The organism is Candidatus Halobonum tyrrellensis G22 (genome assembly GCF_000495475.1).
Classification (GTDB): domain Archaea; phylum Halobacteriota; class Halobacteria; order Halobacteriales; family Haloferacaceae; genus Halobonum; species Halobonum tyrrellense.
Window position 1 is genome coordinate 1 of sequence record NZ_ASGZ01000008.1, and the last position, 55,284, is coordinate 55,284.

Annotated in this window: 59 protein-coding genes (1 of these 59 only partly in view); 34 read left to right on the top strand and 25 right to left on the bottom strand. The window is 70.7% G+C overall.

Features of this window, described 5'->3' with window-relative positions; all coding sequences use genetic code 11:
- Window positions 1–196 precede the first annotated feature (196 nt).
- Together K933_RS03010 and K933_RS03015 are read left to right on the top strand one after the other, a co-directional pair.
- Window positions 197–1,276: an NAD(P)H-binding protein gene (locus K933_RS03010; RefSeq protein ID WP_023393206.1), complete on the top strand. Its 1,080-nt coding sequence runs from the start codon at window positions 197–199 to the stop codon at window positions 1,274–1,276.
- 134 nt (window positions 1,277–1,410) lie between these two features.
- Window positions 1,411–2,142, top strand: a complete 732-nt coding sequence (locus K933_RS03015; protein ID WP_049947561.1) for a DUF7530 family protein — start codon at window positions 1,411–1,413, stop codon at window positions 2,140–2,142.
- 16 nt (window positions 2,143–2,158) lie between these two features.
- Here K933_RS03015 and K933_RS18565 read toward each other — a convergent pair whose 3' ends face one another.
- Complete coding sequence (locus K933_RS18565; RefSeq protein ID WP_023393208.1) at window positions 2,159–2,329, bottom strand: DUF5786 family protein; 171 nt, start codon at window positions 2,327–2,329, stop codon at window positions 2,159–2,161.
- 232 nt (window positions 2,330–2,561) lie between these two features.
- On the opposite strand from K933_RS18565, the gene K933_RS03020 reads away from it, so the two are divergent.
- Complete coding sequence (locus tag K933_RS03020) at window positions 2,562–3,602, top strand: DUF5784 family protein (protein ID WP_049947551.1); 1,041 nt, start codon at window positions 2,562–2,564, stop codon at window positions 3,600–3,602.
- Window positions 3,603–3,660: 58 nt separating this feature from the next.
- Here the strand turns inward: K933_RS03020 and K933_RS03025 are convergent, their stop codons facing one another.
- Window positions 3,661–3,945 carry a DUF5789 family protein gene (locus tag K933_RS03025; RefSeq protein WP_049947552.1) on the bottom strand — a complete coding sequence of 95 codons (285 nt, stop codon included), beginning with the start codon at window positions 3,943–3,945 and terminating at the stop codon, window positions 3,661–3,663.
- A 191-nt stretch (window positions 3,946–4,136) separates the two neighbouring features.
- Here K933_RS03025 and K933_RS03030 point away from each other — a divergent pair, with 191 nt between their 5' ends.
- Window positions 4,137–4,955 carry a PHP domain-containing protein gene (locus K933_RS03030; protein ID WP_023393211.1) on the top strand — a complete coding sequence of 273 codons (819 nt, stop codon included), beginning with the start codon at window positions 4,137–4,139 and terminating at the stop codon, window positions 4,953–4,955.
- 24 nt (window positions 4,956–4,979) lie between these two features.
- Window positions 4,980–5,150: a DUF6757 family protein gene (locus K933_RS18570; protein ID WP_023393212.1), complete on the top strand. Its 171-nt coding sequence runs from the start codon at window positions 4,980–4,982 to the stop codon at window positions 5,148–5,150.
- A 159-nt stretch (window positions 5,151–5,309) separates the two neighbouring features.
- Here K933_RS18570 and K933_RS03035 read toward each other — a convergent pair whose 3' ends face one another.
- Window positions 5,310–5,840, bottom strand: coding sequence for a DedA family protein (locus tag K933_RS03035; RefSeq protein WP_023393213.1), 531 nt, complete (start codon window positions 5,838–5,840; stop codon window positions 5,310–5,312).
- A gap of 171 nt (window positions 5,841–6,011) precedes the next feature.
- Here K933_RS03035 and hemB point away from each other — a divergent pair, with 171 nt between their 5' ends.
- Together hemB and K933_RS03045 are read left to right on the top strand one after the other, a co-directional pair.
- On the top strand, window positions 6,012–6,992 hold the full coding sequence (gene hemB, locus K933_RS03040) for a porphobilinogen synthase (RefSeq protein WP_023393214.1): 981 nt from the start codon (window positions 6,012–6,014) through the stop codon (window positions 6,990–6,992).
- Window positions 6,993–7,232: 240 nt separating this feature from the next.
- Window positions 7,233–8,741, top strand: a complete 1,509-nt coding sequence (locus K933_RS03045; protein WP_023393215.1) for a single-stranded-DNA-specific exonuclease RecJ — start codon at window positions 7,233–7,235, stop codon at window positions 8,739–8,741.
- Window positions 8,742–8,810: 69 nt separating this feature from the next.
- Here the strand turns inward: K933_RS03045 and K933_RS03050 are convergent, their stop codons facing one another.
- Window positions 8,811–9,392, bottom strand: coding sequence for a HalX domain-containing protein (locus K933_RS03050; protein ID WP_023393216.1), 582 nt, complete (start codon window positions 9,390–9,392; stop codon window positions 8,811–8,813).
- Window positions 9,393–9,531: 139 nt separating this feature from the next.
- On the opposite strand from K933_RS03050, the gene K933_RS03055 reads away from it, so the two are divergent.
- Window positions 9,532–10,263, top strand: a complete 732-nt coding sequence (locus tag K933_RS03055; protein WP_049947553.1) for an RAD55 family ATPase — start codon at window positions 9,532–9,534, stop codon at window positions 10,261–10,263.
- A gap of 45 nt (window positions 10,264–10,308) precedes the next feature.
- Here K933_RS03055 and K933_RS03060 read toward each other — a convergent pair whose 3' ends face one another.
- Entirely contained in the window at window positions 10,309–10,650 is a 342-nt protein-coding gene (locus K933_RS03060) for a helix-turn-helix domain-containing protein (RefSeq protein WP_023393218.1), read from the bottom strand.
- Between the two features lie 226 nt (window positions 10,651–10,876).
- On the opposite strand from K933_RS03060, the gene K933_RS03065 reads away from it, so the two are divergent.
- The 11 genes from K933_RS03065 to flaJ all read left to right on the top strand — a co-directional run bounded on the left by K933_RS03065 (window position 10,877) and on the right by flaJ (window position 21,203).
- Window positions 10,877–11,470 (top strand): archaellin/type IV pilin N-terminal domain-containing protein, encoded by a 594-nt coding sequence (locus K933_RS03065; protein ID WP_023393219.1) that lies wholly within the window; start codon window positions 10,877–10,879, stop codon window positions 11,468–11,470.
- A gap of 70 nt (window positions 11,471–11,540) precedes the next feature.
- Window positions 11,541–12,128 (top strand): DUF7500 family protein, encoded by a 588-nt coding sequence (locus tag K933_RS03070; RefSeq protein WP_023393220.1) that lies wholly within the window; start codon window positions 11,541–11,543, stop codon window positions 12,126–12,128.
- Between the two features lie 86 nt (window positions 12,129–12,214).
- Window positions 12,215–12,577: a chemotaxis protein CheY gene (gene cheY, locus K933_RS03075; protein ID WP_023393221.1), complete on the top strand. Its 363-nt coding sequence runs from the start codon at window positions 12,215–12,217 to the stop codon at window positions 12,575–12,577.
- Between the two features lie 2 nt (window positions 12,578–12,579).
- A complete protein-coding gene (locus tag K933_RS03080; RefSeq protein WP_023393222.1) occupies window positions 12,580–13,806 on the top strand; it encodes a chemotaxis protein CheC in 1,227 nt (408 codons plus the stop codon).
- Window positions 13,793–14,338: a chemoreceptor glutamine deamidase CheD gene (locus K933_RS03085; RefSeq protein WP_023393223.1), complete on the top strand. Its 546-nt coding sequence runs from the start codon at window positions 13,793–13,795 to the stop codon at window positions 14,336–14,338. The genes K933_RS03080 and K933_RS03085 overlap by 14 nt, the downstream gene beginning before the upstream one ends.
- Window positions 14,339–14,460: 122 nt before the next feature.
- On the top strand, window positions 14,461–16,092 hold the full coding sequence (locus tag K933_RS19180; RefSeq protein ID WP_023393224.1) for a FlaD/FlaE family flagellar protein: 1,632 nt from the start codon (window positions 14,461–14,463) through the stop codon (window positions 16,090–16,092).
- A complete protein-coding gene (locus tag K933_RS03095) occupies window positions 16,076–16,510 on the top strand; it encodes a fla cluster protein flaF (protein ID WP_023393225.1) in 435 nt (144 codons plus the stop codon). The genes K933_RS19180 and K933_RS03095 overlap by 17 nt, the downstream gene beginning before the upstream one ends.
- A complete protein-coding gene (locus K933_RS03100; RefSeq protein WP_023393226.1) occupies window positions 16,510–16,962 on the top strand; it encodes a flagellin in 453 nt (150 codons plus the stop codon). Before K933_RS03095 ends, K933_RS03100 begins: the two co-directional genes overlap by 1 nt.
- Window positions 16,959–17,720: an ATPase domain-containing protein gene (locus tag K933_RS03105; protein ID WP_023393227.1), complete on the top strand. Its 762-nt coding sequence runs from the start codon at window positions 16,959–16,961 to the stop codon at window positions 17,718–17,720. The genes K933_RS03100 and K933_RS03105 overlap by 4 nt, the downstream gene beginning before the upstream one ends.
- A 59-nt stretch (window positions 17,721–17,779) precedes the next feature.
- Complete coding sequence (locus K933_RS03110) at window positions 17,780–19,447, top strand: type II/IV secretion system ATPase subunit (protein WP_023393228.1); 1,668 nt, start codon at window positions 17,780–17,782, stop codon at window positions 19,445–19,447.
- 4 nt (window positions 19,448–19,451) lie between these two features.
- Window positions 19,452–21,203, top strand: a complete 1,752-nt coding sequence (gene flaJ / locus K933_RS03115) for an archaellar assembly protein FlaJ (protein WP_023393229.1) — start codon at window positions 19,452–19,454, stop codon at window positions 21,201–21,203.
- Window positions 21,204–21,344: 141 nt separating this feature from the next.
- Here flaJ and K933_RS03120 read toward each other — a convergent pair whose 3' ends face one another.
- From K933_RS03120 to K933_RS03130, 3 genes are all read right to left on the bottom strand, one after another.
- Window positions 21,345–23,207 (bottom strand): carbon starvation CstA family protein, encoded by a 1,863-nt coding sequence (locus tag K933_RS03120; protein WP_023393230.1) that lies wholly within the window; start codon window positions 23,205–23,207, stop codon window positions 21,345–21,347.
- Window positions 23,208–23,394: 187 nt separating this feature from the next.
- A complete protein-coding gene (locus K933_RS03125) occupies window positions 23,395–24,357 on the bottom strand; it encodes an ArsA family ATPase (protein WP_049947554.1) in 963 nt (320 codons plus the stop codon).
- Between the two features lie 20 nt (window positions 24,358–24,377).
- Entirely contained in the window at window positions 24,378–24,656 is a 279-nt protein-coding gene (locus K933_RS03130; RefSeq protein ID WP_049947563.1) for a hypothetical protein, read from the bottom strand.
- A gap of 261 nt (window positions 24,657–24,917) precedes the next feature.
- On the opposite strand from K933_RS03130, the gene K933_RS03135 reads away from it, so the two are divergent.
- Together K933_RS03135 and K933_RS03140 are read left to right on the top strand one after the other, a co-directional pair.
- On the top strand, window positions 24,918–26,246 hold the full coding sequence (locus tag K933_RS03135) for a CobW family GTP-binding protein (RefSeq protein WP_023393233.1): 1,329 nt from the start codon (window positions 24,918–24,920) through the stop codon (window positions 26,244–26,246).
- A 39-nt stretch (window positions 26,247–26,285) separates the two neighbouring features.
- Entirely contained in the window at window positions 26,286–26,501 is a 216-nt protein-coding gene (locus K933_RS03140) for a hypothetical protein (RefSeq protein WP_023393234.1), read from the top strand.
- 22 nt (window positions 26,502–26,523) lie between these two features.
- Here the strand turns inward: K933_RS03140 and K933_RS03145 are convergent, their stop codons facing one another.
- From K933_RS03145 to K933_RS03160, 4 genes are all read right to left on the bottom strand, one after another.
- Window positions 26,524–27,126, bottom strand: a complete 603-nt coding sequence (locus K933_RS03145) for a hypothetical protein (protein WP_023393235.1) — start codon at window positions 27,124–27,126, stop codon at window positions 26,524–26,526.
- A gap of 3 nt (window positions 27,127–27,129) precedes the next feature.
- Window positions 27,130–28,962: a glycine--tRNA ligase gene (gene glyS, locus K933_RS03150; RefSeq protein ID WP_023393236.1), complete on the bottom strand. Its 1,833-nt coding sequence runs from the start codon at window positions 28,960–28,962 to the stop codon at window positions 27,130–27,132.
- 173 nt (window positions 28,963–29,135) lie between these two features.
- Window positions 29,136–30,614 carry a hypothetical protein gene (locus K933_RS03155; RefSeq protein WP_023393237.1) on the bottom strand — a complete coding sequence of 493 codons (1,479 nt, stop codon included), beginning with the start codon at window positions 30,612–30,614 and terminating at the stop codon, window positions 29,136–29,138.
- A 245-nt stretch (window positions 30,615–30,859) separates the two neighbouring features.
- Window positions 30,860–31,714, bottom strand: coding sequence for a CBS domain-containing protein (locus K933_RS03160; RefSeq protein ID WP_023393238.1), 855 nt, complete (start codon window positions 31,712–31,714; stop codon window positions 30,860–30,862).
- Window positions 31,715–31,866: 152 nt separating this feature from the next.
- Here K933_RS03160 and K933_RS18575 point away from each other — a divergent pair, with 152 nt between their 5' ends.
- Window positions 31,867–32,010 carry a DUF7556 family protein gene (locus tag K933_RS18575; RefSeq protein WP_200862278.1) on the top strand — a complete coding sequence of 48 codons (144 nt, stop codon included), beginning with the start codon at window positions 31,867–31,869 and terminating at the stop codon, window positions 32,008–32,010.
- Window positions 32,011–32,175: 165 nt separating this feature from the next.
- Here K933_RS18575 and K933_RS03165 read toward each other — a convergent pair whose 3' ends face one another.
- Both K933_RS03165 and K933_RS03170 read right to left on the bottom strand, forming a co-directional pair.
- Window positions 32,176–32,427: a hypothetical protein gene (locus K933_RS03165; protein WP_023393240.1), complete on the bottom strand. Its 252-nt coding sequence runs from the start codon at window positions 32,425–32,427 to the stop codon at window positions 32,176–32,178.
- 126 nt (window positions 32,428–32,553) lie between these two features.
- Complete coding sequence (locus K933_RS03170; RefSeq protein ID WP_023393241.1) at window positions 32,554–34,194, bottom strand: methyl-accepting chemotaxis protein; 1,641 nt, start codon at window positions 34,192–34,194, stop codon at window positions 32,554–32,556.
- A 118-nt stretch (window positions 34,195–34,312) separates the two neighbouring features.
- Here K933_RS03170 and K933_RS03175 point away from each other — a divergent pair, with 118 nt between their 5' ends.
- Both K933_RS03175 and K933_RS03180 read left to right on the top strand, forming a co-directional pair.
- Window positions 34,313–36,157 (top strand): excinuclease ABC subunit C, encoded by a 1,845-nt coding sequence (locus K933_RS03175; protein WP_023393242.1) that lies wholly within the window; start codon window positions 34,313–34,315, stop codon window positions 36,155–36,157.
- Between the two features lie 57 nt (window positions 36,158–36,214).
- Entirely contained in the window at window positions 36,215–36,475 is a 261-nt protein-coding gene (locus K933_RS03180; protein ID WP_023393243.1) for a hypothetical protein, read from the top strand.
- A 29-nt stretch (window positions 36,476–36,504) separates the two neighbouring features.
- On the opposite strand, the gene K933_RS03185 is transcribed toward K933_RS03180, so the two are convergent.
- Window positions 36,505–37,404: a CPBP family intramembrane glutamic endopeptidase gene (locus K933_RS03185; RefSeq protein WP_023393244.1), complete on the bottom strand. Its 900-nt coding sequence runs from the start codon at window positions 37,402–37,404 to the stop codon at window positions 36,505–36,507.
- A 103-nt stretch (window positions 37,405–37,507) separates the two neighbouring features.
- Window positions 37,508–38,422 carry a malate dehydrogenase gene (mdh, locus tag K933_RS03190; protein WP_023393245.1) on the bottom strand — a complete coding sequence of 305 codons (915 nt, stop codon included), beginning with the start codon at window positions 38,420–38,422 and terminating at the stop codon, window positions 37,508–37,510.
- A 185-nt stretch (window positions 38,423–38,607) separates the two neighbouring features.
- Between mdh and upp the strand changes: the two genes are divergently transcribed.
- Window positions 38,608–39,285: a uracil phosphoribosyltransferase gene (gene upp, locus K933_RS03195; RefSeq protein ID WP_023393246.1), complete on the top strand. Its 678-nt coding sequence runs from the start codon at window positions 38,608–38,610 to the stop codon at window positions 39,283–39,285.
- A gap of 129 nt (window positions 39,286–39,414) precedes the next feature.
- Window positions 39,415–39,618, top strand: a complete 204-nt coding sequence (locus K933_RS03200) for a DUF7569 family protein (RefSeq protein WP_023393247.1) — start codon at window positions 39,415–39,417, stop codon at window positions 39,616–39,618.
- A gap of 6 nt (window positions 39,619–39,624) precedes the next feature.
- Here the strand turns inward: K933_RS03200 and K933_RS03205 are convergent, their stop codons facing one another.
- From K933_RS03205 to K933_RS03225, 5 genes are all read right to left on the bottom strand, one after another.
- On the bottom strand, window positions 39,625–41,874 hold the full coding sequence (locus tag K933_RS03205) for a S9 family peptidase (protein ID WP_023393248.1): 2,250 nt from the start codon (window positions 41,872–41,874) through the stop codon (window positions 39,625–39,627).
- 57 nt (window positions 41,875–41,931) lie between these two features.
- Window positions 41,932–43,071: an NAD(P)/FAD-dependent oxidoreductase gene (locus tag K933_RS03210; RefSeq protein WP_023393249.1), complete on the bottom strand. Its 1,140-nt coding sequence runs from the start codon at window positions 43,069–43,071 to the stop codon at window positions 41,932–41,934.
- 93 nt (window positions 43,072–43,164) lie between these two features.
- Window positions 43,165–43,833, bottom strand: coding sequence for an IMPACT family protein (locus tag K933_RS03215; RefSeq protein ID WP_023393250.1), 669 nt, complete (start codon window positions 43,831–43,833; stop codon window positions 43,165–43,167).
- Between the two features lie 37 nt (window positions 43,834–43,870).
- Window positions 43,871–44,395 (bottom strand): hypothetical protein, encoded by a 525-nt coding sequence (locus K933_RS03220; RefSeq protein WP_023393251.1) that lies wholly within the window; start codon window positions 44,393–44,395, stop codon window positions 43,871–43,873.
- Between the two features lie 67 nt (window positions 44,396–44,462).
- Window positions 44,463–44,963 (bottom strand): ACT domain-containing protein, encoded by a 501-nt coding sequence (locus tag K933_RS03225; protein ID WP_023393252.1) that lies wholly within the window; start codon window positions 44,961–44,963, stop codon window positions 44,463–44,465.
- 109 nt (window positions 44,964–45,072) lie between these two features.
- On the opposite strand from K933_RS03225, the gene K933_RS03230 reads away from it, so the two are divergent.
- Complete coding sequence (locus tag K933_RS03230; protein ID WP_023393253.1) at window positions 45,073–45,819, top strand: hypothetical protein; 747 nt, start codon at window positions 45,073–45,075, stop codon at window positions 45,817–45,819.
- 79 nt (window positions 45,820–45,898) lie between these two features.
- On the opposite strand, the gene hisB is transcribed toward K933_RS03230, so the two are convergent.
- Window positions 45,899–46,489, bottom strand: a complete 591-nt coding sequence (gene hisB / locus K933_RS03235; RefSeq protein ID WP_023393254.1) for an imidazoleglycerol-phosphate dehydratase HisB — start codon at window positions 46,487–46,489, stop codon at window positions 45,899–45,901.
- A 240-nt stretch (window positions 46,490–46,729) separates the two neighbouring features.
- On the opposite strand from hisB, the gene K933_RS18245 reads away from it, so the two are divergent.
- Complete coding sequence (locus K933_RS18245) at window positions 46,730–46,882, top strand: hypothetical protein (RefSeq protein ID WP_161631402.1); 153 nt, start codon at window positions 46,730–46,732, stop codon at window positions 46,880–46,882.
- Between the two features lie 152 nt (window positions 46,883–47,034).
- On the opposite strand, the gene K933_RS03240 is transcribed toward K933_RS18245, so the two are convergent.
- A complete protein-coding gene (locus K933_RS03240; protein ID WP_023393255.1) occupies window positions 47,035–47,745 on the bottom strand; it encodes a hypothetical protein in 711 nt (236 codons plus the stop codon).
- Window positions 47,746–47,747: 2 nt separating this feature from the next.
- Window positions 47,748–48,356, bottom strand: coding sequence for a DUF7344 domain-containing protein (locus K933_RS03245; protein ID WP_152529742.1), 609 nt, complete (start codon window positions 48,354–48,356; stop codon window positions 47,748–47,750).
- Between the two features lie 643 nt (window positions 48,357–48,999).
- On the opposite strand from K933_RS03245, the gene K933_RS03250 reads away from it, so the two are divergent.
- The 3 genes from K933_RS03250 (at window position 49,000) to K933_RS03260 (ending at window position 52,005) form a co-directional block, all read left to right on the top strand.
- The gene (locus K933_RS03250) at window positions 49,000–49,461 is read left to right on the top strand and encodes a hypothetical protein (protein ID WP_152529743.1); all 462 of its coding nucleotides are present in this window, start codon (window positions 49,000–49,002) and stop codon (window positions 49,459–49,461) included.
- Window positions 49,462–49,622: 161 nt separating this feature from the next.
- Window positions 49,623–50,774, top strand: a complete 1,152-nt coding sequence (locus K933_RS03255; protein ID WP_049947556.1) for a S26 family signal peptidase — start codon at window positions 49,623–49,625, stop codon at window positions 50,772–50,774.
- Between the two features lie 85 nt (window positions 50,775–50,859).
- Window positions 50,860–52,005, top strand: a complete 1,146-nt coding sequence (locus K933_RS03260; RefSeq protein ID WP_023393259.1) for a DUF5305 domain-containing protein — start codon at window positions 50,860–50,862, stop codon at window positions 52,003–52,005.
- Window positions 52,006–52,096: 91 nt separating this feature from the next.
- Here the strand turns inward: K933_RS03260 and hisA are convergent, their stop codons facing one another.
- Window positions 52,097–52,837, bottom strand: coding sequence for a 1-(5-phosphoribosyl)-5-[(5-phosphoribosylamino)methylideneamino]imidazole-4-carboxamide isomerase (gene hisA / locus K933_RS03265; RefSeq protein ID WP_023393260.1), 741 nt, complete (start codon window positions 52,835–52,837; stop codon window positions 52,097–52,099).
- A 92-nt stretch (window positions 52,838–52,929) separates the two neighbouring features.
- On the opposite strand from hisA, the gene K933_RS03270 reads away from it, so the two are divergent.
- The 3 genes from K933_RS03270 to K933_RS03280 all read left to right on the top strand — a co-directional run.
- Window positions 52,930–53,496, top strand: coding sequence for a TrkA C-terminal domain-containing protein (locus K933_RS03270; protein ID WP_080509182.1), 567 nt, complete (start codon window positions 52,930–52,932; stop codon window positions 53,494–53,496).
- A complete protein-coding gene (locus tag K933_RS03275) occupies window positions 53,496–54,677 on the top strand; it encodes a cation:proton antiporter (RefSeq protein WP_023393262.1) in 1,182 nt (393 codons plus the stop codon). Before K933_RS03270 ends, K933_RS03275 begins: the two co-directional genes overlap by 1 nt.
- 172 nt (window positions 54,678–54,849) lie before the next feature.
- On the top strand, window positions 54,850–55,284 hold the 5' portion of the coding sequence (locus K933_RS03280) for a CheF family chemotaxis protein (protein WP_023393263.1). 432 nt of this gene lie beyond the right edge of the window; the window shows 435 of its 867 coding nt (coding positions 1–435); its start codon is at window positions 54,850–54,852; its stop codon lies beyond the right edge, outside the window.

The window sequence follows — 55,284 nt, forward strand, 5'->3', positions numbered from 1 at the left end:
ACGGCACGGTGGAGGAGGCGCGCGGCGCGCCCCCGACGCCCGGGTGGGAGAGCGAGTAGCGCGCGGCGGGGCGCACGACCCGGGTCGAGCGGGCGGCCGACCCGCTCGACGGCGGCCGGCGGGGACGGCCTGGACCCCCCGACGGTCTCGCGCACGTCCGCACAACCGTTATTCGCCGGGCGGCTCTGTCTCACCCATGCGTGTTCTCGTGACCGGTGCGACCGGGTTCGTCGGCGGCCGCCTCGTCTCGAAGCTCCGGGAGACGGACCACGAGGTGACCGTGACGGTGCGCGACCCCGACGAGTACGACGCGCCGGACGGCGTCGGCGTGGTCCGCGCCGACCTGCTCGAACCCGACGACTGTCGGCTGATCAGGGAGCCCGGCTCCGACGCGCCCGTCGGAACCGACGACGGCGACAGCGACGCCGACAGCGGCGCAGACGACGAGGGCGGGAGCGGGGACGAGGACGACGGCGACGACGAGGGTCGGTGGCTCGGGGACGTGATCGCCGACCTGGACGTCGAGGCGGCGTACTACCTGGTCCACTCGATGGGGGCGGGCGACGACTTCGCCGAGCTCGACCGGACGCTGTCGGCCAACTTCGCCGCCGCCGCGGACGGCGGCGGCGTCTCGCGGGTGATCTACCTCGGGGGGCTGGGCGAGGACGACGACGACCTCTCCGAGCACCTCCGCTCGCGCCGGGAGGTCGAGCGGATGCTCGCAGACGGCGACTACGACCTGACCGTGCTCCGGGCGGCGGTGGTCATCGGCGACGGCAGCGCGAGCTTCGCCATCATCCGCCAGTTGGCCGAGAAGCTCCCGGTGATGGTGACGCCCCAGTGGGTCCGCACGGAGTGTCAGCCCATCTACGTCGACGACGTGGTCGCGTACCTCGCGGGCGTGCTCGACGCGCCCGAGACCGCGGGCGAGACGTACGAGATCGGCGGGCCGGAGTCGCTGACCTACGAGGACGTGCTCCGGCGGACCCGACGGGCGCTCGGCGGCGAACTCCGGGTGGTGCCGGTGCCGGTGCTCACGCCGCGGCTCTCCGTGGGCTGGGTCCGACTCGTCACCGACGTCGACCCCGACGTGGTCGAACCGCTCGTCGAGGGGATGGGCAACCGGGTCGTCGTCTCCGACCACCGGATCGAGGAGGTCGTTCCGGTCGACCGGACCGGGTTCGACGAGGCGGTCCGGCGCGCGCTCGACGCCGAGGACGCCCGCCGCGGCGTCGGCGTGAGCGAGTCGGAGGCCGACTCGGAGGTCCCGGTGTGACAAGAGAGGGGAACGACGGCTCCGAGGGCGGCGACCCGGACGCGGAGGGCGTCGACGGGACGGACGACCCGCACGGGAGCGACGACGCGGAGGACGCCGAGGACACGAGCACTCGCCTCCCCGAGTTCGGCGAGGTGTGGGTGTACGAGAGCATCGTGCGCGCGCTCCCGGGTGCGAACCTCTCGCCGACTGCCGCCATCACGCTCCAACTCGCGCTGTTCGAGGTGGGCGTGCTCCTGTTCGCGTGGGGGTACGGGCTGTGGAACGCGGCCGCCGCCGGCACCGCCGCGGTGTTCGTCGCCGCCGTCGGGAGCTACCTTCTGTTGCGGCTGGGCGACAGCAACCGGACGCTCGACGCGCCGACGACGTACACCCGCCTGCTGTTCGGGTCGAGCATCGAGGTGGTGCTGGCGGTGCTCGCGTTCATCGCGCTCGTCACCCACCTGTTCGTCTACGACCCCCAGCACGTCGGCGAGACGCTCCCGATGGCGCAGTGGGCCCCGATACCGATCCCCCGCTCGGAGACCCCGCTCGTCACCGCGCTGTTCGGGCCGGAACCGCCGGTGCCCGTCGTGTTCCTCTCGCTGTTGGTCCTCTGGGACGTCTGCTACCGGATCGGCGTCTCGTGGTGGATCGCGGTCGTCTCGCTGTACGGCGAACTCAGGCTACCGCTCCCGCCGGAGTCGGGCGACGAGTTCCGCCGGATCGACTACCTCAACGTCGCGTTCGCGCTCGCACAGCTCGTGTTGGTGCCGTTCATCCGCGACCGCCCGGCGCTGTTGCTCGCGGTGTGTGGACACGTCCTCGCGGTGTTCGTGGTGTCGGGCGCCGCCGTCGCGATATCCTACCGGCGGGAGGCGGCCTGACCCCCGGGGTCGCCGCTCACTCGCCGCGCATCTCGCGGAACTGGTCGAGGAGCGCCTCCGTCGACTCGCCCGAGTCGTACGACAGTTCGCCCCGGTACTCCGACCGCTCGTCGGCGAACTCCGCGTCGAGTTTCGCCTTCTGCTCGCGGCGTTCGTGTTCGTCCTCGTCGTATGATCCCAACGACATAGTGTATCACATACCAAGGACGACTACGGCTTAAGGGTTGCCACTAGTTAGCACGTGGGTTGGAGACGGCAGCCGCTCGGCGAGTAACGGCGGCCGAGGTGGCACGTGACGACTTACCACGATTACCGTATGAATCTACCGGTCGGTCTCACCGCGGCGTCGGCCGAAACGCACCCCCGGCGGCGCCCCGCGGAGGCGGTGGGTTGAAACGAGGGGGGGACCGATGGCCGGTGTGGCACGTCCGCTCCGGTTCAGGTACGCCCCGGGAACGTGGTCGAACTCGCGCGTCGAGTCGGAGGTGTTCGACGACCTCGACGCCAACCTCGGGGCGACGGCGACGGGACCGTGGTTCAAGCCGCCGGGCGGGTACGAGGCGCGCCGGTTCGAGATGGACGACGGCAGCCTCGCGCTGTTCTGCTGGACCGACGACGACGAGGGACCTGAGGGGACGGGCGGCGGACCCGGCGCCTACTGGCTGGGCAACACCGAGACGCCGTCGGCGCTGTGGCGGACCGACAAGTACGCGTTCGCGGACGTTCCCTACGCCGTCACGCGGTGGGCCGAGCGCGAACTCACCGCGGGACTCCACGAGGAGGAGCCGTGGCTCGCGGACTACCCGCACCTGTCGTGGTTCTTCCTCACCGTCTTCTGCTCGAAGGACGGCGCCGAGACCACCCGGGAGTTCTTCCGCGACCACCGCGCGGGGTTCCCCGACACCAGCCGGGAGGCCGCGCTGTCGTTCTACGAGGAGTTCCTCTCGACGGGCGTCCTCGACGACTACCGCGAGGAGATGGCCGGGAAACTCGGAACCTCCGAGTACTTCGACCGGACGCGGATGACGGCGACGATGGGCGAGTTCGACGTGGCCCGCCTGCTGACGCTCGCGGAGTACGACATCGTCCCGGAGATAGAGGTGGCGACCGACCACGTCATCGACTACCGCGCGGTGCGCGACGACGGCACCGCGACGCTGGTGGAGGTGACGCGGCCGGTGCCGACCAACCGCCGGTCGGCGGGCACGCCCGCGGCGGCGGTGCGCGACACCGTCGCCACCAAGACCAGCGGTCAGTTGGAGCAACACGGCGGCGGCGTCACCCTGTTCGTCGACTGCTCGTCGTTCCCCGACGACGACTGGGCGGCCGTCCGCGGCGAACGGTCCGACGTGGGCCACCGCCCGGCCGTCGTCTTCCGCTCCCGGCCGGACGGGCGGACCGAGGCGTACGCGACGGGGTCGGTCCCGCTCGAGTTGGACGCGGCCGTCGAGTGGGTGTAGTCGGTCGAAAGAAGTCGAACGCTGGACCGTGCCCGGACCGACGGGACCGTCCGACGGGTCAGAACGAGACCTGTTCGGGACCGTCCTCGGCGACGGTCGGCGCGTCGCGGTCGCTGTAGAAGCGCCGCCCGACCGCCTCGTGGCCGACGTTGCCCTGGAGCGTCTCGTGGACCTCGGTCGACGAGAGGAACGTCTCCTGGCTCGTGCGGCCGAGCACGCTCCCGAGCGTCTCCGACCCCTCGGGCAGTTCGATCCGGCTCTCGCCGTAGGCGTCTATCAGTTCGTCGCTGGTCGCGGGGTACTGGTGCGTCGATAGCTTCTCCCCCAGGCCTTTCAGGCGCATACACGAGTGGAGCCGCGAGATAACCTTAACCATTGTCCATGCATGTCCTTGGAGAGGGCATACCCTCTAGTCACGACTAAGGTACCCTTAATTACGATCTACGGCTGCGGCGCAGTCACCGGGTTTCGGAGGCTTCCAGGCCGTGGTCGCCCCACCGCAACGCTTTCACCCCCGCCGCCGGACCGCGGCGTATGGTCGTCGCGGACCTCCACGCGCACACGACGCTGTCGGACGGGACGCTCACGCTGGAGACGCTGCCCGCCGCCGCCGCCCGCGCGGGCGTCGAGGCGGTGGCGCTCACCGACCACGACCGGTTCCACCCGGGGTTGAACGCGCCCGTGAGCGACGTCGGCGGCGTGACCGTGGTCCGCGGCATCGAACTCCGGGTCGAGACGGGCGGCGAGCGGGTCGACCTGCTGGGGTACGGGCTGTGCGAGACCGACGCGCTCCGCGCGGAGTGCGAGCGCCTCCAGCGCGACCGGGTCGAGCGCGGCCAGCGGATCATCGAGGCGGTCGAAGCCGAGACGGGCGTCGACCTGGAGCTGGAGCCACGCGAGGGGCTGGGGCGGCCCCACGTCGCGCGCGCCGTCGCGGCGAGCGACGCGCCGTACGACGTCGACGGCGCGTTCGAACACCTGATCGGGAACGACGGCCCGTGTTTCGTCGCACGCGACGTGACGCCGTACGAACGGGGGCGCGACCTGCTCGCCGACGCGTGCGCGCTCGTCGGTCTCGCGCACCCGTTCCGGTACGACGACCCCGGCGCGGCGCTCGACCTGTGTGCGGACCTGGACGCCGTCGAGCGCCACTACCCCTACGGCGACCGGGGGACCGACGACCCCGCGCGCGTCGAACGGGTCGCACGCGAACACGACTTGCTCCTCACGGGCGGGAGCGACGCCCACGACGAGCGGCTCGGCGTCGCCGGACTGGGGGCGGACGGGTGGGCGGCCGTCCGCGAACGGCTCCCGGACGACCCCGCGGCCGGGGACCGAAACAGGCGGGTTTAACCCCGAGCGGCCCGGAGCACGGGTATGCGGTGTCACTACTGCGAACGCGAGGCCGCCTACACCGCCGACCGCGACGGCGTCAGGGTCGGTCTCTGTGAGAACCACTTCCGCGAGCGCGTCGAGGAACTCGCCGAGAGCGAGGGACTCGAAGCGCTCCGCGAGCGCGTGGACGTCACCCACGCCGACGACGAGTAGCGAGTCACCACCGACCGCCGACCGCACTCTCCCCGGTCAGCCGCCCTTCCGCGCTCCTCCGCCCTCCGTACCGTCGGGTGCGGGACGCTCGTTCCTCGTTTCTCGGCGGGACTGCATCCGTATCTCGCTCTTCTCGGCTGGACCGCGTCCGTCTCCCGTTCACCACAGCAGGTCGACGCCGAGGACGTACAGCCCCGCGAGCGCGGCCTCGAAGACGAGCGTGCCGACCGCCGACAGCGCGAGGAACCGCCGGCCGTCCATCTCCGCGAGTCCCGCCGGCACCGTGAGCATCCCCCGGGTGAACAGCATCGCGTTCGACGCCGGGACGACGAGCGGTCCCCACCGGTCGAACCAGCCGTCGAACCGGTCGAGCGTCGACTCGCTCACGCGGAACCACCGCTTCTCTAAGAGCCACTCGCGGCCGCCCCGCTGGGCGAGTTTGAACAGCGCGAACTGGCCGACCGTCGCCCCACAGACCGCCACCCCGAGCACCGCCGCGACGGTGCTCACCTCGTAGCCCAACAGGACCAGCGTGCCGGGAACGAGCAGTTCGCTCGGTACGAAGTACATCAGCATCGCCCCCTCCAGGACGAACACGAGAAACAGCACGGCGAGGGCGTACTCCGACGTGATGAGGGCTTCGAGCCACGGCGGGAACTCGCCAACGATACCCTGGAGCGGGACCGGCACGGGAGCGGGTTACAGGGGGGGCGGCATATGGCTTCTGTCACGCGCCGTCGCGCCGTCACGCGCTGTCACGCCGCGCGCGCTCGCACCGCCGGGGGCCGAGGGCATCCCCTCGGCGGGGGGCGAGCGCGGCCGGAGCGCGGGGTTTACGCCGCCGCCCGCCCGAGTTCGGGTATGGACCTGACCGACCGACCGCGGCGGCTCCGGACCGACGGCGTCCGCCCGCTGGTCTCGGAGACGAGCCTCGCCGCGTCGGACCTGATCGCGCCGGTGTTCGTCGACGCCACCGCCGACGAGCGGGTGCCGATCGAGTCGATGCCGGGCCACGAGCGCGTGCCGGTCGACGACGCCGTCGCGCGCGTCGAGGAGGTCCGCTCGACGGGCGTCGAGGCGGTCATGCTGTTCGGCATCCCCGAGTCGAAAGACCCCGAGGGGTCGCGCGCGTACGCCGACGACGGCGTCGTCCAGCGTGCGGTCCGCGCGGTCACCGCCGAGACGGACGCGTACGTCATCACCGACGTCTGCCTCTGTGAGTACACCGACCACGGCCACTGCGGTGTCGTCGAGGCGTCGGCCGAGGAGAACCCGACGCTGACCGTCGAGAACGACGCGACGCTCGACCTGCTCTCGCGGACCGCCACCTCACACGCCGCGGCGGGCGCGGACATGGTCGCCCCCTCCTCGATGACCGACGGGATGGTCGGCGCCATCCGCTCGTCGCTCGACGCCGACGGGTACACCGAGGTGCCGGTGATGAGCTACGCCGCGAAGTACGAGTCGGCGTTCTACGGCCCGTTCCGCGACGCCGCCGACGGCGCGCCCGCGTTCGGCGACCGTCGCCACTACCAGATGGACCCGGCGAACCGCCGCGAGGCCGTCCGCGAGACCCGCCTCGACGTCGAACAGGGCGCGGACGTGCTGATGGTCAAGCCCGCGCTGCCGTACCTCGACGTCGTGAGCGACGTGCGCCGGGAGTTCGACCACCCCGTCGCGGCGTACAACGTCTCGGGCGAGTACGCGATGCTCCACGCCGCCGCCGAACGGGGATGGCTCGACCTGGAGGCGACCGCCCGCGAGTCGCTCCTCGGCATCAAGCGCGCGGGTGCCGATCTAATCCTCACGTACTTCGCCGAGGACGTAGCCGAGACGCTCTGAGCCGCGGCGACCGGCGGCTACACTACACCGAGGCGCCGGTTCCCCCGTTTCGTCCGGAACCGGGGCCGCGCCGTTCGCTCGACAGCCGACGGGTGGGGCTTTCACGGTAGTTACCACCGTCGCCGTCCCCACCCGGTGGACTGGATCGCTCGAATCGACGAAGCCGCACCCCGAGACGGCCGAGACCACGTCCGCTCGGAGGCGAGCGTTTAACCCCGAGAGCGACCGAGAGAGGGACGAATGGCGACAGCGGACGCGAGCGACGACCCGGACGGCGAGTACGACCCCGACGAGTTCCCCGTCCCGGCGCTCGAAGCGCGCGCCCAGCGGTGTGCGGCCCGGCTGCGGGAGGCCGACCGCGTGCTGGTGGCGTCGCACATCGACGCCGACGGGCTGACGAGCGCGGCTGTCGCGGCGGCGGCGCTCGAACGCGCGGGGGTACCGTTCGAGAGCCTGTTCTCGAAACAGCTCGACGCCGACGACCTCGACCGGATCGCGGCCACCGACCACGACACCGTGCTGTTCACCGACTTCGGGAGCGGGCAACTCGACCTCATCGCGCGCCACGAGGAGCGGGGCGCGTTTACGCCCGTGATAGCGGACCACCACCAGCCCGCCGACGCCGACGGACGAAGCCCGTCCGCCAGCGGGACGGAGTCCCGCCCCGTCGACACCGAGTTTCACCTCAACCCGCTGTTGGAGGGGGTCGACGGCGCCTCGGAGCTGTCGGGCGCGGGGGCGACGTACCTGCTCGCGCGCGCGCTCGAAGCCGACGGCACCGACAACCGCGACCTGGCGGCGCTCGCGGTCGTGGGTGCCGTCGGAGACATGCAGGACGGCGAGGACGGCCTGTCGGGCGCAAACGAGCGGTTGGTCGCCGACGGCGTCGCCGCGGGCGCGCTCGAAGCGGAGACCGACCTCGCGCTGTACGGCAGACAGACCCGGCCGCTGCCAAAACTCCTCCAGTACGCCTCCGAGGCGCGGATTCCGGGCATCTCCGACGACGAGGCCGGCAGCGTCGAGTTCCTCTCGGGGCTGGACGTGCCGATGCGCGACGACGACGGCGACTGGCGCCGGTGGGTCGACCTGACGGGTGACGAGCGGCAGACGGTCGCGAGCGCGCTCATCCGTCGGGCCGTGGCGTCGGGCGTGCCCGCAGAGCGGGTCGACGGGTTGGTCGGAACGACGTACGTGCTCGCCGACGAGGAGCCGGGGACCGAACTCCGCGACGTCAGCGAGTTCTCCACGCTGCTCAACGCAACCGCGCGCTACGAGCGAGCGGACGTGGGGCTGGCGGTCTGTCTCGGCGACCGCGACGAGGCGCTCGCGCGCGCGCGGACACTCCTCCGCAACCACCGGCGGAACCTCTCGGAGGGGCTACAGTGGGTGAAAAACGAGGGTGTGACGACCGAGGAGCACCTCCAGTGGTTCGACGCCGGCACCCGGATACGCGAGACCATCGTCGGCATCGTCGCCGGGATGGCGGTCGGTGCCGCGGGCGTCTCCCGGAGCAAGCCAATCGTCGCGTTCGCCGACGCGGGCGACGGCGAGGTGAAGGTATCCGCGCGCGGCAGCGGCCACCTCGTCCGCTCGGGACTCGACCTCTCGGCCGTGATGCGCGAGGCGTCCCGAGCGGTCGGCGGCGACGGCGGCGGTCACGACGTGGCCGCGGGCGCCACCATCCCCGAGGGGGAGCGGGAGGTGTTCCTCGCCGCGGCCGACGAGGCGGTCGGCGAACAGGTCAAGTGACTCGACGGGCGGGGCGGTAAACGACGGAACCGCGGTAGAAACGGGAGCGGTCGTCGCGCGGCGGGCCGGTCAGACGGACTCGGACTCGACGTTCGTCTCGCCGATGCTACGGAACAGCATCCGGTAGTCGTCGGGGGCGAACGCGGTCCCGAGGTCGTCGAGATCCGCCTGCAGCTTCTCGATGCGGTCGAGGAGCGCGTCGTACTCCGAACTCTCGCGGAGTTCCGACCGCGGGCGCTCGGCCTCGAGCAGTGCGCGTTTCGTGACGAGCGCCGCGGTCCGGCGGAGTTTCTCGTCGTAGTTCGCGCGCGTACCCAGCCGTTCGACCGCCGTGTGGATGTCGTCGCGGGTGGCGGGCTTGACGAGGTAGAGGTCGAACCCCATCTCGACGATGTCGACGTCGGGTTCGACCGCGGTCACCATCGCGACGCGGCAGTCGAACCCGCGGTCGCGTATCGCCGTGAGCACCTCCGACCCGGCCATGTCGGGCAGGCGCCTGTCGAGCAGCACGGCGTCCGTCTCGGCGTCGAGCGCGTCGAGGGCGTCCTCGCCGGTGTTGACGACCTCCACGTCGTACTGGTCGGCGAGGTAGCCTTCGTAGAGGGCGGCGACTTCCGGCTCGTCCTCTACGATCAGTACACGCCGAATCACTGCACTCCCCCCACTCCGTCTCCCCCTCCGTCAGCCATACTTGCTCTCGGGCATCGTTCGGGCTTAAAACTATCGTCGGGAGCGTGAACGACCGGCACAACCGTTTTCCTTTATGGGGCCGGCGTCCATCGTACCCGACATGGTAAACACGGTCGAAACCGGGGTCGAGGGACTCGACTCCATTCTCAACGGTGGTCTCGTCGAGAACGCCACGGTACTGGTGAGCGGAAACCCGGGGACGGGCAAGTCGCTGTTCGGGATCCAGTATCTCCACCACGGCGTCACCGAACACGACGAGCGGGGGATCTACATCTCCTTCGAGGAGAACGAGGACGACATCCGTGAGGCCGCCGAGTCGATCGGGTTCGAGAACTGGGGCGACCTGGTCGACGACGGCGAGATCAAGGTGTACGACAAGAGCCACATGCTCCGGGAGGGCGACTTCACGTCCACGATGGACACCCTGCTGGAGGACTTCGCCAACGCGAGCTACGACCGGCTGGTGCTCGACTCGCTCACGATGTTCGAACTGTTCTTCGACGACGAGAAGGAGAAGCGGACGTACCTCCTGAAGTTCTCGGACATCCTCAAGAAGAACGGTCTCACCTCGCTTCTGGTCAACGAGCAGGGGGCGGTGTTCCCCGAGACGGAGATCGGGCTCGAGAACTTCCTGACCGACGGGAACATCTACTTCATCCAGACGCCGACCGACTCGGGGGTCAACCGCTACGTCTGGGTTGCGAAGATGCGCAAACAGGACATCGACACCGACATCTTCCCGATGGAGATCGCGAACGGCGGTATCAAGGTGTACGAGCGCGCGGGCGGCTTCTCGATGATGGGACGAGAGGCACCCGGCGACGGGTTCTGAGGGGTCGACCGGTCAACCTGAGCCGGTCGACCCGCGGACGCCGGTTCAGTTGTCGGTCATCGTCTGCCACACCTCGTCGAGCTTGTTCTTCACCTCCGAGCGCTCCTGTAGCTCGACTGTCAGCCCGTCCTGGAAGGTGACGTTCACGCCGTCGACCGACCGACGGTACACCTTGATCCGCCGGTGTTCGTCCGAGAGCGGCCGGTCGTGTAACTCGAGCAGCTCCGTCGACTCCAGTTCGTTGATGCGCCGGTAGCAGGTGGCGATCGGAACGCCCAACTCCTCCGAGAGGTCCTGTGCCGACTTCGGTTCCCCCGCCGCGTCGAGGATCTCCGGGTTGTACTTGTTCCCGAGCACCTCGATGATCTCCTCGTCCTGTGCCGGCATTCAGTATCAATGGTGATTCACGTACGCAAAAATCTACCGACAGGTCGTGCGGCCTCGCCCGCTCCCCCGTGAACTGCCCACACACTACACCGCTCCGATCGTCCTGAACACCGCGTCTGTTATCTAAACAGATAATTTCGGAGTCACTCTTATTACCACCTTCCGTCTTTTCTGAGCCAGAACCTGGCTACCCGCAGTCGGCCGGGTCAAAGGATACACAACGCAAATGTTCGAATTCATCACGGATGAGGAAGAGCGCGGTCAAGTCGGTATCGGGACACTCATCGTGTTCATCGCGATGGTCCTCGTGGCGGCGATCGCCGCAGGCGTCCTGATCAACACCGCGGGCTTCCTCCAGTCGCAGGCCGAACAGACGGGTCAGCAAGCGAGCAGTCAGGTTTCCGACCGCGTCCAGGAGGTCGTCACGACCGGTAACGTGACCGACTCGGAGATCGAGTGGGTGAACGTCACGGTCACGAAGGCGCCCGGCGCGGGCGACATCGACCTGGAGAACTCCACGGTCACTTGGATCGGTCCGAGCGGTACCTACTCGCTCGTCCACCAGAACCAGAGTGAGTCGGGTAACGAGTTCTTCACCGTCAACGACGTGTCGGACTCCGACGACTCCTCCCCCGTCCTGAACGACGTGGGCGACCGTCTCCAGCTTTCGTTCAACGTGACCGAGACCGACGGCTTCACCGGTCCGCTCCAGGAGGGCGACAAGGTGACCCTCGAGGTCAACACGGTGTCGGGCGCGACGACGACGATCCAGTTCGCGGTGCCCGAGTCGCTCAGCGGCAAGAACGCGGTCAAGCTCTAAGCTCGCTGCCGACTCGCGCGGTCACTTCCGAGTACAGCGTTTCGATCACTTCTTTCAGTACCACACCACCATGAGTGACGACGATACGATCCTCGACCCCGACGACCTCGATGTGACCGACAGCGACCACGTCCACGAACTCGACGACGACCGGTTCGTGGTCTCGACGGGGTCGAGTCCGCCGCGCGCGTCGTCCGATACGGCGGCGTCCGACGGGACGCCGCCCGAGTCGACCGGCCCGGGCGACGGCGCGGACGCCGACGGTCCGACCGGGGTGTCGGGTGAGGGCGACGGGCACCCCGTCGGCGACGCGACAGCCGACGCGCAGCGACGGGCGAGCGACCTCGTCGAGAGCGGCGACGCGTACGGCTTCGACGTGGTCCTCGCGTTCGACGACGACGTGACGCACCACCGGACGACCTCAGACGACATCGCCGAGGCGTTCGAGTCGCTCGTGGTCGGGTTCGCGCGGAGCACCGACGGTCACCTCCCGCCCGAGGAGACGCTCGGCGTCCTCCTCGGCGGGATGGACGAACCGGTCCGCCTCCCCGAACGGGAGCTATACCGCGCGCTCTCGCGGCACGGCCTCTCGCCGGACGACTCGGTCGGCGACCTCCTCGCCGCGGTCCGCGACGAGCGGGGGCTCACGCTGGAGTAGCCGGCTTCCAGCCGCCCGCAGTCCCGTTTTCACCGATGATACTCCCGGGCGAGCGTTTATGCTCGTCGGCGGGACGGATCGGTTATATGCCGACAAGAGTGCTGATCGCCGACGATTCCGAGTTCATGCGGAGCCTCCTCCGGGAGATCCTCGAAGGGGAGTTCGAGATCGTCGGGGAGGCGGAGAACGGGGTGGAGGCGGTCGATATGTACGGCGAGCACGAGCCCGACATCGTCATGATGGACATCGTGATGCCGATCCGTGACGGGATCGAGGCGACCAGCGAGATCACCTCCTCGAACGACGACGCCAGCGTCATCATGTGTACGAGCGTCGGGCAGGAGGAGAAGATGAAGGCGGCCATCAAGGCCGGCGCGCAGGGGTACATCACGAAACCGTTCCAGAAGCCGAACGTGCTCGACGCCATCAACGACGTCGTCCCGGCGTAGGGATGGACGTCGATATCAAGTCGCTTGGCACGTTCAGTCGACTGGCCAGCCAGGGCGCCGACCGCGCGGCGTACGCGTTCGCCCAGCTCACCGGCACGAACGTGTACGCCGACGTGACCGACGTGACGCTGATGGCGGCGGGCGACCTCGAACGCGCGTTCGACGGCCGGGAGTTCGTCGGCGTCGAAGTGGGGCTGCGGGGCGGGCTGGTCGGCCAGACCGTGATGGCGTTCGAGCGCGACGCCGCCGAGACGCTGCTGTCGCTGCTCGGCGCCGACCGGACCGACGACGAGTTCGCACGGAGCGGCGTCACGGAGGCGGGCAACATCATGACCAGCGGGTTCATCGACGGCTGGGCCGACCACCTCGGCATCGCCATCGACATGACGCCGCCGACGTACGTCCGCGCGTCGGGGACCGACATCCTCCCCGACGGGGCGTTCGACGGCGACCGCGCGGGGGTGTTCATGTTCGAGTCGCAGGTCGCCTCCTCGGACGCCGAGGTCGGGTTCACCATCTACCTGCTCCCGGAGTACACCGGCTTCACCGACCTCCTCACCGCCCGACGCCAGGCGGCCGGCGAGGAAGCCGGCGAGTCCGTCCCGGTCGATAAACTCCCGGCGTTCAACCAGTTGACGAAGCGGGGGACCCAGAGCGCCGCCGAGAACATCACGATGATGACCGGCACGCCGACCGACGTGGACGTCTCGCGGCTCAGGTTCGTCCCCGTCGAGGACGTCCCCTCCGAGGTGGGCGACGAGACGGTGGTCGGCACCGTCTTCGAACTCCAGGGCCTCCCGAGCGGCTACCTCGCCATCCTGTTCGACGAACCGTCGGCGAAGGCGGTCGCCGGCGGGATGATCCCGACCGAGACCGACGACGGCATCGGCGAGATGGAACGCGGGGCGCTCCGGGAGTTGGGCAACATCATGACCAGCGGGTTCATCGACGGCTGGGCGAACGTGCTCGGGACCAGCATCGAGCACACGCCCCCGCAGTTCGTCCACGACATGGGCGCGGCCGTGATGAGCCCCATCGTGAGCCAACTCGGCCGGACACAAGAACACGCGTTCATCATCGACTCGACCATCCGTACCCCCGACGAGGGCGTGCGGTGTGACATCTACGCACTCCCCGACCAGCGGGAACTCGCGGCGGCGCTCGACGGTATCGATCCGGCGGTTGCCGACGGGGGGTCGCTCGGGACGGGGACAGATGGGCCGTCCTGAACCCGTTACCGACGGCGGCGCGGGGTCCGTCGACACGCTCGCGGGCACAGACGCGGCCGGCGGCGAACGCCTGAAGGTGGGTCTCTCCGAGGCCCGCGTCGCCGGCGACGGCGCGCTGCTGGTGACCAGCGGGCTCGGCTCCTGTCTCGGCATCGTCGTCTACGACCCGACGACCGGCGTCGGCGGGCTCCTCCACGCGATGCTGCCGGCGGCCGAAGACCACCCCGGTCCCGACGAGAAGTTCGTCACCGAGGGGGTCGCGGCGCTGGTCGCGGCGCTCGCCGACGAGGGCGTGACCGACGGCCTGCGCGCGAAGTTCGCGGGCGGCGCCGCCATGCTGAACTTCTCGCTCGACGAGGACGGTGGCTCGATCGGCGACCGCAACGTGGCGGCCGCCGAGGCGGCGCTCGCGGACCACGACGTCCCGGTCGTCGCGACGGACACGGGCGGCGACCGCGGCCGGTCGCTCCGGTTCGAGACCGCCACCGGCCGCCTCCACGTCTCGTCGGCCGACGGCGACGCCGTCATCTGATCGTACGAGGTGGGTGCGTGGTACATACCTCGTCGACCCCCGAACCCGCCGCCCCACACTGTTATCCGAATCGATAATCCGCGGGGAGGATTTAAGCGTCAGTCGGTGGTGGAATCGCAGTAATGGGTCTCCTCACCGTGCTGTCCGGGACGGCTGTCGTTCCGGGCGGCGACTTGGGACTTCTCGTCTCCATCGGACTGCTCGGAGCGAGCCTGCTCGACCGTTTCCGCGACGGCGGCGACGACGCGGACGTCGGCGACGCCGAGGGGGACCCGCTGCTCGACGACGACGACGCGTTCGGCGGCGACGACGGCGACGACGAGGGCGGGGGGGATGACCTCGACGGACTGGACGGGATGGACGGGATGGACGACTGGGGCGACGACGACCCGTTCGGCGACGAAGAGGAGGACGACACGGCCGAGATGGAGAACCGGCTCGAGGACCTCGAGAACGAGGTCGCGAGCCTCTCGTCGTCGGTCAGCACCGTGCGCTCCGAGAACGAGGAGATCTCGGGGCAGGTGGAGGAGATCAGCGAGGACGTCAGGAGTCTGCTCGACATCTACGAGATGGTCACGCGGGGAATCAACCCCTTCGTCGACGACGCCCAAGGCGGGATGGGCGGCGACCTCGGCGGCGAGGAGTCGTTCGGTCTCTTCGACGGCGACGACGAGGAGGAGGAGGAGGCGGACGAGGACCTCGACGACGACCTCGCGTCCGCCGAGGCGGAGTCGTTCTTCGACGAGGATCTCGCCGACGACGGCGGGGCGTTCGACGACGGGGAAGCACTCGACGACGGTGGGGCGGTCGACGACGGGGACGCGCTCGCCGACGAGGAGGCACTCGACGACGGCGGGGCGTTCGACGACGAGGACGACTTCGAGGAGGACGGGGAGTTCGACGACTTCGACGACCTCGACGCGGACGACGACTTCGGCGCGGGCGACGACCTCGACGGCCTCGACGAACTGGACGACGAATCGGACGGCGACTCCGACGCGGACGACGACACCACAGACACCGACACTATGGCGACCGAGAACGGCGGCGGCAAGAGCTTCAGTGAACTGAAAGACGAGTACGAATCGGGTGACGCCGACTGGGCCGACGCCGGCGAGGCGTTCGACGTCGACGACTTCGACGACCCCGAGCCGGACCCGAGCCCAGAGACCGACGGCGCGGTCCCCGACGCGGGCCCGGAGCCGGACCCCGCTCCGGCGTCCGAACCGGCCCGGGAGCCGGATCCCGCTCTAGCGTCCGAACCGGCCCCGGAGCCGGACCCAGCTCCGGCGTCCGAACCGGCCCCGGCCCCGGAGCCGGACCGCGGGTCGCGGGCCGACCCGGTCGACGACGGTGGGTTCGAGTTCGTCAGCGAGGGGGACCTCTCCTCGAAGCCGCAGAAGCCGTACCTGACGAAACTCCCGGGTGACTACGTGGGCGACCTGATGGTGATGGAGTGGCTGGAGTACCTGGTCGAGGAGTCGGATGCGACCGACGCGGTCCGCGCCGTCAACTACTACGAGCGCATCGAGTGGGTCGACGAGAGCGTCGCGCGCCGGCTGAAGGACTTCCTCTCGGGGTTCGGCGACATCGACCGCAACCGGGTGGACGAGCCCGGCACGGCCCAACTCACCCTCGACCACCACACCCAGAGCCTGAAGTACGTGATGCAGCTCACGAACGCGACGGCCGAGTCGGTCGTGATCGACCGGTGGCCGCAGCTCTCGGGGGGAGTCCGTGGGTCTCAGCGTTAGCGTTTCGACCGCCGTCGTCTGTCTGGGGCTGTTCGTCGCCGCCGGCGTCGCCTACCCGGCGGTCGCCAACGGCGCCGAGCGCGTCTCGGAGGCGAACGACGCCGCCGCCGACCGCGCGCTCGACCGCCAGCAGACGGGCGTCGCCGCGGCGAACGCGACGTACCACGCCGGCAACGACACGTTGGTCGTGACCGCGCGCAACGACGGCTCGACGACGCTCGACGTGACCCGCACGACGCTGCTCGCCGACAACGAGTACGTCCCGTCGACGGCGACCGTCGCGGGCGCGAACGACACGGCGCTGTGGCTCCCGGGCGAGACGGCCCGGTTCGAGAGCGGCCTCTCGACCGCGCCCGACCGCGTCACCGTCGTCGTCGACCACGGCGTGCGCGACTGGGTAGACGTGGAGGTGGCCTGATGGCGGGCGCGAGCATCTCGGAGATGATCCTGTTCATCGCCGCGCTCGTCGTCGCCGCGAGCGTCGCGGGCACGCTCACGAGCGAGGTGGCCCACGTCGGCGACGCCATCTCCGCGCGGTCGCTCGACGTGGCCGACCAGGTCCGCTCGGACGTCGAAGTCGTCTCCGACCCCGCAGTGGGGGTGTACAACACCTCCGGGGACGGAAACGTCACGGTGTACGTCCGCAACACGGGCTCGTCGACGCTCCCGACCGGAGCCGACGGGGTCGACGTACTCCTCGACGGCCGGTACCGAACGGACGTGCGGCTCACGGTCGTCGACGGCGGTGACACGTGGGCGCGCGGGAGCGTCGTCCGCCTCGACGTGCCCGCGCCGGGGCTCGCGTCGGGCGACCACCGGCTGATGCTGGTGGTCAACGAGGACGAGGAGGTGTTCCGGTTCCGCACATGAGTAGCCGCACCCCAAACCAGAACCTGCTGTCGATCGGTCTCGGCGAGCGCGACCAGTTGAACAAGGAGCTCGGTGGCGGCATCCCGCGCGGGAGCATCGTCCTCATGGAGGGCGACTACGGCGCGGGCAAGTCGGCGCTCTCCCAGCGGTTCTGCTACGGGCTCGTCGAGGAGGGCGCGACCGTCACGCTGCTGTCGACCGAACTCACCGTCTCGGGGTTCATCAACCAGATGCACTCACTCGAGTACGACGTGACCCGCGCCCTGCTGAACGAGAAGCTGCTGTTCCTCTCGGCCGACTTCGACTCCGGGGGGGCGTTCTCCGACGGCAGCGGCGACCGCAAGGAGCTGTTGAAGCGGCTGATGGAGGCGGAGGTGATGTGGAAATCGGACGTGGTCATCCTCGACACGTTCGACTCCATCCTCCGGAACGACCCCACGTTCGAGGCGCTCGTCCGCAACAACGAGGAGCGGCAGGCGGCCCTGGAGATCATCTCGTTCTTCCGGAACATGATCTCACAGGGGAAAACGATCGTGTTGACGGTCGACCCCTCGGCGGTCGGCGACGAGGCGATCGGCCCGTTCCGGTCGATCGCGGACGTGTTCATGGAGCTCCAGATGGTCGAGGTGGGCAGCGACGTCCGTCGGAACATCTCGGTGAAGCGCTTCGCCGGCATGGGCAGCCAGGTCGGCGACACGATCGGGTTCTCCGTCCGTTCGGGGACGGGCCTGGTCATCGAATCACGGAGCGTCGCGTAGATGATCGGAGCGGGCGCGCATTCGACGCGAGCGCGCCCGCGCGTGGCGAGTCGTGACACATGACTGACCAGGGGTCGTCGAAGGCGTCGAACGAACTCAAGCAGGCGGCGATGAAGCGGCCGCACCTACGCGAACACCTCCAGAAGTTCAAACAGATCACCGGGGAGTTCCCGCTGTTCGTCGACGAGATCGACGGCGAACACGAGGTGCGCCACCCGAACGTGCTCTACCCGGTCGGCGGGCCGCTGTTCTGTCACGTCTACGGCGACTTCGGACAGGACACGAAGTACTACACGATCGAGCCGACGCTGTCGACGGCCGAAGAGCAGACGCTCGATACGATCAAGGGGAAACTGCTCAACAAGAGCGGTCACCGGCCAACGCCCGACGGCGAGTCGGGGTACGACGACCTGATCGAGGAACTGCTCGAGGAGGTGACGGTGATCACGGAGGAGGGGTCGTCGCGCCGGTTCTCGAAGATCCGGAACTTCGGGCGGATCGAGGTGTCCGCGCGGACGTACAACGACATCCGCTACCGGCTGAACCGCGACATCGTCGGGTTCGGCCCGCTCGAACCCGTGATGCGCGACCCCGAGAACGAGGACATCCACGTCATCGGTCCCTCGGAGTGTCACGTCGACCACGGCGTGTTCGGGATGTTGGAGACCACCGTCGACTTCGGCACCCTCCAGCAGTTCGACAGCTGGCTGCGCAACATGGGCGAGCGAATGGGCGACCCCGTCTCCGACTCGAACCCCATCATCGACTCGACGCTCCCCGACGGGTCGCGTATCAACATCATCTACTCCGACGACGTGTCGATCAAGGGTCCCTCGCTCACCATCCGGCAGGGCGACGACACGCCGCTGTCGGTCAACCAGATCACCAACTGGGGGACGCTCAGTCCCGAACTGGCGGCGTACCTCTGGCTCTGTCTGGAGAACGAACAGACGGTGTTCGTCGTCGGGGAGACGGCGTCGGGGAAGACGACGACGCTCAACGCCATTCTCTCGTTCATCCCGCGCGACTCGAAGATATACACCGCGGAGGACACCGCGGAGGTCATCCCGCCGCACAACACCTGGCAGCAACTGCTCACCCGGGAGGGCGACGGCGCCGACTCGAACAGCGTCGACATGTTCGACCTGGTCGCCGCCGCCCTGCGGTCGCGCCCCGACTACATCATCGTCGGCGAGGTGCGCGGCGCGGAGGGGCGGATGGCGTTCCAGGCGGCCCAGACCGGCCACCCGGTGATGCTCACCTTCCACGCGTCGGACATCGTCTCGATGATCCAGCGGTTCACCTCCGAGCCGATCAACGTCCCCGAGACGTTCATGGACAACGCGGACGTCGCGCTGTTCCAGAACCGCGTCAAGCAGGGCGACAAGGTGCTCCGGCGGGTCACCTCGGTCCAGGAGATCGAGGGGTACTCCAAGGAGATGGACGGCGTCGTCACCCGACAGGTGTTCGACTGGGACCCCGTCGAAGACGAGATCGTCTTCCGGGGGATGAACAACTCGTACGTCCTCGAAGAGCAGATCGCCACCCTCCTGGGGTACGCCGACACGCGCGACATCTACGACGACCTCGAGTTCCGCGCGGAACTCATCGAGCGGATGATCCAAGAGGGTGTGCTCGGCTACCACGAGGTGAACGACGCGATCAACGCGTTCCACCGGGACGGCGCCGAGGGGCTCCCCTTCGACATGCACCGCTCGGGGAGGTGACGGGATGAGCACCGACACCTCGGGCGGGAGTTCGGGGCTGTTCCCCGAGTCGCTACTCGAGTTCGCGGCGTCGCTGTCCGACTCGTACGACGCGCTCGAGATGTCGAAACGGAAGTACGTCGGCTACGTGCTCGTGCCGGCGTCCGGCTTCCTCCTGCTCACGCTCGCGGCGGCGGTCGCGCTCCCGTTTGACCTGTCGGTCCGGCTCCCCATCCCGCTGCTCGGCTTGCTCGCGTTCGGGACGGCCGTGATATACCCGAAGATCTACCTCAACAGCCGGCAGGCGGCCATCGAGAACCAACTCCACCTCGTGATGACCCACCTGACGGTGCTTTCGACCACCAACATCGACCGGATGCAGGTGTTCCGCACGCTCGCGAGCGAGGAGGAGTACGGCGCCGCCGCGGAGGAACTCGGTCGGGTTGTCCACCTCGTCGACACGTGGAACCAGTCGCTCGACGACGCGCTCCGCCGCCGCGCGAAGGAGGTTCCCTCGGACGCGATGTCGGACTTCTTCGACCGCCTGGGCTACACCATCGGCGCGGGCCAGTCGCTCGACGACTTCCTGCTGTCGGAGCAGGACGCGGTGATCCAGAACTACATCACGGTGTACGAGGGCGCGCTGGCGAACCTGGAGGTGATGAAGGACCTCTACATGTCGATGATCCTCTCGATGACGTTCGCGCTGGTGTTCGCCATCGTCCTCCCGATCCTCACGGGGAACGACCCGACGCTCACCGTCGCGGCGGTCATCGTGATGTTCATGCTGGTCCAACTCGGCTTCTACGTCGTCATCCGCGCGATGGCGCCGTACGACCCGCTGTGGTTCCACTCCGAGCGGGGCGCCCCCTCCGACGCCCGCCTGTGGGGGAGCCTGATCGTCGGCGTCGCGCTCACGTTCGCGCTCATCGCCGTCGTCGGCGCCGGCCTGTTCGGCTACGGTCCCGGGCTTCCGGGACTGCTGTTCTTCCTCGACGACGTGCCGCTCCCGCTGTACCTCTGCGTGCCCGTCACGCCGCTCACCATCACGGGCGTCGTCCTCCGTATCGAAGAGCGCAACATCGTCGAACGCGACGGTGAGTTCCCGTCGTTCATCCGTGCGCTCGGCGCCGCCGAGAGCGCGAAGCAGTCGACGACCGGCGACGTGTTGATCACGCTCCACCAGAAGGACTTCGGCGCGCTGTCGGCGGATATCACCCGTCTGTACCGCCGGCTCAACGTACGGATCGACCCCGGACAGGCGTGGTACACGTTCGCGACCGACACCCGGTCGTACCTCATCCAGAAGTTCTCCGACATGTACCTCGAAGGCCGGGCGATGGGCGGCCGGCCCAAGCAGTTGGGCGAACTCATCTCGACCAACATGACGACGGTGATGCAGCTACGCGAGCAGCGACAGCAGGCGACGACGACGATGATCGGCCTGTTGTACGGGATCACCTCCGCGTCGGCGTTCGCGTTCTTCATCGGCCTGCAGGTCGTCCAGATCCTCGCCGACCTCTCCAACCAGTTCAACCTCACCGGCGCCGGCGGCATCGGCCAGATCATCTACGCGGGCGTCTACGACATCCCGCTGATCGAGTACCTCCTGTTGCTCGTCATCCTGTTCAACGCGCTGCTGTCGTCGGTGATGATCCGCACCATCGACGGCGGCAACAAGGCGAACGCCTACCTCCACTTCGTGTTGATGACGTGGCTCGGCTGTCTCGTCTCGATACTCACGAAGATACTCGTCAGCAACATCCTCTCGATCTGAGCGGGTGCGACCCGCGCGAACGGGGAGAGGGAACACGGACCGGTCGACGACCGCGTCGGGCCGGGCCGACGCGGGTCGACTCCGCCGCCGTGACGCGGCCGCCGACCGCCGCGAGCGTCCCGAGTCGGACGGCGCCCGGGGTCAGTCGTCGGTCCCGTCGGTGCCGCCGTCGGTGGTGATCCCGCCGCCGCTGCGCGAGCGGGCGTGCTGGATGTTCTCGTAGCCGATCCGGACGAGCGCGAGCGCGATGCCGATCAGCAGGAACGCGACGAGCACCTGGACGGCCGACGACAGCATCGCGGCGAGCGTGGCGCCGCCCTCGCCCCAGCCGCCCTGGACGAACTTGACGTAGACGTTGTCGTGGAGCGCGACCCAGCCCAGCCCCAGCACGGTGATGAGCGTCATCACGGCCATCGGCACGCCCGTCGAGATCAGCTGTTTCGACTCGTCCCAGTTGGCGAGCCACACCGTCCCCGTGAGGAGCGCGAGCGCCGCGAGCAACTGGTTCGCGCCGCCGAACAGCTGCCACAGCGTGAGCCACGACCCCGAGGTGACGAGGACGTACGCGGGCACCGTCTGGATCGCGGCGTTGCCGTAGCGGTTGGCGGCGAACGCCTGCGTCGACGTCTCGGGCGTGCCGACGATCTCCTCCATCATGTAGCGGCCGAGCCGGACCGCGGTGTCGGTGGAGGTCAACAGGAAGCTCACCAGCACCAGCGCCATGAACGGCGCGCCGTACCGCGCGGGGATGCCGAAGCTCGTGAGGATGATCCCCCCGCCGGTCGCGAAGTTGGGGAGCGCGACGCCGATCCCGCCGGCGGGGTCGAGACTCGCCGCCGAGACGGCGAGCGTACACAGCGCGACGATCGCGAGCAGCCCCTCGCCGAGCATGCCGCCGTAGCCGATGGCGCGCGCGTCCGTCTCGCGGTTCAGCTGTTTTGCGGTCGTCCCCGACGAGACGAGCGAGTGAAAGCCCGAGATGGTGCCACAGGCGATGGTGATGAACAGAAGCGGGAACAGCGGCGACACCCCGGTGACGCCCCAGAAGCCGTTGAACGCCGACAGGTGCGTGGTCAGCTCCGTCGTCGGCGTCGGGGTGACGCCGAGCCACATCCCGCCGACGGTGCCGACGATGATCGCCAGCAGCGTGCCGCCGACGCCCGCGTACAGCAGGAACGACGAGAGGTAGTCGCGCGGCTGGAGCAGCATCCACACCGGCAGCGCCGACGCGAGCGCGCCGTACACCATGATGATCGGCACCCACGCGGCGGTGTTCGCGCCGAGACTCGACGCGCCGGGGAGCCACCCGCCGCCCGAGAACAGCACGATGGTGCCCGCGGGGTACGACGCGTCCGCGGCCGCGGGGAACAGCGCGAGCGGGTACCAGATACCGACGAACACCGTCACGAACACCGCGGTGACGAACGCGACGGTCCCGGGGATGAACGGCAGGTCGAGTTGGTAGAGGTAGATACCGAACAGGAACGCCAGCGCGATGTAGAGGAAGCTCGTCGTCGCCGCCTGCGGGAACGCGTCGAACACGATGGCGACCACCAGCGCGAACACCGCCACCACGAGGATGATGGTGAGGAACGCGAACCACAGCAGCATGTTCTTCCCCCGGTCGCCGACGTACTCGCCGATGATGTAGCCGATCGACTTCCCCTCGTGCCGCAGGCTCGACGACAGCGAGACGAAGTCGTGGACCGCGCCCATCAGCGGGTTGCCGATCGCGATCCACAGCAGCGCGGGCACCCACCCCCACACGACACCGGCGGTGATCGGACCCACGATCGGCGCGCCGCCCGCGATGCTGGAGTAGTGGTGTCCGAGCAGCACGGGTTTCTTCGCCGGGACGTACTCCTGGCCGTCCTCGTACTTGTGGGCGGGCGTCTCGGCCGACTCGTCGAGTTCGACGAACCGGGCGAGATACCGCGAGTAGCTCAGATACCCCACCGTGAACAGTACCAGCACCGCCAACACGAGCCACATGATTGCCACCATTACTATCGGCCTCACGGCCGGCTGGGGTAGTAGATATAAAAACGTTAACGATTCTGGGCGGTTGTTCGGGCGTGATTCGCCGTTTCCCGGGTAGTAGCTCGCCGCACGCGAGACGATCTGCTTCCTTTTCGAAAACGAATTACCGAACGAATAAGCCGAGTTGCGAACTCGCGCGTCGCGCGCGGTCTCACGCCGGCCGGCCGACGCCGACGTCGAGTTCGGCCGCGACGTCGTCGAGCAGGTCGCCCTTCACCTCCTCGACCCGGGTCTCGACCGACGCGACCACCGGCTGGTCGAACCCCTCGCGGAGTTCGCGGAGGCGGTCGCGCTCGGTGTCGACGCGCGCGCGGAGGTAGCGCGCGCCCCGGCCCTCCTCGTGGGGTTCGGGTTCGGGCGTGAGGCGGTTGACCGCCAGCCCCCGGACCGAGAGCCCGCGGTCGGCCAGCCCCTCGACCGCCCGGCGCGTCTCGCGGAGCGACAGTTCGTCGGGGGTGACGACGAGGAAGAACGCCGCCTCCTCGCGGAGCGTCTCGCCGGCGTACTCGAAGAACGCCTTCCGCTCGCGCAGGCGGGCGAGGATCGGGTCGCCGTCCATCACCCGGCGGGGTTCGTTGTTGCCGACGGCCGCCTTCTCGTAGAGGTCGATCGCCCGTTCGCGCTTGCGCGTCAACCGGTCGATCCAGCCTTCGAGGAACTCCGGGAGGCCCAGGAGGCGCAGGGTGCCGCCGGTGGGTGCGGTGTCGAACACCACGCGGTCGAACCCGTCGGCGCTCTGCATCACGTCGACGAACCGGTCGAACAGCGCGGCCTCGTACGCGCCGGGGGTCTGGTGGGCCATCTCGATCTGACGGTCTATCTCGTTGACCATCGCGGCGCTCACCTGGTCGCCGAGCGCGCGCTTCGTCTCCATCAGGTGGTGTTCGACCTCCTCGTCGGGGTCTATCTCCATCGCCCACAGGCGGTCGCGCCCCTCGATTGCCGCGGGGTCGTCGCCGAACTGCTGGTCGAACACGTCGGAGGTGGAGTGGGCGGGGTCCGTCGAGACGACGAGCGTGTCCAGCCCCGCGGCGGCGCTCTTGACGCCGTACGCCGACGCCATCGTGGTCTTGCCCACGCCGCCCTTGCCGCCGAAGAAGACGAACTTCTCCATCGGCGTCCGGTCGGTGTCGCTCAAAAGTGGTACTGCTGGCCCTTGCGTTCGAGCAGCGACCCGCGGTCCCACATCCGCCGCTCCCAGGCGTCCAACTCCTCGTCGAGGTACGGCAGGAGTTCGGCGGTGTAGTACGAGACGGGCGAGGGGACCCCGAAGGCGTCGGGGAAACACGCCAGCATGAACGTGTCCTCGACGTCTTCGGCCTCCTTCTCGATCTTCTCGTACGCCGGGTGGGTCACCAGCCCGTGGTACAGCCCCGCGGCCCACTCGCGGAGGGCCGCGAGCAGGCGGTCGATCCGCTCCGCGAGCGGCGACTCCCCGTCGTCGGACCCGCCGGACCCGCGCGGCCCGTCCGTCCCGTCGGACGCGCTGTCGGTCGCGGCCGGCTTCCCAGCCCCGGCACCGCCGGTCTCCCGAGCGTCCTCGCCCATATCGTCGTGTGTGTGCCGCTGTCGCGGATAAACGTGTCGTCGCGCTCGGTCGCCCCGCTGGCGCCCCGACGCCCCGACGCCCGCCGAGCGGCCGGGCTAAGTAGCTCGGACCGCTACCCGCACGGCATGACCCCCGGACGCGGCCTCGGCGGCGGTCCCGGCTCCGACCCCGACTCCCGCGCCGACACCGGCCGCGCGCGTGGCGGCGACCGCATCCCCGTGACGGTGCTGTCGGGCGGACTCGGCGCCGGCAAGACCACGCTCGTCAACCACCTGCTCGCGAACGCGGGCGACCGCGATATTGCGGTGCTCGTCAACGACGTGGGCGCGGTCAACGTCGACTTCGACCTGGTCTCCAGTTCGGACCTCCCGGCGGTCGGCGTCGCGGAACTGTCGAACGGCTGTATCTGCTGTGAACTCCGCGACGACCTCGAACGCGCGGTCGTCCAACTCGCCGACGGGAGGGCGTTCGACCGCCTCGTCGTCGAGCCGTCGGGGATCAGCGACCCCGCGCCCGTCGTGCGGCAGTTCGCGGCCGGTCCCGCGGCGGCGCGCTACCGCGTGGAGGCGGTCGTGACGGTGCTCGACACGCCGCGCTTCCTCGACGCGGTCGGCGGCGAGGGGGGCGCGCCCGAACCCCGACGCTCGGCGGACGCCGACGCCGACGGCGTCGACCGCCCGCTGTCGGACCTGCTGGTCTCGCAGGTGGAGACCGCGGACGTGGTCCTGTGTAACAAAGCGGACCTCTGTTCGGCCGACGACCTCGCGGAGGCGGAGGCGCTCGTCGGCGCACTCGCCCCGCGTGCGGACCGCCTCCGGACGGAACACGCCGCCGCGCCGGTCGACCGCCTCCTCGGCGTCGACCCGTGCGGAGCGGAGGGCGACCGCTCGGCGCCGGGGCACGACGCACGCGTCCACGACCGCGTGTACGACGACCCGGCGGGCGCAGACGAGCACTCGGCGGATGCGCACGTCCACCCCGAGGAGGCGTACGGCGTCACCTCGTTCGTCTACCGCGCGCGCCGGCCGTTCGACCCCGGCCGGTTCGCGGCGTTCGCGCGCGACCTGCCCGACTCGGTGGTCCGCTCGAAGGGGGTGTGTCACGTCGCCCGCGCGGGCGCGAAACTCCGATACAGCCAGGCCGGCCCCTCGGTTCGGGTGGAGTCGGCCGGCCCGTGGGTCGCCGACCGCCCCGCGGCGGACCGCGACCTCTACCGGGCGAACCGCGGCGACGCCGACTGGGACGACGCGTGGGGCGACCGCCGCACGGAACTCGTCTTCGTCGGCGTCGGCGCCGACGAGGCGGCGCTCCGGGCGGCGCTCGACGACTGTCTCGCCCGCGAGGACGAACTCGTGAGCGCCGGTGCGGACGGGGGCGAACTCGACGGCGCCGACGGGTCGGCCGACCCGTTCCCCACCGCGGCGGGCGAGGTGGCGACGCTCCGCGAGCCGTGACCGGCGGAACCAAGTGCTCGCTCGCCGTCTCGACGCCCGATGGCCGACGACTCCGCGGGGTCGGAGGGGTTCGACGCCGCCGACTCCGACGGCGACCCGCGCGTGCTGTTCGCGATGAACGTCGTCCTCTCGTCGGCGTTCGCCGCCGTCGTCGTCTGGGGGCTGTCGTTCCTCGGTATCGCGGCGTTCTCGTTCGTCAACGTCGCCACGCTCGCGGCCCTGCTGGTCGCGGCGACGTACCTCGTGACGCGGTGACCCGGACCCGACGCGCGGCGCGTCAGGCGGCGACGCCCGCGAGCGCGTACACGAGCGTCATCCCCGCGCCCGCGACCGGCGGGATGGTGAGGTTGTCGTCGACGACGTACCCGGCGATCACCGGTTTGAGTCCGTCGGCGGCCGTCGCTCCCAGCGCGCCCGCGGCGGCGGCGGCGACCGCGACGGGGGTGGCGTGGCCCGCGGTGAACGGGACCGCGAGTCCGAAACAGACCAGAAACATCACCGCGAGCACGCCGAGTTCCTTCGCGGTGCCCGCGTCGTTCGACCCGAGGTAGCCCGAGATTGGGTCGCCGATGGAGAGCATCAACATCGCGGGCACCGCGACCGGCGGCGCGAACGCGAACGCCGCGACGGTGAACGCCACCATGAACAGCGCGTAGCCCGCGACGTTGGTCGCCTCGTAGCTCCGGGTCAGCCGGTCGTACACCCAGTGGTCCAGTCCGACCACGAGCCGCAGGAACTCCAGGAGGAACACCAGCCCGGTCAGCGCCAACAGGAGGTACCGTAGCTGCCGCCACGCGACGACGCCGAGCAGGTACGACGCCGGCAGCACCGTCCCCGACGCGTGGACGGCGCGCCGGGCGAGTTCACCGTCACCCCCCACGGCTCAGTCGACCCGTTCGTACGCCTCGCTCACCGCGTCGAACGCCGTCTCGCCCGCTCGCAGCGACGCTAGCGTCTCCGCGAGCGCCGAGGCGGGCAGCCGCACCTGCGCGGTCGTGTCGCGGTCGCGCAGCGTCACCGTCGGCTCGCCGTCGCCCTCGACGCCGTCGCGGTCGACCGTGACGCAGAACGGCGTGCCCACCTCGTCCTGCCGGCGGTAGCGCCGACCGATCGAGCCGGAGTCGTCGTACGTCACCGACAGGCCGGCGTCGCGGAGGTCCGACACCACCCCGTCTGCGACCTCCAGCAACCGGTCGTCGTTCGACACCAGCGGGAACACCGCGGCGTGCGTCGGCGCGAGTTCGGGGTCGAGCGCGAGGTACGTCCGCTCCTCGTCGTCGACGGTGTCGGTCTCGTAGGCGTGGTCGATCAGCGTGTAGACGATCCGGTCGATGCCGAACGACGGCTCGACCACGTGCGGGGTGACGTGCTCGCCGTTCTCGGTCACCTCCTCGACCGAGAAGTTCGCGGTGTCGGTCGCCACCGCGTGCTCCTCGCCGTCGACTTCGACGGTCACCTCCTCGGCGTCGAACGCGTCGGGGTCGCGCTCCGCGAGCGTCTCGAGCGCCTCGGCCACGTCGCCGGCCGCACCGCCGAACTCGGGACCGAGCGTCGCCATGTCGGGGTCGACCGTCGGCCGCTCGACGGTTCGGGGCTCGTCGTACTGTTTGAACACGGTGAACGACTCGCCGCTGTGGTCGGCGTGTTTCGAGAGGTCGTAGTCGCCCCGGTAGGCGAAACCGGTGATCTCGATCCAGTCGCCGTCCACTTCGCTCTCGGCGTCCCAGCAGTCGGCGGCGTAGTGGGCGAGTTCGCCCGGGAGGTGCTGGCGGTAGCGGAACCGGTCGGGGTCGACGCCCACCCGCTCGTACCAGCCCTGCGCGACGCCGAGGTAGTAGCCCACCCACGGCGAGCCGATGGTGCCGTCCTCGACCGCCTCGCCGACCGTCGTGGTGTACGCCTCGCCGTCGTCGTCGGCCTGCGCCTCTGCGGAGTAGAGCGTGACCTCCACGTCCTCGACCTCCTCGAGCGGCGGTTCGTCCGTCTCGGGGTCGATGAACTGCTCCAACTCCGCCTGCGTGAACTCCCGCACCCGGATGAGGCCCTTCCGCGGCGATATCTCGTTGCGGTACGCCGGCCCGATCTGGGTGACGCCGAACGGCAACTGGTTGCGCGCGTACTCCTTCAGCCGGGGGAACTCCACGAAGATGCCCTGCGCCGTCTCCGGGCGGAGGTAGCCCGCCTGACCGGAGCCGGGACCGATGCTCGTCTCGAACATCAGGTTGAACTCCTCGACGGGTTCGTCCGACAGCGGCGCGTCACACGTCGGACACCGGACGTCGTGTTCGCGCAACAGCTCCTCCACCTCGGGGATCGGGAGCGCCTCGGCGTCCTCGATGTCGGTGGCGTCCTCGATCAGGTGGTCCGCGCGGTGGGAGGTGCCACACTCGGGGCACTCGACGAGCATGTCGTCGAAGCCGTCGAGGTGACCCGACGCCTCGAACACCGCCTCGGGCATGACCGTGGGCGCCTCTATCTCGTAGTTGCCCTGCCTGACGGTGAACCGGTCGCGCCACGCGGATTCGAGGTTGTCCTTGAGCGACGCGCCCTGCGGGCCGTAGGTGTAGAAGCCCGCGACGCCGCCGTACGCGCCGCTGGCGCCGAAGAAGAAGCCGCGCCGCTTGGCGAGTTCGGTGATCGCCTCGCTCCGGTCGCGGTCGGTCGCCGCGGGCGTCGGCGCGCCCGCCTCGGGGTCGCTCTCGCCCTGTTCGCTCATCGGTCCCACCGCCGTCGGCCGCCGTCGGGGGTGCCCGGTTCCCGGTGTCGAGTCATGCCCGCCAGTATCCACACGACGCTGTTAAGCGCACCGACACCGCGCGGACGGCTCCCACGCGGCTCACGCGGACCGGACGGCGCGCGACGACGCGCACCGCGCGCGTCGCTCCCCGTTCACCGCCGCTGCGAGCGTCGCCGCGCCGCCTCCCCGTCCCCGGCCGGCCGGCCCGTGGACTCGCGTCGGAACACCGGCGTCCCGGGGTTGCCGGTGTCGGCGTACCCCGCCAGCCGGAGCGAGAAGACGAGGTCCGCCAGCCCGCACCACTCCTGGTCGAGCAGCGGGTCGCCGTCGGCGGTGTAGTCGGCGCCCGCCTCGTCGAGGGCGTCGAGCGCCACCGACTCCTCGGCGTCCTCGACCGCCCGGCGGAGCGCCGGCCGCCGCGGCCGTTCGTAGCGGTCGACCTTCTCGGCGACCCGCCACACCATGTCGTCGTGGGTGACCCGTCCGGCGCGTTCGGGGCTGCGCACCTGCCGGACGTGTTCGACCAGCCGGCGGTTGAGCGCGACCGCCGTCTCCCAGTTGTCGACCACCCAGCGTGCCTTCGCCCCCAGGTCGTCGACGGGTGCGACCAGCGGGTAGTCCTCGGGGACGCAGTCGTAGATCCACGGCTCGTCGCGTAAGACGAGCACCTGGCCGCTCGCGGCCTGTTCGAACCACGTCCGCGCGAGCGTGTCGTACTCGGTCGCACAGACGGTGATGTCGCCGGTCGCCAGCGTCTCCTCGTAGAGCGCGCGCGACGCCTCCGAGTGGGCCCGCACCCACGGCAGTTTCGCGTACTCCTCGGGCACGCCGCCCATGCTGGTGATCACCGTCCGGATGCCGTACTCCTCGTGGAGCAACTCCGCGACGGCCATCACCACGTCCTGTCGCTTCTTCTCCCACCCCGACCCGGCGACGTGGAACACCCGGGGTTCGTCGCTGTAGCGCTCGTTGAACCGCTCGAAGTCGATGGGGCTGTTGGTGAGCACCGACCGGTCGAGCGCCTCCTCGATCAGGCTCTCGGGCATCACTCGCCGCGCGAACATCGGGAGTTCGTCGCGGTCGAGTTTGGCCTTGAACCACATCCCGTCGGCGAGCACCGCCTCGACCGCTTCGAGCAGGCGGTGGTAGTCGAACCGGTGGCCGTCGTCAGGGTACTTGAACGGCAGCATCAGGTCGTGGACGTTCACCACGATGTCGAACGGGTTCACCTGGTCCGCGCGGTGACCCGAGAGGTGCAACAGCCACTTGTAGAGGTCCGTCCGGCCGTTGCGGTACTGGTCGACGACCACGTCGACGTAGCCCAACTCGTCGTAGATGCGCCGTCGGAGTTCGCGCAGTTGGTCCGCCGAGTAGCCGCTCTCGGTGAACAGGTAGCGCTCCGAGGAGTCGTGCATCAGCGGGTCCGCCTCCACGAGCGTCACCCGGTCGCGGTCGGCGAACACGTCGGGCCGCTCGTAGTTGGCGTCGCCGCGGTGGGGCAACAGCCAGTAGACGTGGAGCGTGTCGTCGATCCGGAGCCACTGCTCGACCCACGTCACCGCGTCGTTGAGCGTGGCGTTCGCGCTGGCTTCCTCCGGCCGGTACAGTTCCGGGACGAGAAGTACGCGCATCCGTGTCTACTCGGACTCCTCGGGGGACGCTCTTGAGCGGTCCGGTGCGTCTCCCGACCGGGCGTATCCGGGACACCCGTCGGCCGCCACGCCGCACCCACGCCGCACTCAGCGGGCAACCACCGCGTGAAAACCCTCCACGACTCCGCTGGTTCCGGCCGGCCGCCCGGCTCCGTCCGGCTCCCCCCGCCACGGTCCTCACGCGAGGCGGCGGGCGCGCGGTCGAACGGGCTACCGAGCCGCGACTACAGCGCCGCGACCACGTGGACGTCGCGGACGATGCCCGCGACGTCGCCGCCGGTCACCAGCGGCACCTGCTCGATGTCGTTCGAGATCATCTCCTGGGCGACCTCGGTGACCGACCGGGTCTTCGAGACGGTGACCACCTCCTCGGTCATGAACTCGGAGACGGGTTCGACCGGGATCTCGACGTTCCGGGTCGGGATGTACGCGCTCCCGACGCCCTTGATCCCCTCCCACTTCCAGTCGTCGTCCTCGTCGGCGATCGAGTCGCCGGTGTCGTCGGCGCCCTCGACGACGCGCGCGACGTCGACGATGTCCACCTCGGTCACCATCCCCGCCATCCCCTCCTCGTCGAGGGCGATGGCGTACGGGACGCGCGCGAAGTAGAGTTGTCGCTCGGTCACGGTCAGGGGCGTGCCGACGTACACCGTGTTCACCTCGTCGCCCGCGACGTCGCCGCAGGTCGCATCCACCTCCACCTTCCCGTGTGCGATCGCGTCGATCACGTCGGTCACGGTGATGATCCCCGCCAGTCGGTCGCCGTTTTCGGCTTCGACCACCGGGATCCGGCGGGTGCCCTCGCCGAGCATGATCTGGGCGGCGTCCCGGAGGTGGGTGTCGGGCGTCACCGTCGCCACCTCGCGCATCAGGATCGCCAACTGGTCCTCGTCGGGCTGTTCGATGAGGTCGTCGCGCGACACCAGCCCGCGGTACGTCTCGTCGTCACCCTCGCCTTTGACCACGGGCACCGACGAGAAGCGGTGCTCCTGGAGATACGCGAGCACGTCGTCCCGACCGCCCGGGAGCGACACTGTCACGAGGTCGGCCCGGGGCGTCATCGCGTCGACTACGTTCATACGGCCGCGTATCGAGTCGCCACCTCTTGTAAACTGCGACCCGCGGCGGCCGCTCGCGCGCCGACGCGGCCGACTCCGCGCGTCGTTCCCCGACCCTCAGGTTTGAGAACTAATGCGACGGCTTTATTCGTTGTTGGCAACACGTGCAGTATATGGGAGAAGAGTGTACGGAACCGGACGTGATGGCGTCGATCGACGAGGGAACCTCGGAGTTCGTCATCGCCGACATCGCGTGCGATGACGCGTGGCTGTCGGTCCGGTCGGGCGACGCGCCGGTGCTCGAAAACTGGTGTTGAGCTGACCGGTTCGCGCCCGCCCCGTGCCCGCCCGCCGCCGACCACGGTCGGCTGTCCCGTTCCCGTTCTTCCCGTTCCGCTCCGTTTCCCACTCCGCTCCGTTCTTCGCGTCGCCTCCCCGCCGAGCGTGCGCCGTGACCGCCACCCGGGGAGCGCCCCGGCCGCTCACACCTCGTCGTCCGGGCCGTGCCGGTCGGCCATCCGCGACGCCTCGGCGGCGTAGCGCTCGCGCGTCTCCGCGTCCGTCACCGCCTCGGCGTCGTCGCCGTCGCGTTCGACCGCGGCGGTCGCGGGGTTCCGGCTCAGCAGTTCGACCGACGCCTGCCGGCGGTACCGCCGCTCGCCGTCCGGGGTGGCGTACACGAGCGTGACGGTCTGTCGGGTGTCGTACTCGCGTTCGACCAGCCAGAGTCGCATGCCGGCGGCTACGCGGGTGGGGTGGAAAAAGCCGTCCTCCGCTCGCGGTTCGGGTCCGGGGCGGGTTGGTCGGTCCGCGGTGGGCGCGCTCCGATCTGGGCGCCGTCGATCCGGTCGCCTCCCCGACTACTCGGGGCGGGCGCCGCCGTCGGCGCGTGCCGCCCCGGTCTCGCGGTCCTCGCGGAGTTCGGACACCCGCGCGGAGAGCCCCTCGATCGCGTCGGTCTGTTCGTCGGTCGCGGCGACGATGCGGTCCGCGGCGCCCTCGGTCTCCTCGGCGCGTCCGCGCACGTCCTCGATGGTGGCGGTGAGTTCCTCCACCGTGGCGGCCTGGTCGTCGGTCGCGCGCGACACCTCGCCGATGCCGTCGGCCGCCTCGTCGATGGCGGCGGCGATGTCGTCGAACGCCGCGAGCACGTCGTCGATCTGGTCGGCGGCGTGGTCGATCTGCTGGTGGCTCTCCTCGGCGGCGATCACCGTCGAGTCGGTCTGCGTCTGGAGTTGGTCGATGTTCTCGGTGATCTGTTCGGTGTGCTGGCGGGTCTCGTCGGCGAGCGTCTTGACCTCCTCGGCGACGACTGCGAACCCGTCGCCGTCCTTGCCCGCGCGGGCGGCCTCGATGTTGGCGTTCAGGGCCAGGAGGTTGGTCTGTTCGGCCACGTCGGAGATGACCTCCACGACCGCCTCGATGTCGTCCATCCGCTCGCCGAGGTCGGTGACCGACGTGACGAGCTCCTCGCCGATCTCGGTCACATCGGCGGTCGCCTCGCTGGCGTCCTCGGAGGCGTCGAGGCCCTCGTTTGCGGCCTCGCGCGCCTGCTCGGCGGCGGCGTCGACCTGTTCTGCGGTCGCGGCCACCTCCTCCATCGACGCCGAGAACGTCTGCATCTCCGAGACCCCCTCGGTGAGCAGTTCGTTCTGCTCGCCGACGTTCTCGGCGATATCCTCGGCGGCGTCGACGGCGTCGTCGACGGCCGTCTTCAGCCGGGCGGTCTGTTCGTCGACGCCCGCGGCGGTGTCCTCGAAGTTGGCGGCCACCCGGTTGAGACCGTCCGTCATCCCCTCGGTCAGCCGCTCGTCGAGTACGTCGTGTTCGTCGTCGAACGACGCGCGCGCGCTCAGGTCGCCCGCCACCAGCGATTCGAGGGTCTCGTGGAGTTCGTCCGAGAACGCCCGGATCGACTCCTCGTTGAGCACCGACTCGGTGCGGTCCTCCACCGTCTCGACCGCCCCGACGAGGTCGTCGCCCTCGTACAGCGGCGTCGCCGTGTACGAGAGGTACCGCGTCTCTCCGTCGGGGCCGACTATCTCGCCCTCGTCGGCGTACCGCGAGAGCGCCTCGTCGTCGAGCGTCACGTCGTACTCGCGGTGGGCGGTCTCGGGGTGGGCGAGCACCCGTTCGGCGAGCGTCTCGCCCGCTCCGTCGCGCCGGCCGACCAGCGCACCCGGGTCAGCGTGTCCGACCGCCTCGGCGGCGTCGACGCCCGTGATCGCCGCCATCGCGGCGTTCCACGCGACCACCTCGCCGTCGGCGTCGAGCATGAACACCGCCGATCCTACCCCGTCGAGCAACACCCCGTCGTCGACGTTCAGCCCGTCCGCCTCGTTCGTCTCGTCACCGCGTTCGGCGTCCGCTCCACCGGGTCCGGCGGCCGGCCCCGCGTCCGTGTCGACAGTCTCGTTCACCGCGACCCCGCCGTCGGTGACGGCGTCGTCGGTCGCGTCGGCGGCGAACAGCGCCCGGATCCGGTCGGATAACGACAGCATACAGCCCTCCGCTCGGTCCGGCCCCGTTAACGTTGTCTCCCGCGAATCACGCGTGATACACGGACGCGCGCGGGCGGACGCGTCACCCTCAAGCGGTCGCGGCCCCTCCCTTCGGTCGATGGACGCGAGCGACGTCCGCGAGCGGGCGGCCGACCTGCCGCGCGAGCCGGGGGTCTACCTGTTCCACCGCGGCGAGGCGGTGTTGTACGTCGGGAAGGCGGTCGACCTCCGCGCGCGAGTGCCGTCGTACGCCGACCCGCGGTCCGGCCGCGTCGCCCGGATGGTCCGCCGCGCCGACCGCCTGGAGTTCGCGGTCACCGACACGGAGACGCAGGCGCTACTCCTGGAGGCGAACCTGATCAAGCGCCACCGGCCGCGGTTCAACGTCCGGCTGAAGGACGACAAGTCGTACCCGCTGGTCCAGTTGACCGACCACCCGGTGCCGCGCATCGAGGTGACGCGCGACCCCGAGGAGGGAGCGACCGTGTTCGGCCCGTACACCGACAAGGGCCGCGTCGAGACGGTGGTGAAGGCGCTCCGGGAGACGTACGGCCTGCGCGGCTGTTCGGACCACAAGTACACCGGGCGCGAGCGGCCGTGTCTCGACTACGAGATGGGGCTGTGTTCGGCGCCGTGTACCGGCGAGATAAGCGAGGAGGCGTACCGCGAGGACGTCGCGTCGGTCGTCCGCTTCTTCGAGGGCGAGACGGGCGCGCTCGCCGACCCGCTCGAACGCGCGATGGAGACCGCCGCCCAAGCGGAGGAGTTCGAGCGCGCGGCCAACCTCCGCGACAGACTCGAAGCCGTGGAGTCGTTCCACGGCGCGGGCGAGGAGGCGGTCGACGCCCGGACCGACGAGCGCGCGACGGACGTGCTCGGCGCCGCCGTCGAGGGCGAGTCGGCGGTCGTCGCGCGCCTCCACAGCGAGCGGGGGCAACTCGTCGACCGCTCGCGGCACACGCTCGACGCGCCCGCGGCCGGCGACGGCGTCGAGGCGGAGCCGACGGACGCGGACGACGGACCGACCGACGCGAGCGGCGGGAGCGACGCGGGCGCGGCGGCCGACGGCGACGTGACCGGCAGCCGGGTCGCGGAGGTGCTCGGCGCGTTCCTCGTCCAGTACTACGCCGAGCGGGAACTGCCCGACGCCGTGGTGCTTCCCGAGCGACCCACCGACGAGGACGTGCTCGACTGGCTGGCCGCCGAGGGGGTCGACGTGCGCGTCCCCGGCGCGGGCCGGGAGGCGAAACTGGTCGACCTCGCGTTGAAGAACGCCCGCCGCGGCCCGACCCGCGAGGACGCGACGGCGGCGCTCGGCGACGCGCTCTCGGGCGTGCTCGACGGCGCGCGGCCCGAGCGGGTCGAGGGGTTCGACGTGAGCCACGGGCAGGGGAAGCAGGTCGTCGGCTCGGACGTGACGTTCGTCGACGGCGCCGCCGAGAAGGCGGACTACCGGCGGAAGAAGCTCACCGACCGCAACGACGACTACGCGAACATGCGCGAACTCGTGCGCTGGCGGGCCGAACGCGCCGTCGAGGGCCGCGACGAGCGGCCGGACCCCGACCTCCTCCTGATCGACGGCGGCGAGGGCCAACTCGGCGCCGCCCGCGACGCGCTCGCCGAGACGGGCTGGGACGTGCCGGTCGTCGCGCTCGCCAAGGAGGAGGAACTCGTCGTCACGCCCGACGGGGTGTGCGACTGGCCGTCGGACGCCCCCCACCTCCACCTGCTCCAGCGGGTGCGCGACGAGGCCCACCGCTTTGCGGTCCAGTACCACCAGACGCTCCGGGACGACGTCTCGACGGTGCTCGACGACGTGCCCGGGATCGGTCCCGAGACGCGCCGCCGGCTGCTCCGCCGGTTCGGCTCGGTCGAGAACGTCCGCGCCGCCTCGAGGGCGGACCTGACCGACGTGTCGGGCGTCGGCGACGCCACCGCACGCACCATCGCCGAGCGGCTCTGACCCGCGGTCGGTCGGGCCGCGGGCGTTACACGGGTCGTGGCCGAACGCCTGACGTATATGGTAGGTTCACTCGCGTTCGGCGCGCTCGTCGGCGCGTTCCTCGACCCCTCACAGAAGGTGACGGCGGCGTTCCTCTCGTTCGCCTGTGGCGCGCTCGTGACCGTGCTGTCGTTCGAACTGTTCGAGCGCGCGGTCGCGCGCGGCGCGGTGGTCGCCTCCGTCGCCACCGAGGCGATGCCCGAGGCGTTCGGCGAGGGCGGCGACTACGTCGGGTTCACGACCGCGCTCGGCTTCCTGCTCACGTTCCTCCTGAAGTAGTCCGCCCGTCGTCCGTCCCGCGCTCCGTCTCACCCGCCGGCCGCGTCGAACGCGTCGCTCCGCGCGAGCAGGTACGCCGCGACGGCGACGAACGGCGCGACTCCGAGCAGTCCGACCGGGAGCGGACCGAGCAGGGGGTGCGGGTCGCCCCGGACGACGAACACGCCGACCCCGGCGGCGGCGTTGACCGCGCCGTGACCCAGCGTGGCGGGCCAGACGCTCCCCTCCCGCAGCGTCGCCCACGCGAACAGCACGCCGAGCGCGACGGTGAACGGGAGGAACGCGAGCAACCCGGTCCACGGGAACCCCGCGTAGCCGAAGCCGTACTCGTAGCCCATCGCGATCAGCGGCCAGTGCCAGACGCCCCAGACGACGCCCGACAGCAGGGCGGCGCGGCGGCCGCCCAGCGGGAGGAGTTTCGGCAGGAGGTACCCCCGCCAGCCGAACTCCTCGCCGAACGCGAACAGGCCGTTGATCAGGGGCGCGACGGTCACCGCGGCGACCACCTGTACCGCCGCGAGCGTGACCGGGTCCATCTCCACGCCCGCCGCCCCCAGGCCCTCGGCGTACGCGCGCATCGACGGGTCGAACGTGTCCGGGAAGACGGCGAAGAACGTCGCCGCGCCCAGAACCGTGAGGAGGAGCGGTCCGAGCCACACCGCGGCGTACACCCGGCGGTGCGCGCGGGGGTGCGGGCGGAGCCACAGGTCGTCCCACTCGCGGCCGAGCGCGCGGGCGGCGGCGGCGCCGACCGCCGGTCCGAACATGTACGTCGTCGGCACCAGCACGCCCGCGAGCGTCAGCGGGCCGACCACCGCGGGGCTGTCGGTCAGGCCGCCGGTCGCGTACAACAGCGCGGCCGTCCCCCACGAGACGCCGAACGCGACGGCGAGGAAGACGCCCAGTCGGCGGGTGTCGAGGTCGGTCATCCCGCGGTGGGTTCCCCGCGCGCGGACCTGAGGCTGTCGGTGGGCGCGGGAGGGAGGCGGGCCGACGGCGGACCGCGGAGGGGGAGGCGGAGCCGTCGGTCGCTCAGCCGATCTTGTCGTACTGGTCGCTCAGTTTCTCGGCCGCCTCGTCCATCAGTTCCGACTCGTAGTCGGTGAGGTCCCACTCGACGACCTCCTCGACGCCGTCGGAGCCGAGTTTGACCGGGACGCCGAAGGCGGTGTCCTCGTAGCCGTACTCGCCGTCGAGCAGGATGCTGCCCGGCAGCACCGCGCCCGTGTCGCGGACGATGGCCTCGACGGTGTGGGCGACGCCCGTCGCGGGGCCCCACTGGGTCGCGCCCTTCCGGGAGATGACGTCCATCGCGGACTCCTGGAGGTCTTCGAGGATCTCCTCGCGTTCGTCGTCGTCGAACTCGGGGTCGCGACCGTCGACGCGCACCTTCGAGAAGACTGGCACCTGCGCGTCGCCGTGTTCGCCGAGGATGGTCGCGTCGACGTTCTTGACCGGCGCGTCGAACCGGTCGGCGAGGACGTACCGGAAGCGCGCGGAGTCGAGGCGGCCGCCGAAGCCGATCACCTTGTGGCGGTCGCGCTCGCCCGACTCGTACAGGTGGCGGTTGAGCAGGTCGACCGGGTTCGACGTGGTGACGGAGACGAAGTCGTCGTTGTACTCCGCGAGCGACGAGCCGATGTCGTCCATGATCGGCGCGTTGTCGCCCGCGAGGTCGATCCGCGTCTGCCCCTCCTGCCGGGGGATGCCGGCGGTGATCACGACCACGTCCGACCCCTCGGTGTCCTCGTAGCCGCCCTGCCGGACCGTCGTGTTCGAGTCGTACGCGATGCCGTGGTTGGTGTCGGCCGCCTGTCCCACCGTCTTCTCCTCCATGTCCGGGATGTCGACGAAGACGAGTTCGTCCGCCACGTCCCGGAGCGCGAGGTTGTAGCCGGCCGCGGCCCCGACCGTCCCGGCCGCGCCGACGATGCTGATTTTCGTCATTCCACGTACATCGCCGCCCGAAATCCGGGTAAGCGTTTCGAATCCGACGATCGCGGGGGGCAGGCGTCGTATCTCGGTTCGACGGTCGTCGAACCCCGACGCGTGACGGCCCGCCGCCCCGGTCGCGTCCCGACCGCCGCGGATGAGGGGGTTTATACGGGCACGAGCGCGAACGCGACGTATACATGCCGATCGAGGAACGCGGCGACGCGCATCTCATCACCCACGCGCTCGCCAAGGACACCCTCTCGAAACTCCGGGACGTCGAGACCGAGCAGGTGGCGTTCCGGAAGGGACTCGTGAAACTCGGCCGCATCTGCGGCTACGAGGTGATCGACGGCTCGATGGAGACGGAGTTCGTCTCCATCGAGACCCCCCTCGCGGAGACCACCGGCGAACGGGTGAAGGGACTCGACGACGTCGTCATCGTCAACGTGCTCCGGGCGGCGACGCCGTTCGTGGAGGGGCTCTTGAAGGCGTTCCCCCGCGCGAAACAGGGCGTCATCTCCGCCGGCCGCAACGAGGAGGCCGGGATGGGCGACGACGGCACGTTCCCCATCGAGATCGACTACACCAAACTCCCCGACATCACCGAACGCGACACCGTCATCGTCGCCGACCCGATGCTCGCCACCGGGTCGACGATGTGTGCGGTGCTCGACCACGTGCTCTCGGAGGGCGCCGACCCCGAGCGGCTGATCGTGCTCTCGGCGGTGTCGGCGCCCGACGGCCTGCTCCGCGTGAGCGAGGCGTTCCCCGACACCGACCTGCTCACCGTCGCCATCGACGACCACCTCAACGAGGAGGGGTTCATCGTCCCCGGTCTCGGCGACGCGGGCGACCGCGCGTTCCGGACGACGTAGCCCCCCTCGCGCCGCCGCGCGACCGTGCGGCGGGGTGGCTCGCCCCCGCTCGGTCCCGCCGAGGTGCCGCGTACCCGCCGGCCGGGAGCCGAGGCAACGCCTATACCCGTGGGTTCCGGACTCCCGGACATGGCGGACTCCTGTGCGGCCTGCGGCGACCCGGTCACCGACGCGCTCGCGCGGGTCGTCCGGCTGTCGGTCGACCGGTCGAACGTGGACGAACAGCGGCTCTGTCCGGCCTGCTTCGCCGACTGGATCGACCGCTACGAGACCGAGATGGCCGCGGGCACGACCGCGAGCGTCGAGGGCGACGAGGACATCATCGTCGACTGACCCGGGCTATCTGACCTCGGGGTCCGTCTCGTCGTCGGCGGGGTCGGCCGTCAGGTCGGTCCCCTCGTCGTCGTCCCCGTTCTCGTCGTCGTCCCCCTCTTCCTCGCCCGCGCTCAGCCCGTCGTTCTCCGGCCGGTCGAGCGCTCTCCCCGCGTCGTGGTGGTCGCTGTAGCCGTCGAACCACCGCGCGATGCGCTCGATGCGGTCGACGACGTGGGCGGGTTCGCCCGACCGCGACAGTTCGTGTCCCTCCCGCGGGTAGCGCACTAGCCGGGTGTCAACGCGGTTCTTCCGGAGGATTCGGTGGAACAACTCCGCGGTGTTGGCCGGCGTGCGGTAGTCGTCGTCCGAGTGGAGCACCAGCGTCGGCGTCTCCACCCCGTCGGCGTGCGCGACCGGCGACTGCTCCCAGAGGAACGCCGGCTCCTCCGACGGCGTGGTGTCGTAGTCGCCCTCGACGAGTTTGTACGCCCCGTCGGTCGACCCGTAAAAGCCCGTCATGTCGTACACCCCGCGCTGTGAGACGGCCGCGCGGAAGTAGTCCGTCTGCCCGACCGTCCACGAGGTCATGTAGCCGCCGAACGACCCGCCGGTGAGGAACACGTTCGACTCGTCGACGTACTCGCGGTCGGCCACCGCCTCCACGCCGGCCAGCACGTCGGTGAGCGTGACGTCACCCCAGTCGCGTTCGATGGCGGCGGCGTACTCGGCGCCGTAGCCGGTCGACCCGCGGGGGTTCGACCAGAAGACGACGTACCCCCGCGCCGCGAGCGTCTGGAACTCGTGCCACATCGACCCGCTCGCCGTCCACATCGCGTGCGGGCCGCCGTGGACCTCCGCGACAAGCGGGTACTGCTCGGACTCCGCGGACTCCGTCCGCTCCGTCGATGCGCTTCGCGCATCGCTCTCGCCGAACCCGGGCGGCGTCAACACCCACCCCTCGACGGAACCCTGCTCGGACTCGAACTCCAGTTCCTCCGGCTCCCGTAGCTCGACCGAGTCGAGCAGGTCGGCGTTCAGGTCGGAGAGCCGGCGCTCCTCGGAGCCGTCGGCTCCGACGGCGGGGCCGTCCCCGTCTCGCCCGTGGGCGAGTACGTACACCTCGCCGGGGTGGTCCCACTCGCTCTTCGCGAGCGCCGTCGCCGACTCGCCGACGTCCGCGCCGGTCACGTCGCCGCCGCGGTACGCCCGCTCGGGCGCCGCGCTCGCGTCGCCGGGCGCGGCCCACAGCGCCGTCGCGCCCTCGTCGGGCGTCGCGAAGTACAGCGTCTCCTCGTCGGGTCCCCACTGCGGGCGCGCGCCGTAGCCGAGCGTGCGGTCCATCTCGGCGGTCACGTCGTGGGTCTCGTCGGCCGCGCGGTCGTACACGCGGAGTTCGGTCGGCTTGATGCTCGCCTGCTCCGCCTCGGTGAAGCTGTACGCGACCCGGTCGTCGGCGGTGACCGCGAGCGTCGTCCCCCACCCGGACGAGCGGTGGACGGTCTCGCTGTCGCCCGACTCGGTGTCGTACGCGACGATGTCGTAGCGCATGTCGTCGTCCGGGTCGTCGCCGACCTGCCGGGCGGTGTAGTACAGCGTCGACGCGTCGCCCCACGTCGGCGCAGCGTGGTCGTAGTCGGCGGTCGTGACCCGGGTGAGACCCGCGTCGTCCTCCTCGTCCGCGTCGGTCCCGCCCGTCCCCCCGTCGCCGGTCGCCGCCGCCACGTCGACGACGTACACCTGCGGGCGCGCCCCGTCGAAGTAGCGCTGGGCCGACCGGTACACCGTCCGGTCGATCACCCGGGGGTCGGGGTCGTCGGGTTCGTACCCGTCGGGCACGACCCGGTCGCGGTTCGCCTCGCGGTCCGCGTCGCTGACGCTCTGGACGAACGCGACCCGGCTGCCGTCCGGACTCCACGCGATAGCGGAGACGCCGCCGACCACGTTCGTCACCCGTTCGGCCTCGCCGCCGTCGAGCGGGAGCACCCACAGCTGTTGTGTGTCGTCCGCCTTCCCGCGCGTCGAGGTGAACGCCAGCCGGTCGCCCGACGGCGAGAACCGCGGTTCGGCGTCGCTCCCCTCCGCGAGCGTGAGCCGCCGCGGCGCCGCGCTCCCGTCGGTCGGCGCGACGTACACCGTCGACTCGTACTCGTCGTCGCCGTCCGGAACCGAGCGGACGAACGCGACCCGCTCGCCGTCCGGCGAGAGCCGCGGGTCGCTCGGCTTCGCGATGTCGTGGTAGTCGCTCGCCCGTATCCGGGCCGAGTCCGTGGACATACCGCGGGCGTCGGCGGGGCGCGGCAAAGCCGTTCGGGAGGCGGAACCCGCCCCCGCTCAGTCGAACCGCGCGGGGTCGAACGCCGAGGTGTCCGCGTCCGTCTCGACCCCGCGGACCCGCTCTGCGACCAGCCGACCGCTGTACGGGCCGAGCGTCAGCCCCGTCGGGCCGTGACCGGTCGCGAGGTACGCGCCCTCGACGCCGGGCACCTCCCCGAGCAGCGGCAGGCCGTCGCGCGAGAGCGGCCGCAGCCCCACCCGGACCTCCCGGGGGGTGCCGTCGGCGACGCCGGGTGCGATCCGGAGCGTTTCGCCGTACACGTCGTGGAGTCCCTCGACGGTGGCGTGGGGGGCGAACCCGGTGCCGTCCTCGCGGGTCGCGCCGACCGCGACGCGGCCGTCGGGCCACGAGACGAGGTACTTGTGTCTGAACGGGCTGACGATCGGCCAGTCGGCCGTGTCGGCGTCGACGTCGATGTGGACGATCTGTCCGCGCTGTGGCTCGACCGGCACCGCGAAGTCGAGCGTCGCTTCGAACGACCCCGACCACGCCCCGCCGGCGAGGACGGCGGCGTCGAACCCCCGCCAGTCGCCGTCGACGGCGACGCCCGTGACCGCGCTCTCCTCGATCCGGAGGTCGGCCACGTCCGCGCGCTCGACGGTCAGCCCCTCCCGCTCGCCCGCCTCCCGGAGCGCGGCCGCGAACCGCCGGCCGTCGACGCGCCCCCGGTCGCGGTAGCGCACCACCCGCTCGGCGTCGCCGAGCGGCGGGAACAGTTCGCGCGCCCGCTCGGGGGATATCTCCGCGAAACTGCCGGGCTCGGGGGCGCCGTACTCGTCGGCGCGGCGCTCGCTCCGCGCCTTCGCGCGCTCGAACGGGTCGAGTTCGTCGTCGTCGAACGCGACGCTCAGGAGGTCCGCCTCGGCGTAGCCGTGGTCGGTCGCGCCCGCTGCTTCGAGCGCGTCGACCAACTCGGGGTAGTAGTCGGCCGCGCGAACCCCGAGTTCGAACCACGCCTCCGAGTCGGTCTTGCTGCTGGTCGCCGCCGAGACGATGCCCGCGCCCGCGTCCGTCGCGCGTCCGTCGTCCTCGCGGTCGAACAGGGTCGTCTCGACGCCCGCGCGTGCGAGGTGGTAGGCGACCGACGACCCGACGATGCCGCCGCCGACCACGGCGACGCGTTCGTGTTCGCTCACGGCCGTCGGTGGGACCGGGGGGCCGTGAAACTACGCGCTCCGGTAGCCGACGCCGAGCGGGCCGGTCGGTCCGCGTCCGCTTCCGCGTCCCGCCTACTCGATGTCGACGCGGTCGCTGGTCGCGCTCCGGAGTCTATCGCGGAGGCCGTCCGCCTCGGCGACGGGGACGCGCGCGTCGAACGTCACCCGCTCGGCGTAGTCGGCGTCGAACTCGACGCCGGCGCTCTCCAAGACGCCGCGGACGGTGCCGGAGTCGTCGTAGGCGGTCCCGATACGAACCCGCTCGTGGGGCACCTCCTCGACGACGCCGGCGGCGTCGAGCCCCTCCTTGACCGCCCGCGAGTACGCCCGCGCCAGCCCGCCCACGCCGAGGTTGGTGCCGCCGTAGTAGCGTGTGACCACCGCGACGACGTTCCGCACGTCCTCCTGTTGGAGCACGTTCAGCGCGGGCTTGCCCGCCGAGCCGGTGGGCTCGCCGTCGTCGCTGGCGTACTCGCGGAGCATCGGCCCGGCGGAGCCGCCCGCCACCCCGCTCGGCCCGCCTTCGTCAGCCGACTCGCCCGCCGTCCGCCCCGGCGGCCCCGCGGGGACGCGGTAGGCGGGGACGTTGTGGGTCGCGTCGTCGTACTCCTCGCGGACGGCGGCGACGACCGACTCGGCGGCGTCGACGGTGTCGGCGGGCGCGAGGTGGCCGAGGAAGCGCGACCCGCGGACGGTGAACTCGGCGGACGCGCGGCCGGCGACCGTTCGGTACGGCTCCATGCCTCCGGGTTCGGCCGCCGCGACAAAGGGTGACGGGTTACGCGTCGCCGTCCGCGCTCGGGTCGCCCGTCTCGGACGGGTCCGCGGGTTCGTCCGGCGCCGCGGCCGCGTCCCGCCCGCGGGCGCCCGTCTCCGGGTCGGCGACGAACAGGAGGAGGAAGGCGACCACGCCCAGCAGTTCCGTGCCGAACGCGACCAGCGCCGGCGGGTCGGCGACGAGGTGGGCGGCTATCTCGGCGACCGGGTTCGCCACGTCGTGTGCCGGCACCAGGCCGCCGTGGTCGGTGAGGTGCCACCAGACGTAGCCGACCAAGTACGTGCCCATGACGCCCGCGCCCAGCGAGTAGAGCCGGCGGTCGCGGGCGCCGTACAGCACCGCGGCGGCGACGCCGAGCAACAGGAGCGCGGAGGGGACGAACAGGTACGGCCGGGGGTCGCGAACGGAGAGGATGGGGAGGTACACCGCGAGATCCGGCACGCCCTCGATCAGGTGGATCGCGGCGCTCGCGGCGGCCGCCTGCACGCCGAGCACGCGCGTCACCGTCGCCGCGGCGTCGTCCATGCCGGCGGTGGGGAACGGACGGCCAAGAGCGCCCCGGTTCCCGCCCGGCGTTCGACGCGCGAACCAGTCAGAACTCCAGCCGCCGGACGTACGGCACCTGACGGATCTCCACGAGCACGTCGCCCGGCACCTCGCCGTCGGTGATGATGTACATCTTGGCCTCGTCGGCGAACTCCGGGTCCTCCGTGAGCACCTGCCGGAGCGAGACGCCCGCGTCGGCGAGGATGCCCGTGATCTCGGCGACGATACCCGGCTCGTCCGGTTCGCCCACCTCGACGGTGAGCACCGTGAGGTCGAGCACCGGCGCGAGGTCCATCAGGCTCGGGATCGACGTGATGTTCCGGAAGACGCGCCGGAGTTCGTCGTCCGCGAGGATCGCGTCGGTGGTCGCGTCGACCACCCGGCGGTCGACGTCCACCTCGCGCGCGATGCCCGTGTCCGGGATCTCGATGCCGCCCGAGACCACCCGCCCGGCGTCGTTCACGGAGAAGCCGCGTTCGAGCAGCAGCCGGATGACCGCCTGCTGGCTCGGCGACCCCTCGAACTTCCCGATGATCTCGTCGAACATATCGAATCCCGCGGCGGGAGTCCGCTTCGGTCTTGCGGTCACGCTCCCCGAGGCGGCCGCTCGTGGCGGCTCCGCCGCCCCGCGCCGACGGCCGAGGGCAGAAAGAGCCATGAGTCGGGCGGCCGACGGGGCGGGCGTGCGCGAACTCGACTGCGACTTCTGCGGCGCGACGGCGGCCGGGGCGTACGAGGTGCTCCCCGCGTCGCTCGACCCGGCGCCCGACGAACAGGTCCGCGTGGTGCTGTGCGGTGACTGCCGCGAGACGCTCGACGGCGTGGTGGCCCCACTGCTCGCCCGCCTCGGCGGGACCGGCGACGGCGCCGCCGACGGCGGGTCGGTCGCCGCCGGGCCGCCCGCGGGGGCGTCGGCGTCGTCCGCCTCCGGACCCAGTGGATCCGGGGGAGGGTCCGCGCCAGCCTCCGCTCGCGAGTCCGGGTCGGAGTCCGACGCCCGCGCCGACACCGACTACGACGCGCAGGCGGACGCCCGCTCGGGGGGTCCCGACTCGCCCTCCGACGACGCGGTGATCATCGACGCCAGCAAGCGCGGTCCCGACGCGGAGGCGGCGGACGAGTCCGACGACGCCGACGCCGGCGACGGGTCGACCGGCGCGGACGCCAAGGGGGAGGACGGCTCGCCGACCGACGCGAACACGGACCCCTCGGAGGAACCCGAGGGGTTCCGACAGGTGATGCGCCTGCTCGGCAACCGGGAGTTCCCGGTCGACCGTGCGGAGGTGGTCGACCTGGCGGGGAGCGCGTACGACCTCGACCGCTCCGAGAGCGACCGGGTCATCGACTACGCCGTCGACAACGACGTGCTCGAAGAGGACGACGGCGAGTTGCGGAAGACGTAGCCGGCGGACGGCCGCCCCCGCCGCCGGCCCGCTCGGGGTCCGCCGTGTTCCGGCGCGCGGGCCGGTCGCACCCCCCGGCTCAGAGGTCGCCCTTCGTGCTCGGCGTGTCGCTCCGCCGCTCGTCGAGGCGGGTGGCGTCGTCGAGCGCGCGCGCGAGCGCCTTGAACAGCGCCTCCACCTCGTGGTGGGCGTTCTCGCCGCGTTCGACCTCGGCGTGCAGCGTCAGCCCGGCGTTCATCGCCAGCGAGTAGGCGAAGTGCCGCGCCATGTCGCTCGTGAACCCGCCCACCCGCGCCTGCGAGAACTCGCCGTCGAAGCCGACGTACGGCCGGCCGGCCACGTCGACGACGACGCCCGCCACCGCCTCGTCGAGCGGGACGCGCCGGTCGGCGTACCGCCGGATGCCGCGCTTGTCGCCGAGCGCCTCGTCGAACGCCTCCCCGAGGACGATGGCGACGTCCTCGACGGTGTGGTGGTCGTCTATCTCGGTGTCGCCGTCACACCGCACCGTCAGGTCGAACAGGCCGTGTTTGGCGAACGACGCGAGCATGTGGTCGAAGAAGCCGATCCCCGTCTCCACCTCGCCGTCGCCGTCGCCGTCGATCGAAAGCGTGAGTTCGATCTCCGTCTCCGCCGTCTCGCGCGTGACGGCGGCGGTCCGGTCGCTCATGGGTCGTACGACACCGGGCCGGGGCAAGACCGTTGCGGGTCGGTGACGGCGGTACGGGTCGACGCAAGTCGGTGGCGATCGGCGCAGGGCGGTCTGGGTCGGTGTGAGTCGACGGAGCCGGCGGTCGGGGGCGGGTCCACGTCGGCCCCGAACGTTATCCGGTGTGACCCCGGGCGGACGGGCGTCATACGGCCGTCTGCCTTGCTTTCAAGGTCTCGGGTGCGGTCTCAACGTGACGCGATGCGCTCAGAACTCCCGGCGATGCTCGCGTTCGCGGGTGGGTCGCTGTCACTGTCGTCGGCGACGCTGGTCGGTCTCGTGGCCGGCATGGCGCTGATGGCCCTCGCGAACACGCTCGCCGTCGCGTTCCTCTCGCACCACCTGGGCGCGTGAGGGGACGCGGATCCGGGCACGCCGCCGGTCCGGTCGGGGACCGGCGGGCGGTACAGCACGGCGCCGGAGGGGCCGTACGTCTCCGGCGTGGGAACCACTACTCCGTCGTCTCCTCGAGCGGTCCAACGACCACCGTCGCGTCCGTCGCCGTCTCACCCGCCGATCCCGCACGGCACCGGTCGCGCGAGGTCGATCGTCGTTCCGTTGCCGACGGCGTGGACCCGCACTCGGCCGTCACAGGTCGCGTGAGCGACGCGGACCGTCCACGTGTCGCCCGCGGCCAGCGTCGCGGTCCACGTCCGACCGTCGTCCGTCGCGTTCGCGACGGACGGGGTGGTCGTCCCCGCCGGCGTCGCGTTCCCGGCGGTTCCAGTCGTACTCCCGTTCGCGGCCCCCGCGCCGCTCGGCGTCGCGTTCGCGCTCCCGTTCACGCCACCGGTTCCGTCCGTCGCCGTCCCGTTCGCGGGTCCGTTCGGGGTCGTCTCGGGTGTCCCGTTCGGAGTCGCCTCGGGTGTCCCGTTCGGAGTCGCCTCGGGTGTCCCGTTCGGAGTCGCCTCGGCCGTCCCATTTGGGGTCGCCTCGGGTGTCCCGTTCGGGGCGCCGTCCGCGCCGGTCACCGTGACGGTCACCGTGACGGGCGTCCCGCCCGGGATCCGGTTGGTGACCGAGAGCGCGAACCCCGACCCGGCGACGGCGGCGTCGTCGAACCCCAAGCCGACGTACGCCGCCCGGTCGGGAGCGACGGAGACGGTCATCGACCGCTCGACCGACGCCGAGCCGAACCCGCCGGTCCCAACCACCGTCGCGGCGGCGAGTACACACAGTGCGGCGAGGACGACCGTTCGGCGGGCGGACCGTCCCATCGTCAGTCCCGGAGTTCCGGCGGCGGTCCCTCGGTCCCGAGACGCATCCCGTACCGCGAGTGGTACGCGAACGCCGCCGAGGAGACGAGGAAGACGACGACGATGAACAACGTCCACTCGGCGGCGCTCACCGCCGACACGAGCGGGAGGTGCAGTTTGACGGCGGTGGCGAGTAGCGCCGCCCCGCCCGACAACGAGAGGAAGTACAGCCCCCAGGGGATGTCGCGTTCGTCCACCGTCTCGAGGTAGATGTCCACCTCGTCGACCCCGTCGGTGAGCCGCACCTCGCCGGCGCGCTGGTCGTAGTCGACGACGTCGGCGTCGTCGAGTTTCGGCAGGTGGAACTGGTAGAGCGACGTGTGGACGTTCTTCCGGTCGGCGTACGACAGCGCCTCCGGGTCGGTGCCGTTCTCCCACGCCGCCACCTGCCGGGACAGTTCCGACAGTTCGACCGTCTCGCCCTCCTCCATCTGCTTGAGGCGGTGGAGGACGAACCGCCGCCGACGGTTGCTCAGCAGCTCGAACAGTTCGTCCCGGCCGGGCTCGGTCGTGTCCGTGGCCCCGCTCTCCAAGTCGGCCCCGGGCGACCGACGAGCTCCCTTAGAACTCATCTCAGTGACAGATGAACGTGGGATAGCGGTCGTATAACTGTTGGGGTAGTTACTAGTTCTCTACATTGGACCTACCCGACGTTCTCGGAGTTGGGTGGCCGCAGTACTGCGATTCGAATAATAGGAACGCGCATAGAAATATATTAACATAATCGAGATGCAAAATAATGAACGCCGACCCCGTACCGTTCGGCTGCCGCGTCGGTGGGCCGGGCGCCCCGTCGGTTCACCCCGTTCGCGGGTGGACCGATTCGGTACGCCGCGTCGATGCGCCCCGTACGGGACGCTCCGGGAGTGTTACTGTCCCACTAGGGGGTCGTTACCGTGTCGTACGGGTCGGTTGTGAGACCGCTCCGCTCCGACAGCGTCCGCGCTGGGGGGCGATTGCCGGACCGCTCCGGTGCCGTTGGAGTTGCTCATGGCTGTTGACAACTACTGGGGTGTGGCTCCACGGGACGAGTGAGGCGGCCGACCCAACGGGTCGGGCGTCACACCAACTATGGAACGACGCAAATTCGTGGTCGGACTCGGATCGCTCGCCGCCGGCGGGGCGGCTGCAATGGGTACTGGTGCGTTCGGGAGTGTTGAGTCAACCCGAACGGTCAACGTTGAACTGAGTGGTGACCAGAGCGCGTATCTCGGATTGGACCAAACGTCTCGGTACGCGTCGGTCAACGATAACGGTCTACTCACGCTCGAATTCAACGGCAACGGCACCGGCGGCAGTGGCTTGAACATGGACGCCGTATCCACCTTCCCCGGTGTGTTCGAGATGGTGAATAACGGCCCGAACAACCTCGACATCACCATCGACAAGGAGGGGCTGGCTTACCCCGACAGGTGGCAGTTCGTCTCGAAGGAAGAGTACGAGGAGTACAGCGGCAACTACCCCGAGGACAACTGGTACCCCTCGTGGGACGAGTACGGGGGGTACGAGAGTACCAATGCGAGCGGAGGCGGCCTCGCTTCGGGTAACTCCACGCAGGTGAGCGTGATGATCGACACCCGGGGCATCACTGACGAGACACTCGACATCGGAGGGACCATTCGGATCGCGGTCACGGACGTGGACGGGCCGTACGGGTCTAATTCTGGCAGCTCGTAACACGCTCGGACGAGTTCGCCGTCCCGGCCTCCTCCTATCTTATCTCGGAACTGCGAAATGATCGCTACTCAATTTGAGGTCACGGAACCGACCTCAAATGTCCCGTCGATCGTCCGAACCTTCCGTATAACTAACCGACTCTACCGTCTCCCCGACCCACTGTGAACCCGAAGCGGTGGTGTACAGTTGGGGTTGAACTCGCGGTAGCAGTAGTCGTACTCTCTCTCGTTGTGGGTTCGCTACTCGGTCAACCGGTGTTACTCAGCTACGTCGAGACTGGAAGCATGTCGCCCACGCTGGACCCCGGCGATGGCTTCGTCGCCGTCCCCGCTCAACTCGCCGGCCCCGTCGAGGAGGGCGACGTGGTCACCTTCCGGGCGGAGGAACTCCACGACGGCAGCCTCACCACCCACCGCGTCGTCGGTGAGACCGACCGAGGCTTCGTCACCAGGGGCGACGCCAACCCGTTCACCGACCAAGACGGCGAGGAACCCCCGGTGAAGCGTGCGCAGGTCGTCGCCGTCGCGTGGGCGCCCGGGGGGGACGTGCTCGTGATACCGGGCGTCGGCGCCGTCGTCACCGGGACGCAGTCGGCGCTCCGGGCGGTGCAGGTCAGACTGTCGACGCTCCTCGGCACCCGGTCGCTCTTCGGGGTACAGGGACTGGCGTACCTGCTGTTCGGCGCGTCCGTGGTCTGGTACCTCCTCGCCGAACGCGGCGCGGACGACCGGCGGCGCGAGCGGTCGCGCGAACGCGAGTCGGGGGTCGACGCCCGCCTGTTCGCGGCGGGGTTCGCGCTGTTGCTGGTGGTCGGCGCGACGGCGGCGATGGTCGCGCCCGCGGGCACCCAGACGTTCGGCGTCGTCAGCGCCGAGTCGGACTCGCCCGGCCTCGGCGTCATCGAACGGGGCGGGAGCGAGTCGGCGGCGTACTCCGTACGAAACGGCGGCGTCCTCCCGGTGGTGGTCTACCTCGACCCGGCGAGCGAGGGGGTGGCGGTCGACCCGGCGACGCTCTCCGTCCCGCCGCGAACCACGGTGAACGCCACGCTCACCCTCTCGGCGCCGCCCGAGACGGGCTACTACCGGCGGTTCCTGACCGAACACCGCTACCTCGCGCTCCTCCCCCGGTCACAGATCGCCGCCCTCTACCGCCTCCACCCGTGGGCGCCGGTCGTCGCCATCGACGCGCTGCTCGGCGTCCCGTTCTACCTACTCGGCGTCGTTCTCCTGGGAACCGGCCGCGTCCGATTCCGCTCGCGCGAGCGTAGCCTCCCGCTGTCCGTCCGCGTGCGCCGCCTCCTCAGGCGGTAACGTCACATTACCCGACGAAACTGGTGCCGGACCGGAGTATCACCGAAATAACCATATTCCCCTGCCCGAACCCGCGGACGACTCGATGTCCGACTGGAACCTCCGTGCGCGCGCACTGGTCGACGAGTACTTCGGCGTCGTCGCCGCCCTACTCGTCGTCCTCGTCCTGGTCGGGGGGGCGGCGAGCTACACCGCCTACGCCGCGCCGTCCCGAACCACGGAGGAGCGAGTCGTCTCCTCGTGGCGCGCCACCGGCGCGTTCTCCCACGGCGCGAACGTGACCGAGGAGAACCCCGTCTTCCCCGCGGGCGAACGGGTCGAGAACCGGAGCGTCTACTTCACGCGCGTCTCGCCGGTGCTCTCGGGGGAGTACGTCGTCTCGTACACGGGCGCCGATCGGGGGAACCTCACCGCCTCGGTCCACCTCGCGCTCGTCCACCGGGCGGTGTCGAGCGACGGGACCGTCTACTGGGAGACGCGGGAGTCGCTCGCCGACCGCCGCGTCGGGTCGCTCGACCCCGGCGAACGCGTCGCCGTCCCGTACGCGGTTGACGTCCCGCGGGCCACGAACCGGACGGCGGCCATCTCGACGCGGTTGGGGGGGTCGCCGGGAGAGCCCCGAACGCTCGTCGTCGCCACGGTCCGTCTCGACGGCCGGGTCGACGGCCGGCGGGTCGACCGAACGCTCGACGGGACGCTCACCGTCTCGTCTGGCGGCGACACCTACCGGGCCGACGCGTCCGAACCCGCCGTCGCGCGGGTCGAACGGACCGAGACGGTCGCCGTCCCCGCGGCGGTCGGCCCGGTGCGACGCGTGGGGGGGCCGCTGCTCGTACTGTTCGCCGCGGGCGGACTGGTCGGACTCGCGGCGGCTCGTTCCCGCGGGACCGTCCCGCTCACCGACGACGAGCGGGCGTACCTCTCGTACCGCGCGGACCGGGCGGACTTCGACGAGTGGGTCAGTACCGCGTCGCTCCCCGCCGAGGCGTTCGACCGTCCGCGGGTCGAAGTCGACTCGCTCGCGGACCTCGTGGACGTCGCTATCGACACCGACGGCCGGGTGCTCGCCACCCCCGACGGGAGCGGCTACTACCTCGTCGTCGACGGCTTCCTGTACGCGTACGACCCCCCCGAGCGTCCGGACGAGGCGGGGGTGGCGGAGGCGACGACCGCCGACCGCGACGGGGACGACCACGGAGACGAGGACGACTCGCCGACCGACGGAGTGTGACCCGCTTCGACCGGGCCGCCACCGTCACCCGGCGGCGTCGTGGATCGTCGCCCTCGCCCGCCCGCGCGACGACGTACCGCGCCGCCCCGGGTCAGACCGACATGGCCTCCCGGAGCGTGAACTCCCCCTCGTACAGCGCCGTCCCCACGACGACGGCCGCCGCGCCGGCTTCGCGGAGCGTCCGCACGTCGTCGAGCGACGCGACCCCGCCGGAGGCGACCACCGGGATGTCCACCGCGTCGACCACGCGCTCGACCAGTTCGCGGTTCACGCCCTCCAGTTGCCCCTCGCGGTCGACGTCGGTGAACAGGACCGACCCGGCGCCCAACTCCTCGTAGCGCTCGGCCGCCTCCGCGGGGTTGAGCCCGGTCGACTCGGTCCACCCCGAGACGACGACCTCCCCCGCCTTCGCGTCGAGACTCACCATCACGCTCCCGGGTTGCTTCTCGGAGATATCCGCGACGATGTCGGGGTTCTCGACGGCGGCGGTGCCGAGGATCACCCGGTCGACGCCGTGGTCGAGCAGCCAGAGCGCGTCGGCGGGCGTCCGGACGCCGCCGCCGACCTGGACGGCCACCCGGTCGCCGACCGCGTCGACCACCGCCTCCAGGGCGGGCGCGTTCGCGCGTTCGCCCGCGAACGCGCCGTCCAGGTCGACCAGGTGGAGCGTCTCCGCCCCCTCGTCGACCCAGCGCTCGGCCGCCTCGACCGGGTCGCCGTACCGCGACTCGGTGTCGGGGTCGCCACCGACCAACTGGACGGTCTCGCCCTCCTTGACATCGACCGCCGGGACCACCTCGAACTCGGGGAACTGCGACTGCGTGTCCGTCATGCCCGGAGCGTGGACCCCGGGCGGGTAAACGTTCGCGGCTCCGGCGCACACGCAGACTTATGCGGGTCGCCCCACTCGACGCGCACGACTCCATGACCGTCTACGAGTCGGACCTCCCCGGGGTGGGCAAGAAACACGAGATCGACCTCGGCGACGGGACCCGGCTGGTCGTCGTGACCCACAACACGGGCAAACGCGAGGTGTTCCGCCGCGCGGACGCCGACGCGGACGCGGAGAAACTGTTCGAGTTGGGCGACGACCTCGCGCGGACCGTCGGCACGGTGCTCGAGGGGGCGTACTTCCAGCCCGTCCGGAGCGCGGGGATGGAGACGGTGCTCGGCGGCGACACGCTGCTGGAGTGGTTCGCGGTCCCCGACGGCGCGACGCTCGCCGACACCACGCTCCGCGAGGCGGGCGTGCGCGAGCGGACCGGCGCGTCGGTGATCGCGGTCGAACACGGCGAGGAGGTGACGGGCAACCCCCACCCGGAGGACGAGGTGCACGCGGGCGATACGGTCGTCGTCGTCGGCACCCGCCAGCAGGTCGACGCGTTCGAGGCGGCGTTTCTGCGCGCCGACGGTGCGGCCGGCGAGGGAGGCGGAGCCGACCACTCCGCCGACGGTGACGCGACCGACCCGGACTCCGACGCGGACGCCTGATGGCGGCGGAGAACGGCCTGCTCGCGCTCGGCGTCCTGTTCGGGGTCGTCGCCGCGGCGGGGGCGGTCGGCCGGCGGACGGGCGTGCCCGCGGTCCCGCTGTACGTCCTCGGCGGGGTGGTCGTCGGCCCGTACGTCGCGGGCGCGGCCGGGCTCCCGTACGTCTCGGACTCCGAGACGGTCACGGTGCTCGCGGAGGTGGGCGTGGTCCTGCTGCTGTTCTTTCTGGGCTTGGAGTTCAGCCTCGACCGCCTGCTCGCGGCGCGGCGGCGGCTCTCGGCGGCGGCGGGCGTCGACCTGCTGGTCAACTTCCCGCTCGGCGTCGCGCTCGGTCTCCTGTTCGGCTGGGGTCCCGTCGGCGCGTTCCTCCTCGGGGGCGTGGTGTACGTCTCCTCGTCGGCGGTGATCACCAAGTCGCTGGTCGACCTGGGGTGGATCGCCGACCCGGAAGCGGAGCCGGTCCTCGGGACGCTGGTCGCGGAGGACCTCGTCGTGGCCGTCTACCTCGCGCTCGCGTCCGCGCTGGTGCTCGGCGGCGACCCGGCGAGCGCGGCGGTCCGGGTGGGGGTCGCGCTCGCGTTCCTGGTCGTGGTCGCGGCGCTCGCGCAGTTCGGCGCCCGGCCGCTCGCGCGCGCGCTCGACGGTAGCGACGAGGACCTCGTGCTCCGGACGATGGCGCTCGCGCTCGTGGTCGCGGGGCTGGCGCTCGCGGTCGGCGCCAGCGAGGGGGTCGCGGGGTTCTTCGTCGGCGTCGGCGTCGGCGCGACGCCGCTGCACGACCGTGTCGCCGAGACGCTCGCGCCCGTCCGCGACGCCGTCGCCGCGGTGTTCTTCGCGTGGGTCGGTCTCCGCACCGACCCCGCGCTCGTCGTCGCCGTCGCCGGTCCGCTCGCGGTCGCCGCGGTGGTGACCGGCCCCGCGAAGGTGCTCAGCGGCGCGGTCGGCGGCCGGCTGTACGACCTCCCGCGGCGGCGCTCGCTCCGGACGGGGCTGGCGCTCGTCGCCCGCGGGGAGTTCTCGCTGGTGATCGCGGCGCTGGCGGCCGCCTCGCCCGACCCGCGGGTCGCGGCCACCCTGCCCGCGTTCGCGGTGGGCTACGTGCTGGTGATGGCGCTCGCGGGCACGCTCGCCATGAGCGAGGCGGCGCGAATCGAGCGACTGCTCGGCGTCGGCGCGGACTGACCCCGCGGCCGGCGGACGACTCGACCGCCGACCGCTCCCGACGGTACCCGCGGGCGCCGACGGGTCGCGGCGTCCGACGGCAGGTCGCTGGGTTCGTTTCGTCGCGCCCGCCGTTATCATCGTCGAAACGGGGCGCGAAACGGTCAAGTAACGAGGGTCGCTTCGAGGGAGTATGACCGAATCGGTCGTCGCCGACTTCGTCGGGCGGTTCGTCCCGCCCGGTGGCGGGAACGAGCCGTCGAGCGGGCGGATCGTTCTCAGCCAGCGACGGCTCGTCCTCGCGGCCGACGACGACCGCGTGACGATCCCCCTCTCGGCGGTGTTCGACGTGACGGTAAAACAGGTCCCCCCACAGGTCACGGGCTACTTCAACGACACCGTCACCGTCGCCTACCGCGACGACGACACGCGGCGGCTCGTCGCCATCGAGGGGTCGAACGACAACATCGACCGGTTCGTGACGGTGCTGTTCAAGGTGCTGCTCAACGGCACCACCGTCAGGCTCCACCACCCCGCGAAGGTCGGCGGCCGCGTCACCGACGCGACCACGTCGCAGGCGACGCTCTCGCTGTCGATGGGTTCGATCGCGTTCGACCGCGACGACGAA

Bases quoted from the DNA above. Each gene is read 5' to 3' on its own strand.
- K933_RS03225 (WP_023393252.1), bottom strand. From the start codon at position 44,963: ATGTTCGACGAGATCATCGGGAAGTTCGAGGGGTCGCCGAGCCAGCAG.
- K933_RS03230 (WP_023393253.1), top strand. From the start codon at position 45,073: ATGAGTCGGGCGGCCGACGGGGCGGGCGTGCGCGAACTCGACTGCGAC.
- K933_RS03105 (WP_023393227.1), top strand. From the start codon at position 16,959: ATGAGTAGCCGCACCCCAAACCAGAACCTGCTGTCGATCGGTCTCGGC.
- K933_RS03120 (WP_023393230.1), bottom strand. From the start codon at position 23,207: ATGGTGGCAATCATGTGGCTCGTGTTGGCGGTGCTGGTACTGTTCACG.
- K933_RS03175 (WP_023393242.1), top strand. From the start codon at position 34,313: ATGGACGCGAGCGACGTCCGCGAGCGGGCGGCCGACCTGCCGCGCGAG.
- K933_RS03160 (WP_023393238.1), bottom strand. From the start codon at position 31,714: ATGAACGTAGTCGACGCGATGACGCCCCGGGCCGACCTCGTGACAGTG.
- K933_RS03180 (WP_023393243.1), top strand. From the start codon at position 36,215: ATGGTAGGTTCACTCGCGTTCGGCGCGCTCGTCGGCGCGTTCCTCGAC.
- K933_RS03200 (WP_023393247.1), top strand. From the start codon at position 39,415: ATGGCGGACTCCTGTGCGGCCTGCGGCGACCCGGTCACCGACGCGCTC.
- K933_RS03030 (WP_023393211.1), top strand. From the start codon at position 4,137: ATGGTCGTCGCGGACCTCCACGCGCACACGACGCTGTCGGACGGGACG.
- K933_RS03240 (WP_023393255.1), bottom strand. From the start codon at position 47,745: ATGGGACGGTCCGCCCGCCGAACGGTCGTCCTCGCCGCACTGTGTGTA.
- K933_RS18245 (WP_161631402.1), top strand. From the start codon at position 46,730: ATGCGCTCAGAACTCCCGGCGATGCTCGCGTTCGCGGGTGGGTCGCTG.
- K933_RS03245 (WP_152529742.1), bottom strand. From the start codon at position 48,356: ATGAGTTCTAAGGGAGCTCGTCGGTCGCCCGGGGCCGACTTGGAGAGC.
- K933_RS03085 (WP_023393223.1), top strand. From the start codon at position 13,793: ATGGGCCGTCCTGAACCCGTTACCGACGGCGGCGCGGGGTCCGTCGAC.
- hisA (WP_023393260.1), bottom strand. From the start codon at position 52,837: ATGACGGACACGCAGTCGCAGTTCCCCGAGTTCGAGGTGGTCCCGGCG.
- K933_RS03140 (WP_023393234.1), top strand. From the start codon at position 26,286: ATGGCCGACGACTCCGCGGGGTCGGAGGGGTTCGACGCCGCCGACTCC.
- K933_RS03060 (WP_023393218.1), bottom strand. From the start codon at position 10,650: ATGCCGGCACAGGACGAGGAGATCATCGAGGTGCTCGGGAACAAGTAC.
- K933_RS03185 (WP_023393244.1), bottom strand. From the start codon at position 37,404: ATGACCGACCTCGACACCCGCCGACTGGGCGTCTTCCTCGCCGTCGCG.
- K933_RS03010 (WP_023393206.1), top strand. From the start codon at position 197: ATGCGTGTTCTCGTGACCGGTGCGACCGGGTTCGTCGGCGGCCGCCTC.
- hisB (WP_023393254.1), bottom strand. From the start codon at position 46,489: ATGAGCGACCGGACCGCCGCCGTCACGCGCGAGACGGCGGAGACGGAG.
- mdh (WP_023393245.1), bottom strand. From the start codon at position 38,422: ATGACGAAAATCAGCATCGTCGGCGCGGCCGGGACGGTCGGGGCCGCG.
- K933_RS03155 (WP_023393237.1), bottom strand. From the start codon at position 30,614: ATGCGCGTACTTCTCGTCCCGGAACTGTACCGGCCGGAGGAAGCCAGC.
- K933_RS18575 (WP_200862278.1), top strand. From the start codon at position 31,867: ATGGGAGAAGAGTGTACGGAACCGGACGTGATGGCGTCGATCGACGAG.
- K933_RS03110 (WP_023393228.1), top strand. From the start codon at position 17,780: ATGACTGACCAGGGGTCGTCGAAGGCGTCGAACGAACTCAAGCAGGCG.
- glyS (WP_023393236.1), bottom strand. From the start codon at position 28,962: ATGAGCGAACAGGGCGAGAGCGACCCCGAGGCGGGCGCGCCGACGCCC.
- K933_RS03080 (WP_023393222.1), top strand. From the start codon at position 12,580: ATGGACGTCGATATCAAGTCGCTTGGCACGTTCAGTCGACTGGCCAGC.
- K933_RS03170 (WP_023393241.1), bottom strand. From the start codon at position 34,194: ATGCTGTCGTTATCCGACCGGATCCGGGCGCTGTTCGCCGCCGACGCG.
- flaJ (WP_023393229.1), top strand. From the start codon at position 19,452: ATGAGCACCGACACCTCGGGCGGGAGTTCGGGGCTGTTCCCCGAGTCG.
- K933_RS03100 (WP_023393226.1), top strand. From the start codon at position 16,510: ATGGCGGGCGCGAGCATCTCGGAGATGATCCTGTTCATCGCCGCGCTC.
- K933_RS03215 (WP_023393250.1), bottom strand. From the start codon at position 43,833: ATGGAGCCGTACCGAACGGTCGCCGGCCGCGCGTCCGCCGAGTTCACC.
- K933_RS03135 (WP_023393233.1), top strand. From the start codon at position 24,918: ATGACCCCCGGACGCGGCCTCGGCGGCGGTCCCGGCTCCGACCCCGAC.
- K933_RS03070 (WP_023393220.1), top strand. From the start codon at position 11,541: ATGAGTGACGACGATACGATCCTCGACCCCGACGACCTCGATGTGACC.
- K933_RS03065 (WP_023393219.1), top strand. From the start codon at position 10,877: ATGTTCGAATTCATCACGGATGAGGAAGAGCGCGGTCAAGTCGGTATC.
- K933_RS03270 (WP_080509182.1), top strand. From the start codon at position 52,930: ATGACCGTCTACGAGTCGGACCTCCCCGGGGTGGGCAAGAAACACGAG.
- K933_RS03045 (WP_023393215.1), top strand. From the start codon at position 7,233: ATGGCGACAGCGGACGCGAGCGACGACCCGGACGGCGAGTACGACCCC.
- K933_RS03165 (WP_023393240.1), bottom strand. From the start codon at position 32,427: ATGCGACTCTGGCTGGTCGAACGCGAGTACGACACCCGACAGACCGTC.
- K933_RS03205 (WP_023393248.1), bottom strand. From the start codon at position 41,874: ATGTCCACGGACTCGGCCCGGATACGGGCGAGCGACTACCACGACATC.
- K933_RS03220 (WP_023393251.1), bottom strand. From the start codon at position 44,395: ATGGACGACGCCGCGGCGACGGTGACGCGCGTGCTCGGCGTGCAGGCG.
- K933_RS18565 (WP_023393208.1), bottom strand. From the start codon at position 2,329: ATGTCGTTGGGATCATACGACGAGGACGAACACGAACGCCGCGAGCAG.
- upp (WP_023393246.1), top strand. From the start codon at position 38,608: ATGCCGATCGAGGAACGCGGCGACGCGCATCTCATCACCCACGCGCTC.
- K933_RS03125 (WP_049947554.1), bottom strand. From the start codon at position 24,357: ATGGAGAAGTTCGTCTTCTTCGGCGGCAAGGGCGGCGTGGGCAAGACC.
- cheY (WP_023393221.1), top strand. From the start codon at position 12,215: ATGCCGACAAGAGTGCTGATCGCCGACGATTCCGAGTTCATGCGGAGC.
- K933_RS03025 (WP_049947552.1), bottom strand. From the start codon at position 3,945: ATGCGCCTGAAAGGCCTGGGGGAGAAGCTATCGACGCACCAGTACCCC.
- K933_RS03260 (WP_023393259.1), top strand. From the start codon at position 50,860: ATGTCCGACTGGAACCTCCGTGCGCGCGCACTGGTCGACGAGTACTTC.
- K933_RS03275 (WP_023393262.1), top strand. From the start codon at position 53,496: ATGGCGGCGGAGAACGGCCTGCTCGCGCTCGGCGTCCTGTTCGGGGTC.
- K933_RS19180 (WP_023393224.1), top strand. From the start codon at position 14,461: ATGGGTCTCCTCACCGTGCTGTCCGGGACGGCTGTCGTTCCGGGCGGC.
- K933_RS18570 (WP_023393212.1), top strand. From the start codon at position 4,980: ATGCGGTGTCACTACTGCGAACGCGAGGCCGCCTACACCGCCGACCGC.
- hemB (WP_023393214.1), top strand. From the start codon at position 6,012: ATGGACCTGACCGACCGACCGCGGCGGCTCCGGACCGACGGCGTCCGC.
- K933_RS03055 (WP_049947553.1), top strand. From the start codon at position 9,532: ATGGTAAACACGGTCGAAACCGGGGTCGAGGGACTCGACTCCATTCTC.